General features: G+C 32.2%; 50 protein-coding genes (1 of these 50 running past the window's edge). 28 read left to right on the top strand and 22 right to left on the bottom strand.

The window, feature by feature from the left end; translation table 11 throughout:
• From GBO31_RS05535 to GBO31_RS05525, 3 genes are all read right to left on the bottom strand, one after another.
• Positions 1-1,829, bottom strand: the 5' portion of a protein-coding gene (locus GBO31_RS05535; RefSeq protein ID WP_219007332.1) for a tetratricopeptide repeat protein. Its footprint begins 1,192 nt before the window's first position; 1,829 of the gene's 3,021 nt are visible here — the first part of the coding sequence; its start codon is at positions 1,827-1,829; its stop codon lies beyond the left edge, outside the window.
• A 179-nt stretch (positions 1,830-2,008) separates the two neighbouring features.
• Positions 2,009-2,941 (bottom strand): hypothetical protein, encoded by a 933-nt coding sequence (locus GBO31_RS05530; RefSeq protein ID WP_219007331.1) that lies wholly within the window; start codon positions 2,939-2,941, stop codon positions 2,009-2,011.
• Positions 2,941-4,095 carry an MBOAT family O-acyltransferase gene (locus GBO31_RS05525; RefSeq protein ID WP_343211288.1) on the bottom strand — a complete coding sequence of 385 codons (1,155 nt, stop codon included), beginning with the start codon at positions 4,093-4,095 and terminating at the stop codon, positions 2,941-2,943. Before GBO31_RS05525 ends, GBO31_RS05530 begins: the two co-directional genes overlap by 1 nt.
• Before the next feature lie 395 nt (positions 4,096-4,490).
• Here GBO31_RS05525 and GBO31_RS05520 point away from each other — a divergent pair, with 395 nt between their 5' ends.
• Entirely contained in the window at positions 4,491-5,177 is a 687-nt protein-coding gene (locus GBO31_RS05520) for a cell division ATP-binding protein FtsE (protein ID WP_219007329.1), read from the top strand.
• Between the two features lie 17 nt (positions 5,178-5,194).
• Entirely contained in the window at positions 5,195-6,166 is a 972-nt protein-coding gene (locus GBO31_RS05515; protein ID WP_219007328.1) for a class I SAM-dependent methyltransferase, read from the top strand.
• 8 nt (positions 6,167-6,174) lie between these two features.
• Here GBO31_RS05515 and GBO31_RS05510 read toward each other — a convergent pair whose 3' ends face one another.
• The gene (locus GBO31_RS05510) at positions 6,175-7,008 is read right to left on the bottom strand and encodes a 2OG-Fe(II) oxygenase (protein ID WP_219007327.1); all 834 of its coding nucleotides are present in this window, start codon (positions 7,006-7,008) and stop codon (positions 6,175-6,177) included.
• 59 nt (positions 7,009-7,067) lie between these two features.
• On the opposite strand from GBO31_RS05510, the gene GBO31_RS05505 reads away from it, so the two are divergent.
• A complete protein-coding gene (locus tag GBO31_RS05505; protein WP_219007326.1) occupies positions 7,068-7,946 on the top strand; it encodes a glycosyltransferase family 2 protein in 879 nt (292 codons plus the stop codon).
• The gene (locus GBO31_RS05500) at positions 7,946-8,884 is read left to right on the top strand and encodes a glycosyltransferase family 2 protein (protein WP_219007325.1); all 939 of its coding nucleotides are present in this window, start codon (positions 7,946-7,948) and stop codon (positions 8,882-8,884) included. Before GBO31_RS05505 ends, GBO31_RS05500 begins: the two co-directional genes overlap by 1 nt.
• On the opposite strand, the gene GBO31_RS05495 is transcribed toward GBO31_RS05500, so the two are convergent.
• The 4 genes from GBO31_RS05495 to GBO31_RS05480 are packed head-to-tail and all read right to left on the bottom strand — an operon-like array spanning position 8,867 to position 12,805.
• A complete protein-coding gene (locus GBO31_RS05495; RefSeq protein ID WP_219007324.1) occupies positions 8,867-9,274 on the bottom strand; it encodes a sugar 3,4-ketoisomerase in 408 nt (135 codons plus the stop codon). The two genes, GBO31_RS05500 and GBO31_RS05495, sit on opposite strands and share 18 nt — an antisense overlap.
• A 5-nt stretch (positions 9,275-9,279) precedes the next feature.
• On the bottom strand, positions 9,280-10,386 hold the full coding sequence (locus GBO31_RS05490; RefSeq protein WP_219007323.1) for a glycosyltransferase: 1,107 nt from the start codon (positions 10,384-10,386) through the stop codon (positions 9,280-9,282).
• A gap of 6 nt (positions 10,387-10,392) precedes the next feature.
• Entirely contained in the window at positions 10,393-11,682 is a 1,290-nt protein-coding gene (locus GBO31_RS05485) for an O-antigen translocase (RefSeq protein WP_219007322.1), read from the bottom strand.
• A gap of 1 nt (position 11,683) precedes the next feature.
• Positions 11,684-12,805, bottom strand: a complete 1,122-nt coding sequence (locus tag GBO31_RS05480) for a DegT/DnrJ/EryC1/StrS family aminotransferase (RefSeq protein WP_246615775.1) — start codon at positions 12,803-12,805, stop codon at positions 11,684-11,686.
• Between the two features lie 182 nt (positions 12,806-12,987).
• Between GBO31_RS05480 and GBO31_RS05475 the strand changes: the two genes are divergently transcribed.
• Complete coding sequence (locus GBO31_RS05475; protein ID WP_219007321.1) at positions 12,988-14,145, top strand: glycosyltransferase; 1,158 nt, start codon at positions 12,988-12,990, stop codon at positions 14,143-14,145.
• Here GBO31_RS05475 and GBO31_RS05470 read toward each other — a convergent pair.
• The 3 genes from GBO31_RS05470 to typA all read right to left on the bottom strand — a co-directional run bounded on the left by GBO31_RS05470 (position 14,135) and on the right by typA (position 17,488).
• On the bottom strand, positions 14,135-15,067 hold the full coding sequence (locus GBO31_RS05470; RefSeq protein WP_246615774.1) for a GNAT family N-acetyltransferase: 933 nt from the start codon (positions 15,065-15,067) through the stop codon (positions 14,135-14,137). The genes GBO31_RS05475 and GBO31_RS05470 overlap by 11 nt on opposite strands.
• Before the next feature lie 151 nt (positions 15,068-15,218).
• Positions 15,219-15,452 carry a uroporphyrinogen decarboxylase gene (locus tag GBO31_RS05465; RefSeq protein WP_219007320.1) on the bottom strand — a complete coding sequence of 78 codons (234 nt, stop codon included), beginning with the start codon at positions 15,450-15,452 and terminating at the stop codon, positions 15,219-15,221.
• Between the two features lie 236 nt (positions 15,453-15,688).
• Positions 15,689-17,488 carry a translational GTPase TypA gene (gene typA / locus GBO31_RS05460; RefSeq protein WP_219007319.1) on the bottom strand — a complete coding sequence of 600 codons (1,800 nt, stop codon included), beginning with the start codon at positions 17,486-17,488 and terminating at the stop codon, positions 15,689-15,691.
• Between the two features lie 299 nt (positions 17,489-17,787).
• Between typA and GBO31_RS05455 the strand changes: the two genes are divergently transcribed.
• Together GBO31_RS05455 and kdsA are read left to right on the top strand one after the other, a co-directional pair.
• Positions 17,788-18,522, top strand: a complete 735-nt coding sequence (locus tag GBO31_RS05455) for a CAP domain-containing protein (protein ID WP_219007318.1) — start codon at positions 17,788-17,790, stop codon at positions 18,520-18,522.
• A gap of 99 nt (positions 18,523-18,621) precedes the next feature.
• Positions 18,622-19,440 (top strand): 3-deoxy-8-phosphooctulonate synthase, encoded by an 819-nt coding sequence (gene kdsA, locus GBO31_RS05450; protein WP_219007317.1) that lies wholly within the window; start codon positions 18,622-18,624, stop codon positions 19,438-19,440.
• On the opposite strand, the gene GBO31_RS05445 is transcribed toward kdsA, so the two are convergent.
• A complete protein-coding gene (locus GBO31_RS05445; RefSeq protein WP_219007316.1) occupies positions 19,427-19,789 on the bottom strand; it encodes a DUF1801 domain-containing protein in 363 nt (120 codons plus the stop codon). The genes kdsA and GBO31_RS05445 overlap by 14 nt on opposite strands.
• Positions 19,790-19,904: 115 nt before the next feature.
• Here GBO31_RS05445 and GBO31_RS05440 point away from each other — a divergent pair, with 115 nt between their 5' ends.
• The 10 genes from GBO31_RS05440 to GBO31_RS05395 all read left to right on the top strand — a co-directional run bounded on the left by GBO31_RS05440 (position 19,905) and on the right by GBO31_RS05395 (position 29,268).
• Entirely contained in the window at positions 19,905-21,332 is a 1,428-nt protein-coding gene (locus GBO31_RS05440) for a carboxypeptidase-like regulatory domain-containing protein (RefSeq protein ID WP_219007315.1), read from the top strand.
• 71 nt (positions 21,333-21,403) lie between these two features.
• A complete protein-coding gene (locus GBO31_RS05435) occupies positions 21,404-22,009 on the top strand; it encodes a hypothetical protein (protein WP_219007314.1) in 606 nt (201 codons plus the stop codon).
• Between the two features lie 42 nt (positions 22,010-22,051).
• On the top strand, positions 22,052-22,345 hold the full coding sequence (locus GBO31_RS05430; RefSeq protein ID WP_219007313.1) for a winged helix-turn-helix domain-containing protein: 294 nt from the start codon (positions 22,052-22,054) through the stop codon (positions 22,343-22,345).
• Positions 22,346-22,402: 57 nt separating this feature from the next.
• Positions 22,403-22,870: a ubiquinone biosynthesis protein COQ4 gene (locus GBO31_RS05425; protein WP_219007312.1), complete on the top strand. Its 468-nt coding sequence runs from the start codon at positions 22,403-22,405 to the stop codon at positions 22,868-22,870.
• The gene (locus GBO31_RS05420; protein ID WP_219007311.1) at positions 22,861-23,172 is read left to right on the top strand and encodes a hypothetical protein; all 312 of its coding nucleotides are present in this window, start codon (positions 22,861-22,863) and stop codon (positions 23,170-23,172) included. Before GBO31_RS05425 ends, GBO31_RS05420 begins: the two co-directional genes overlap by 10 nt.
• Positions 23,173-23,174: 2 nt before the next feature.
• Positions 23,175-23,828: a DUF1361 domain-containing protein gene (locus GBO31_RS05415; RefSeq protein ID WP_219007310.1), complete on the top strand. Its 654-nt coding sequence runs from the start codon at positions 23,175-23,177 to the stop codon at positions 23,826-23,828.
• 28 nt (positions 23,829-23,856) lie between these two features.
• Positions 23,857-25,212: a cell envelope integrity protein CreD gene (gene creD, locus GBO31_RS05410; RefSeq protein WP_219007309.1), complete on the top strand. Its 1,356-nt coding sequence runs from the start codon at positions 23,857-23,859 to the stop codon at positions 25,210-25,212.
• Between the two features lie 108 nt (positions 25,213-25,320).
• Complete coding sequence (gene xrtK / locus GBO31_RS05405; RefSeq protein ID WP_219007308.1) at positions 25,321-25,860, top strand: exosortase K; 540 nt, start codon at positions 25,321-25,323, stop codon at positions 25,858-25,860.
• Entirely contained in the window at positions 25,838-28,660 is a 2,823-nt protein-coding gene (locus GBO31_RS05400; protein ID WP_219007307.1) for an MSEP-CTERM sorting domain-containing protein, read from the top strand. Before xrtK ends, GBO31_RS05400 begins: the two co-directional genes overlap by 23 nt.
• A gap of 113 nt (positions 28,661-28,773) precedes the next feature.
• Positions 28,774-29,268, top strand: coding sequence for a DUF192 domain-containing protein (locus GBO31_RS05395; protein WP_219007306.1), 495 nt, complete (start codon positions 28,774-28,776; stop codon positions 29,266-29,268).
• A gap of 79 nt (positions 29,269-29,347) precedes the next feature.
• On the opposite strand, the gene GBO31_RS05390 is transcribed toward GBO31_RS05395, so the two are convergent.
• The 7 genes from GBO31_RS05390 to gyrB all read right to left on the bottom strand — a co-directional run bounded on the left by GBO31_RS05390 (position 29,348) and on the right by gyrB (position 42,593).
• Positions 29,348-33,034: a starch-binding protein gene (locus GBO31_RS05390; RefSeq protein WP_219007305.1), complete on the bottom strand. Its 3,687-nt coding sequence runs from the start codon at positions 33,032-33,034 to the stop codon at positions 29,348-29,350.
• 422 nt (positions 33,035-33,456) lie between these two features.
• Positions 33,457-36,480 carry a protein translocase subunit SecDF gene (gene secDF, locus GBO31_RS05385; protein ID WP_219007304.1) on the bottom strand — a complete coding sequence of 1,008 codons (3,024 nt, stop codon included), beginning with the start codon at positions 36,478-36,480 and terminating at the stop codon, positions 33,457-33,459.
• A 215-nt stretch (positions 36,481-36,695) separates the two neighbouring features.
• Entirely contained in the window at positions 36,696-37,313 is a 618-nt protein-coding gene (locus tag GBO31_RS05380; protein WP_219007303.1) for a hypothetical protein, read from the bottom strand.
• Positions 37,314-37,404: 91 nt separating this feature from the next.
• Positions 37,405-38,331 (bottom strand): SecDF P1 head subdomain-containing protein, encoded by a 927-nt coding sequence (locus GBO31_RS05375; protein WP_219007302.1) that lies wholly within the window; start codon positions 38,329-38,331, stop codon positions 37,405-37,407.
• Positions 38,332-38,435: 104 nt separating this feature from the next.
• Entirely contained in the window at positions 38,436-39,362 is a 927-nt protein-coding gene (mdh, locus tag GBO31_RS05370; protein ID WP_219007301.1) for a malate dehydrogenase, read from the bottom strand.
• A 108-nt stretch (positions 39,363-39,470) separates the two neighbouring features.
• Positions 39,471-40,472 carry a DUF6588 family protein gene (locus GBO31_RS05365; RefSeq protein WP_219007300.1) on the bottom strand — a complete coding sequence of 334 codons (1,002 nt, stop codon included), beginning with the start codon at positions 40,470-40,472 and terminating at the stop codon, positions 39,471-39,473.
• Positions 40,473-40,652: 180 nt separating this feature from the next.
• Positions 40,653-42,593: a DNA topoisomerase (ATP-hydrolyzing) subunit B gene (gyrB, locus tag GBO31_RS05360; RefSeq protein WP_219007299.1), complete on the bottom strand. Its 1,941-nt coding sequence runs from the start codon at positions 42,591-42,593 to the stop codon at positions 40,653-40,655.
• A gap of 493 nt (positions 42,594-43,086) precedes the next feature.
• On the opposite strand from gyrB, the gene GBO31_RS05355 reads away from it, so the two are divergent.
• Entirely contained in the window at positions 43,087-44,268 is a 1,182-nt protein-coding gene (locus GBO31_RS05355; RefSeq protein WP_219007298.1) for a M12 family metallopeptidase, read from the top strand.
• A gap of 121 nt (positions 44,269-44,389) precedes the next feature.
• Here the strand turns inward: GBO31_RS05355 and asnB are convergent, their stop codons facing one another.
• Positions 44,390-46,075 (bottom strand): asparagine synthase B, encoded by a 1,686-nt coding sequence (gene asnB, locus GBO31_RS05350; protein WP_219007297.1) that lies wholly within the window; start codon positions 46,073-46,075, stop codon positions 44,390-44,392.
• A gap of 260 nt (positions 46,076-46,335) precedes the next feature.
• On the opposite strand from asnB, the gene GBO31_RS05345 reads away from it, so the two are divergent.
• Complete coding sequence (locus GBO31_RS05345) at positions 46,336-46,869, top strand: DUF2911 domain-containing protein (protein WP_219007296.1); 534 nt, start codon at positions 46,336-46,338, stop codon at positions 46,867-46,869.
• A 1,354-nt stretch (positions 46,870-48,223) separates the two neighbouring features.
• Here GBO31_RS05345 and GBO31_RS05340 read toward each other — a convergent pair.
• Positions 48,224-48,853, bottom strand: a complete 630-nt coding sequence (locus GBO31_RS05340; protein ID WP_219007295.1) for a 7-carboxy-7-deazaguanine synthase QueE — start codon at positions 48,851-48,853, stop codon at positions 48,224-48,226.
• A gap of 99 nt (positions 48,854-48,952) precedes the next feature.
• Positions 48,953-49,402 carry a RidA family protein gene (locus GBO31_RS05335; protein ID WP_219007294.1) on the bottom strand — a complete coding sequence of 150 codons (450 nt, stop codon included), beginning with the start codon at positions 49,400-49,402 and terminating at the stop codon, positions 48,953-48,955.
• Positions 49,403-49,556: 154 nt separating this feature from the next.
• On the opposite strand from GBO31_RS05335, the gene GBO31_RS05330 reads away from it, so the two are divergent.
• From GBO31_RS05330 to GBO31_RS05290, 9 genes are all read left to right on the top strand, one after another.
• Positions 49,557-51,092, top strand: coding sequence for a helicase HerA-like domain-containing protein (locus tag GBO31_RS05330; RefSeq protein ID WP_219007293.1), 1,536 nt, complete (start codon positions 49,557-49,559; stop codon positions 51,090-51,092).
• Between the two features lie 46 nt (positions 51,093-51,138).
• Positions 51,139-51,705 (top strand): hypothetical protein, encoded by a 567-nt coding sequence (locus GBO31_RS05325; RefSeq protein WP_219007292.1) that lies wholly within the window; start codon positions 51,139-51,141, stop codon positions 51,703-51,705.
• Positions 51,706-51,722: 17 nt separating this feature from the next.
• A complete protein-coding gene (locus GBO31_RS05320) occupies positions 51,723-52,094 on the top strand; it encodes a cupin domain-containing protein (RefSeq protein ID WP_219007291.1) in 372 nt (123 codons plus the stop codon).
• Positions 52,091-52,930, top strand: coding sequence for an alpha/beta hydrolase (locus tag GBO31_RS05315; protein ID WP_219007290.1), 840 nt, complete (start codon positions 52,091-52,093; stop codon positions 52,928-52,930). The genes GBO31_RS05320 and GBO31_RS05315 overlap by 4 nt, the downstream gene beginning before the upstream one ends.
• Positions 52,931-53,013: 83 nt before the next feature.
• Positions 53,014-53,868, top strand: coding sequence for a 23S rRNA pseudouridine(2604) synthase RluF (gene rluF / locus GBO31_RS05310; RefSeq protein WP_219007289.1), 855 nt, complete (start codon positions 53,014-53,016; stop codon positions 53,866-53,868).
• An 85-nt stretch (positions 53,869-53,953) separates the two neighbouring features.
• On the top strand, positions 53,954-54,907 hold the full coding sequence (locus GBO31_RS05305) for a YybH family protein (protein ID WP_219007288.1): 954 nt from the start codon (positions 53,954-53,956) through the stop codon (positions 54,905-54,907).
• Positions 54,908-54,942: 35 nt separating this feature from the next.
• Positions 54,943-55,368 (top strand): VOC family protein, encoded by a 426-nt coding sequence (locus tag GBO31_RS05300; RefSeq protein ID WP_219007287.1) that lies wholly within the window; start codon positions 54,943-54,945, stop codon positions 55,366-55,368.
• Between the two features lie 132 nt (positions 55,369-55,500).
• Positions 55,501-56,433, top strand: coding sequence for a sterol desaturase family protein (locus tag GBO31_RS05295; RefSeq protein WP_219007286.1), 933 nt, complete (start codon positions 55,501-55,503; stop codon positions 56,431-56,433).
• A gap of 39 nt (positions 56,434-56,472) precedes the next feature.
• Positions 56,473-57,671, top strand: a 1,199-nt coding sequence (locus tag GBO31_RS05290; RefSeq protein WP_219007285.1) for an aldehyde dehydrogenase family protein, incomplete at its 3' end; no start/stop codon positions are given.

The following is a 57,671-nucleotide window of genomic DNA, read 5'->3' as shown; positions in this document are numbered from 1 at the left end:
TCACGATATGTAGATCTGGTATACTTCTTTAGAAACATTTCTAAATCACTTATCTTCTTATCATTCTTTTTTACAAAACCATAACTAATTGCTTTCTGGTAATGTGCATAATCGGCATCTGCTCCACCTTTTTTAATCGCTTTATTATAAGCTTCCATCGCTGGCCAATACTTGCTAGAAATAAAGTGACTATCACCCAATCGTAAATAGGTGTCTGTTAATCGTACTTCGTCTATTCCTTTTTTCTTAGCATAACTATCAAAAAAATCGGCTGCTTGCGGATATTGTTTTAGTTTAAAATAGGTGTATCCAATATTATAATCTATATCCTTATATTCATTGGTATCAGAGGCTCCTTCTTGCCCTTTAAATTGTTTAAAACCAATGAGTGCTTCATCAAAATTATTTTGCAAATAATCACATTCTGATTTCCAATAGATCGCTTTAGCTGTAAATCTTGGATCTGTTTGCTGGGCTAAAGACTTATCAAAATATTTTTTAGCTTCCGTATAATTAGCTTCATTGTACAGCTCTACTCCTCTGAAAAAAGCCACCTTTTGATATACTACCTTATCACTGAAGTTACGACTTCCTTCTAACAAATCCATTGCTTCTTTATAGTTCTTAGAAGTAATGTAGGAACTGATTAATAATTCCTGTATCTCCTCTTTAAATTCAGAATTTGGATACGCTTCTGCATAGGATAATAACACTTTAGAAGGACTTTCAAAGGAGTTCCCAATTTCATAACTCAATTTAGCATAGTTATATAAGGCATCTTCTTTAATTTTCGCTTCGAAATCCATTTCTGAAGCATTCTTAAATGCATTTAGCGCCTGCTGTTTTTGATCCAATTTCAGATAGGATTCTGCCAGATGATAATAGGCATTCTGCGCAGTGGCATTTCTACCATCTACAATTTTATTAAATTCTGAAATTGCATTTTGATAATCTCCGCCTTTATAATACGCATATCCTAATTGATAGTAATCCGTATTATTCCATTTTCCTTTTCTTCCACGATACGCCTTTAGATGTGGAATTGCTTTGTCATATTGCCCAAGATTGAAATAACTTTCACCAATGATTTTATTCAATTCTGATTTCTCGGAAGGTTTTGATCTTGGAAGTTGTCCAAGTCCGTCATTAATAGCTTCCTGAAATTTTCCAGATTTAAAATTCATATCACTCTGGAAATACGATAAGTTTTTATTGTATTTATCTAAGTCTTTTACCTCATCAAAAAGTTTATCCGCTTCCTGATAATTATCTCCTTCGTATGCGATAAAACCGAGATAATATTTTGCTTGTGCTCCATATTCATCAGTTTCTTCTACTTGTGATAAAAACTTTTTTGCTTCATTAAACCGTTGAATTTTAAAATAAGCGTATCCATTATTAAAATTAAACTTTTCCTTTTCTGAGCGACTCATGTTTCCTTGATCTACTTTGTCGTACCATTTTCGCGCGTAGGCATATTTTCCATTATCGAAATAGTAGTTCGCAACATCTAAATAAGCAGCATTACGTTTGATACTTGTAGGATATTGCACTACGAACTGTTCCATTAGGTCGTCCGCTCCTTTTTGATTCAGCCAAACCGCACAATTAGCAATATAATACGTACATTCTGCATCAATATTTTCATCATCCACAGCATCTCTAACTTTATCGAACAAATTCTGAGCAGCTAAAAACTGCTTATTGTTATAAAGCTCTAACGCTTGGTTATAGAGTACTAACTCATTCGTATAAATTGCTGATTGTTGAGCAGAAATCTTTGAAGATAGGATTGCCACAAAAAGCATCAAAGTGATGTATTTGTTCATGTAATTATTTCTTTTAACGTTTAGACTCCGGCAACAGCCAGCGTACCTGTTTAATAGAAATTTCAAGGTTTGCCTTGACCAAATTTTCTTAAAGTAAATATCGTTTCCCGCGAATAAATTTTGTGTTAAAGATACCCTAATCTTCATACTAATAACGAAATATTTTTAAGATAATTACATCAATCATCATTTTTTGATCCAGCCATCAATTGATTTATGATTTGGGTATATTTTTTAGCGCCCTTGTGATTTAAATGATCCGGATCATAAAAATCTGCACTTTCTATTCGAGCATCACTTCGTAAGTTAATGTATGTCACATTAGTATTATCCGTAACAAGGGTATTGCAAGCGTCTGTTACTTTTTGCAATTTATCAGGATTTAGATATGATAAATATTTGTGATATACCGGCATATCTATAATATATACGTTGCAATTTATTTTTTTACAATAATCAATTATAGATTGTAGGCGCGCTATATTATCCTCAAAATCTAGTAAAAAATCTTCGTGTCTTTTTGCAGTACCCCAACTTTCAGTATCTAATGATCCTCCATTGGTAACGTCATAATAATTACCCCAACCTTTATTATCGCAACCAATAATGGTACCCTCGTCTATGTATTTACGAACTAGAGCTGCCGATTTATTCAAACGCCGAGTTAATGATAAGCTATATTGCCTGATATCAAAAGGGGATATTATTGGTACTTCTAAATCCATTTGATTTTGGTAAAAATATTTCCGCCATATTTCTCCTTTTGTATTTTTCAATTTGCTTAAACTATAGTAACCAACTGTGATCACTACATTTTTTAGATTGGGTAAACTGTCTTTGTGTTTCTCAAACAGTAAATGATCCATATACAAACTTTGGCTTATCATGGCTAAGTTGAATGCATTACTATCCAAATATTCTGGATTAATACCGAAAAAAGCATGAGAGTCTCCCAAAATCAACGTCTCAATCTCTTTATATTTTTCATTAATTCTCTTATATTTAAGTGTGTAGTTTGATGGAACCGTTCTATAAAAACCTTCTAGTGCTCCCCAAATCAAAAGAATAGGAAGTAAAAAAATTACGATTTTTATAAGGAACTTTTTCATCATTAAAACTGGAAATAAATAAAAGTCTGTAGATTTCCTCCAAAATACAATACAAAAAACACTACCGTATAATAAATGGAATATCTAATAGGTTTTGAAAAAATATAATGAATATCCAGAAGATGTTCTCTTTTCTTCTGAAACCATTCTATCACCATATATCCCATTAAAAACAATAAGAACCATTTATTCCCTTGAGGCATTGAAAATAATGATGTGGAAAAGGTTTGTTCTAGGTATTTCAATGCTTCGTTAATGGTTTCTGCTCTAAAAAACACCCAAGCTACAGTGACTACAAAAAATGTAATTCCAATACCAAGGATATCAAAAAAGATAGATTTTTTAGTATTTAAAAAGGTACTTACTTTAGGTATTTTCATCAAAAACACTGTAGTGGTAAGGAATATTCCATGTATCAATCCCCAAACTAAAAAAGTAAGGTTCGCACCATGCCATAAACCACTTACTACAAAAACAATTAAAATATTACTTATTAATCTAATAGGAGACACTCTATTTCCGCCAAGAGGAATATATACGTAGTCTCTAAACCAAGTAGAAAGTGAAATATGCCAGCGTCTCCAAAACTCAATTAAGTTTTTTGATAAGTATGGAAAATTAAAATTCTTCATTAAATCAAAACCTAACAATCTTGCCATACCTATAGCGATATCCGAATACCCAGAAAAATCTCCATAGATCTGGAAACCAAAGAAAATAGCACCACAAAACAATGTACTACCTGAATACTCTGTATAATTCTCAAATAGATTATTTACTATTAAAGCACAGTTATCAGCAATTACCATTTTTTTGAAAAGTCCTCCCAAGATTAGCTGTAAACCATCTACGCTTTTTCTATAATCAAACTTTCGCTCTTTTTGAAATTGCGGTAAAAGATTCGAAGCTCTTTCTATAGGACCAGCCACCAATTGTGGGAAGAAGGAAACAAAAGCAAAAAAAGAGACAACATCATCTGTTGGATCTATTCGTTTTCGATATACATCTATCGTATAACTTAGTGTTTGAAATGTATAAAAACTAATTCCAACGGGTAGCACTAATTGTAATGACTCATAAGAAATTGACTTTCCAAATAACAAAAAGGTATCTGTAAACGTTTCAATAAAAAAGTCAAAATATTTAAAAACAAACAATACTCCCAGATTACAAAAGACACTAATCCCGAAAAGAGTTTTTCTTTGAATTCCGATGCTGTTTTTTAATCTTCTGGCGATCAAAAAATCTATGGAAGAACTAAAAAAAATTAAGGATAAAAAACGCCAATCCCAAAAAGAATAAAAAAGGTAACTAACGACAAGCAGAAAAACATTTTGTATTCTAATATTCTTGTTGCATACAAACCAATACAAGGCAAAAACAATTGGAAAGAATAACGCAAAATCGACCGTATTAAATTGCAAAATGTAAAATCAAATTAGTTCTTTGGGAAAAATACTCAAAATCAACGTGGATAAAAAAACATTTTTAATAAATACAATATTCCATAAACTTTATACTTTTACTAAAATTAATAACTCAAGAATTTCATATGACGTCTAATCCGGTTTTAAGTCTCAAAAACGCTTCGATTTATCAACGAGAAAATCTCATCTTATCTGATGTAAATGTAGAAGTGAACAAAGGTGATTTTGTATATCTCATTGGGAAGACAGGAACTGGAAAAAGTAGTTTTATGAAAACTCTTTATGGTGATATCCCTCTTATTAAAGGTGAAGGAAGTATCGTTGATTTTGATTTAAGCACTTTAAAAGAAAGTCAAATCCCTTTTTTAAGAAGAAAACTAGGAATTGTTTTTCAGGATTTTAAATTACTCAATGACCGTACAGTAAAAGAAAACTTACTATTTGTTCTAAAAGCAACTGGATGGAGTGATCAAAAAGCAATGGATAGTAAAATTGATGATGTCTTAGATAAAGTAGGGATGAAAACAAAAGATTTTAAATTCCCGTATCAACTATCTGGAGGAGAACAACAACGCATCGCTATTGCTCGTGCCTTACTTAACGATCCTGAATTGATTCTTGCTGATGAACCTACTGGTAATCTAGATCCTCAAACCTCTGTAGAAGTGATGGAAGTTTTACAAGACATCAATAAAAATGGAAATACCATATTAATGGCTACTCATGATTATGCATTACTCCTAAAATACCCTTCAAAAACATTAAAATGTGAAGGAAATAAGGTTTTTGAAGTTGTGCAACGAAAAGGATAGATAAGAATTCTAATATAATGCGCTTAATAACTCTGGATGATATTATAGAAACTTATACAAAGTTTAGACAACGCGGTTTACCATTTATTATGTCTAAGCTCCATCTAAATTCTATTAAAAGAACTAAAAGTGCTTTTAATGAATTAAATATATCTTCAGCAAATTGGTGGATTATCCCAAAAGTACAGCAACGTTGGAATCAGCTCATTACAGGGAATCCTGAAACAGCATACGAAGATTTCGTAATGAAAAAATACTTAAGCGATGACAAAGACCTTAAAATGCTTTCGCTAGGAAGTGGTATTTGTAGTCATGAGCTTAAATTTGCTGAGTATGATAACTTCAAAGAAATACTTTGTATTGATATTAATGAAGTATTATTTGATCAGGCAAAAAAAATAGCTTCCGAAAAGCAATTAAATGCCATTGATTTTAAGATTCAGGATATTTACTCGTATGAGTTTCCAGAGAACTATTTTGATATTGTTTTTTTTCATGCTTCATTACATCATTTCAAAGACATTGAAAATCTTGTTGGTCAACAAATAAAAAGAACTTTAAAAAGTGATGGTAAACTTATCATTAATGAATTTGTTGGATCAGATAGGTTACAATTCTCCAAACATCAGATAAAAGCATCGAATGAAGCTTTACAATTGATTCCTAAAACCTATAGAAAAAGGTTTAAATTAAATATCTACAAAAATAAATTTTATGGTTCTGGAATCATCCGAATGATACTTGCCGACCCATCTGAATGTGTAGATTCTTCTCAAATAATGCCTGCTATTCATCAACATTACAAAACGATATATGAAGCTTCATATGGTGGTAATTTGTTACCGAATGTACTAAAAGATATCGCACATCATTTTGTAGAATTAAATGATGAAAAAGAACACATTTTGAATGAACTATTTGAATATGAGGATGCTTATATCAAAAAACACCCTAGTGATTTTGTTTTTGGTATTTACCTTAATAATTAAATAGAAGATTATTCGGAATCCTCTTTTTTATACACATGAGGGTTTTCACGAATTCCTTTTTTAAATATTTTTCGAACTCCCATTCGAAGGGATGAATCCAGTTTTAATATTTTATCTCTAAAAAACTGACCAGGTCTACCTCTGAATGTAGTCACATGAAAATCTCCTTTGGAATCTGTAGGGTTCGAAGAAAAATAATAGTTAGAAATACAACATCGCACTTGATCTTCTACAACTTTACTTACAGAATGCCAAGAAGTCTTATGAGTAGCCATCACTACTAATCTATTGAATCTAGAATTTATAGTTATCGGATCTCCTTTAAGCCCTTCTGGCCATAACTCTAAATTACCACCATTATCACCAATCCAATCTGGTGTAACATAGTATAACAAGTTAAGAACACGCCATAGCTTAACATCTTTATCATGAGAATTATCCAGATGAGGATTTAAATAGTTTCCTTTTCCCATCATAGAAATTCCACCAGCATACAGATTTTCATCTGGTTTTACATTGGCATATCCACAAATTTCAGCAATAAAATCAACAATTTTTGGATCTTGAAACGCATAGATTACTTCTTCTAAAAGAGGGTCATATTTGTTCATCTGAGCGGCTACGTACTTATATTCTCTAAGACTTTTCTTAACCTTCACCTCTTTTGTTAAGGGAAACTTCTTAAAAATTGCCTTTGATAAATCCTCAGGAAGTAAATCATCTATATAAAAATACCCTATTCCTTGACTCGTATGGTCAAAGTGTTTTTTTAAAACTTCTTCGTTATCTTTGAGCTTTAAAAGAATAAATTCGGCGATTTTATCTCTAGTAGGGTAATTCATTAATCCCAATTACTAATTTGAATCAAAAATAATTATAAACTTCTAGTAAAACATCCTCAATGTTATCAATTTTGATTCCTGTTTATAATTATAATGTAATTTCTTTGGTAAAAGAACTGCACAACCAAGTTTCTTATTGTTCTATTGATTTTGAAATACTTGTACTTGATGATCATTCTGATGCTTTTGTAAAAGAAAATGAAGTTATCAATGAATTATCTGGATGTTCTTATGAAATATTGCCTAAAAACATTGGAAGAAGTGCTATTAGAAATTTATTAGCCTCAAAAGCTTCTTTTGATTCTTTGTTGTTCATTGATGCGGGAACTTTTCCAGCCAATGGTGGTTTTATCAAAAACTATCTAGATACCATACAAAACGAAGTTGTAACCGGTGGAATGAGCGCTTTACCAAAAGCTCCAAAAAAACCTTATAAGCTCCGTTGGATTTATACTAAAAAAAGGGAAATGGTAACGGACAAGCAAGATCTGAAAAGACCCATTGTTTGTTCTTCTAATTTTTTAATAAAAAAAGAACTATTTAATCACGTTCAATTCGATGAATCTTTAACGAAATATGGATGCGAAGATGTTCTATTCTTTGATGCTATTAGCAAAAAAGGAATAGCTATAAAATATATTGATAATCCGGTAATTCATGATGCTAATGATGATGCAGAAACATTTATTATCAAAACGGAGCATGCAGTTGAAAATTTAGTAGAATTAATTGCTACAAATAGACTTACGTATGACCGATATAAAGTATCTAAGTTATATGCTATGATGCATAAAATAAGAATAGACCAATTCGTTAAGTTCATATTTATACTATTTAGAGGCATCCTCAAAAAAAATCTAAAATCATCTTATCCTTCAATTTTATGCTATGATTTTTACCGTTTGGGTTATTTTTGTTTAATCAAAAACAAAAAATAGTGCCTTTATTTTCAGTAGTTATACCATTATATAATAAAGAAAAATACATCGCAGCTACTATTAGATCTGTGCTTGATCAAAAAGAAACGGATTATGAAATAATTGTAGTAAACGACGGATCTACTGATGGTAGTGAGGACATTGTATTGGAGTTTAAGAATCCTAAAATCAAATATTTTAAAAAAAATAATACTGGAGTTTCGGATACTAGAAACTTTGGTATTTCAAAAACAACTGGAACATATGTAGCTTTTTTGGATGCGGATGATTATTGGTTTTCGAATCACCTGTCTGAATTTAAAAAAAGCATGTCTAAGCATCCTGACTATTTAATATTTTGTAATAATTATTCTGTTCAGTTAACCTCCAAAAAAAATATTCAAACTTCATTTAGCTATTTACCCAGTAATGATCAAATCGTCATTATTGAAAATTATTTCAGGAGTAGTCTAAATCATTCTATTGTAAACTCTAATTCAATATGTATTCATGCTTCTGTTCTGAAAAAGGGATATATTTTTGATACGAATATCAATTCTGGTCAGGATACTGATCTTTGGATACGTCTTGGGATTGACTTTCCTTTTGTCTTTAATAAAACGGTAACCTCTATTTATTATCAATTTGTAGCAAATAGTCTTTCTAAAACCAATGTTTTAGATTCTAGAAAAAAAGTCATTGACAAATTTCCTGAGCAAGAAAAGAATACGCCGTATTTAAAACAATTCGCGGATCTTAATCGTTTTTCGATAGCTATCCGTTACAAAATGAATGGAAAAAAAGTGGCATTTAGAGAGCTTGCTGATCAAATAGACATGAATAATCTAAATCCAAAACAACAATTTCTGTTGAAATGCCCTCAAAAAGTATTACAAACTATTTTTGTCCTAAAGAATAATTTATACAAATATAATATCCGATTATCTGCCTTTGAATAGCTCAAATTTTTTAAAATCCCGAATATAATCCTCTTCTTTAAAAACCTCTGAAGCAAGCACTAAACATACGGAACCTGATGAAAAATCTTCTAATTCTCTCCATATACCAGGTTTGATCAACAATCCTTTATTAGGTTTATTTAATGTAATTTTTTTTTGAGTTTTTCCATCATGCAACATCACATCAAAACTTCCACTAATTGCAATTAGAAACTGATATAATTCTTTATGCGCATGTCCTCCTCTACTTGCATCACTAGGCACATCATATAAGTAATACACTCTTTTAGTTTCAAACGGAATTACCTCCTTTTCGATAACAGCAATATTTCCTCGAGGATCTTTTATATTAGGAATTTCTATAATCAAACAATCATCTACAGTAGTCATACTTTTTAATTTTTGGAAGGAAGTATTGCTTGCCAATGTGAACTTATATTTTCTATTTTAAACTTTGATATACTCTTTTTAGTGCCGTTTACACATTTTTTATAAAACTCTTCATTATTAATCATTTTATTGAGAGCATTGCTATATCTAATTTCGTCTTTAAAAGGTACTAAAATACCATTATTACCTGTTATAATTACTTCCGATGGTCCAGACTTACAATCTACAGCAACTACAGGTGTTTCCATAGCTAAAGATTCTATCAAAACCATGGGAAAACCTTCGTAATTACTTGTTAAGGTTGTAAATAAAGCATTTTTAATATAAGGAAATGGGTTTTCAGAGAACCCAATAAATATCACATGTTCATTCACTTCATGAGATCTCACAAAGTTTTGAATCATTTGTTTATCTGGTCCATCTCCCATAATATACAATTTCACTCCTTTTTCCGGTAATCCAGAGCTAGCATATGCCCGAATTAGAAACTTATAATTTTTTGTTTCATCCGTAATTCTACCATACGACAAAATATAGGGATCAGATGGAAGATCAACTTTTTCCATCGAAAGAGAGCTCCAATAATTTTCATCAAAAGTATTATAGATACATCTTCCTTTTTGAAGCTGATATTTTTCTTTAAAATGATACACTACATCTTTAGAGACACCAACTAATTCATAAGCATTTTTATATAACTTGTTCCCTAAAAAAATGCTATTCGGAAAATAATTTTTCAAATTATAACTATGAACAATAAATATCGTATCGATTTTTTGATATACGAAAGTATTAATAAACCATTGCCTAAACCATCTTGGTCTTGGGGCAGCATCGATAATATAATCGTATTTATTTTCACGTATTAGCTTTCGGCTAATTTGGAATTTATTCCATCTTTTACGCAAACCACTTTGCTTTGCAGTAAGTTTCTCTAGATTTATCAGGTTTCCTTTATAAGGATATGAAATACAATCTAAAATACTTATAATGGTTACATCGTATCCCAAATCTGATAGCATTCTTGACAATAAGGCACTAGATCGTTCTGCACCTCCCATTCCTAAGGATGACACCATAATACATACTCTTATGTTTTGATTTTGTTGCATTATTGATCAGATACTTCGATTGGGGCCAAATAGTGATTTTCGGAAAATTATAACCATTAACGAAAAATAGAAAACATAATTGCAGAAATGTGCTATAGAAGCTCCTATAAAACCATATTTATGAATCATATAGATACTTACTAGATATAGAACCGTAAACGAAAGAATTTCAGTAATTACATAATACCAAAACATTCTTTTTGCTAAGAGCTGATATGCTATTACTAAAGAAGCTATTTTAAAAAAGTCTCCTAGCATTTGCCATAAAAACAAAGATTCCATTGCCATAAACTCATCAGAAAATAAGATCTTAATGATGATATTTCTCAAAAAATAAATGCATACAAATCCAACTGCAAAAATGGGTAGGATCGTTTTATAAAAATTCACAATTTCTACTTTAAAATCATGGCTTTTTTTTATTTCTGCCAATTTGGGCAACAAATATATGGTTAGCAATGTGGTAATAAAAAGCATATATTGACCACTAATATTTTGAATTGCCTCCCAATATCCTGCTTCCTTTGCTCCTTCAGTAGCAATAATATAATTTCTGATTCTAATTAAAATTGCAGGCAAGGCTGTAGTCGAAATTAATGTCATAATCGCATAAGAACTTAATTTCAAAATGTATTTTGTGGCAATCTTATTGGTTGGAATAAATTTCACAAGTTCTTTTCGGTTTAAAAGAACGGTAATTATCAATGCAATTGCAGGGTTTATTATTATTGCGAAAAAAGCTCCTTCTAACTCATATTTCCATACCATAAAAATGGTAATCAAAAGCCCCACGATGCTACTAACAATATTGAGGATTATATAAATTTTGTATTTAGAATTACCATTAATAATAGCCAGGCAGAGCATATTAACTGTATAGAATGGTAATGCGATTGCAATTCCTTTAAAAACAAAATCATACTGGTAGTTGCTACCAAAAACTAGATTATTCCAGAAATTAGGATCCAAATATAACCAGCAAGAAAGTCCAATAGTTACTATAAAACATAAGAGATAGGATGTGGACAATACTGCTTTTAACTCTTCTTTATCCTTTTTAAAATCGGCTACATACTTTACAATTCCGTTATACAGTCCTAATGTCCCTACCGATTGAATAGAAGTAAGAACATTCCTTAAGTTCCCCATTAATGCTAATCCTTCTGGTCCTAAAATTAGGGCAACCACCTTTAGACTTACGATACTCGTAAGCATCTTAACCATAATACCGATAGCATTAAAAGAGCTTACTTTAAGCAGCACGTTATTTTTAATCTTATCAAAGTATGATCCCACGTTATTGGTATTGATTTAATACTTCTATAATTCGATCAATCTGATCATTTTCCAAACTTACATTAAGAGGAATACTAACGACTTCTTTGTGAATCTTTTCTGTAATAGGTAATGAAAGCTCAGCAAACTCTTTCAGAGCATTTTGTTGATGTGGAGCAATTGGATAATGTATGTGATAGCCAACTCCTGATTTTTTTAAGTAATCGCAGAAGTCTATTCTATTTTTGACTCTTACTACAAAAAGATGAAATACATGGTTTTCTGATCCATCCCAAAAAGGCAGTATGATTTTTTCATTTTTAATTTCTGAAATATAACGTTTGGCTATTTGTCTTCGCTTTATGTTGTCCTGTTCTAAATACTTTAGTTTTTCTAACAAGAATATTGCTTGTAATTCGTCTAATCTAGAGTTTACGCCAACATAGTCATTCTTATATTTTTCTGAAGAACCATAATTACCTAAGCATTTTACAATTTCTATCAATGCTTTATCATTCGTGGTAATTGCTCCTGCATCTCCTAAAGCACCCAAATTTTTAGCGGGATAAAAACTAAAAGCTGAAGCGTTACACAAACTCCCTGCAATTCCTAACTCCTTATGTCTGGCGCCATGCGCTTGTGCGGCGTCACTTACAACCAATACATTATGCTTGTTAGCGATTTCAATAATTTCTTCAATTTCGGCTAACTGACCATATAAATGTGTTGGAATAATAACCTTTGTTTTATCAGTAATATGCCTTTCAATTTTGTGGATATCCAGATTAAAAGTTCGTTCATCAGGTTCTACTAAAACCGGGATAAGTCCTGCATATTTGACTGACAAAATAGTAGCGATAAAAGTATTGGCAGCAACGATCACTTCATCGCCAACATGAATCTTCCCCAATTCAATATAGCCTTTCAATATGAGAGTTAATGCATCTAGACCATTCCCAACACCCACACAAAAATCAACCTCGCAAGATTCGGCAAAAGATTTTTCAAATAATGTTACCTGACTTCCCTTTATGTAACTACCAGCATCTAAAAAATCAGAGAATAGACTTTTAAATTTTTCGTGATAGCGGCTATTGATTTTATGCAGATCTAAAAATGGAATCAAAGGCTTAGAGTTTGACATTATCTAAAAAGTATTTAACCCATTTTATTACTTCTTAGCAAAAAATAATTTGGTAGGATTTCAGTTTTTATTATTAAAGTATTAAAAATACCTTTACAACAAAGATATTTGTTTTTATGAAAGCCCATAAAAACGAGCAATAATTTTTTAAAGTCTTCTTTTAAGGGATCAATACATTGTAAATGAAAATATTGTTAGTTGGAGAATATAGCAGGTTACATAATTCGCTTAAAGAAGGATTGATACAAAATGGGCATGATGTAACCATAGTAGGCCATGGAGATCTATTCAAGAAATATCCTGTAGATATCAATATTGATGGGAGTTTTGTAAAAAATAGCTTTCTATTAAACAAGATCAGGCATCTCATTTATTTATTAACGTCTATAGATATTGCATCGATTGAGACAACTATTAAATTCAAACGGAATAAAAAACTTCTTAAGGATTATGATTTCGTTCAATTAATTAATGAAACACCATTTAATATTGGACCTTATTTTGAGAAGAAACTATTGAAATTTCTTTTTAAAAACAATAAAAACGTCTATCTATTAGCTTGTGGAGATGACTACCGATATATTTCATATTCCCTTCAAGGAAAATTTCCTTATAGTACACTAAGTCCTTTATTAAAAGATCCTAGTTTGAAAGAGAAATATCGCTATACACTTAAATCTGTATCGAACAAACAAAAAAAGATGCATGATTTTATATTTAAATATATCAAAGGAGTCATCCCTGGAAGTGTAGAATATAAAATTGCCTATCAAAACACTTCAAAGGTGTTACCAATGATTCCGAATCCGGTTAATATTGATATTATAAAAACCCAAACTTTTGATACTAAAAAAATAAAAATATTACATGGGATTAACACTTCTAATTACTTAAAAAAAGGCAACCAGTATTTTGAAGAAGCTTTAAAAGTTATTGCAGATAAATACCAAGATCGCATTGAAATTGTCACTACCAAAGACCTCCCCTACAAAGAATATATTACGCACTTCCAATCAGCACATATACTATTAGATCAAGCTCAAGCACATGATCAAGGATACAATGCTTTAGAGGCGATGGCGATGGGAAAAGTGGTTTTTACTGGTGCTGGAGAAAGTTTCAGAAAACATTACAATTTAAAAGATCGAATAGTAGCTATAGATACTTATCCTGATAGTAGTAAAATTGCTAAAAACTTAGAACAATTGATTCTCAATCCTGATAAAATCAAAGAGATTGGCAAAAACGCTAGAAAATTTATTGAAGAAGAACACAATTATATTAAAGTAGCAAAAAGATATGTAGCCACTTGGCAAGAAAATACAGGTTTTAAAGAGTAAGTTGATAAAAATCTTGTGTATAAATTTCGCAACCCAATTCTTCTTTTTGCTTTAGCAACCCAAAATTACCATCGGTTACTGTACCCATATCAAAAAAACGATACCCTTCACTTTTATACTTTTCTATTAATGATATAAAAAGAAAATCTAATGCACGGTAGTACTCGCCTTTTTCAGTTACGGCTCCATACTGAGATTTAACGACGTCGTTAGTCTTAAAAATTGTAATTCCTGCCAATACCTCATTTTCTAAAACAATTACAAATTGCTTGATAGCCTCTGGAAATCTATTTTTAAGCAAATGAATTTCTTCTAAAGTATGTACTGGTTTTGTATTGTGTTTCTCTTTTAACCTAGGTTTCAAAACCTGATTCCAAAAAACGGAAAAGTCCTTTTCCTCTTTTATCTCAAGACCAATATTCTCTCTTTTTCTAAAATGTTTAAGCTTATTTTTATGTATTCTTAATGGTTGACTATAATCGATGGCCAGATTCAAATCTCTTCGATAAGGTTTAGCACCTAATTCTGAAAGAAAAAAGAGAAACTCATTAGAAGGTTGTTGATGATAAAAAACTGGAATAGACTTTACATATAAGTTGGTTATGTTATTTGAACGAAAAAATTCTATTATTCCAGTAACTATATTATTTATTTTTTCACCTCCAATACTTTTCTCTAATATTAAACCTCCATAGGTTAATCCTAAATGAGAGTATACATTTGCGTCATCAATATTGGCAGGAAATACAGCTATCAGCTTCTTTTTATCAAAAATTAGTAACGAGAAATCTTGGAATCTATCAGAATGATATTCCATAAAATCTCTTTTAAAAAGAAATGTGCCATTTTTAGAAACATCTATAAAATTATTCCAGACTGTATAATGCTCTTTATGATATCTCTTTATGATAAACGTAGACAAAATAAGTATTTAGAAAAGTGAAACGGACATCTTCTCTATTTTATAATTAATTTATTATGAAACAATTACTAAAATTTTAGAAATGTGAAAATAGTTAATTTGTTTGAGTATACGGAATATTAGTTTTATTTTTAAGCGTAAGAAGTTATAGTTATGCTTCTTTTCTTATAAAAAGGTAATAAATATTTATCCCAGCGATTGCCGTATTTGTTATGATAATCGGCAAAGACCAGTTGAGTAACACCCCATAAATTACAAAAGCCACGCACCCCACAGTATTTATAAGACGAAGTTTTTTGATATTACGCATTAAAAATGATACTAGTACCATGAAAGATGCAAAATATCCAATAAGTTCAATAATAAAATTTTGATCTGAAAACATATTAAATGTGTTTTTTATCGATAAAAAATGCTTTTTACCTGTTTTTAAAAGGTTTTTACAAGTTTTTAGTCGGTCATACTAATTACTTTTGTAGCCTAACAAGAATGATCTAAATAACCAATTCATCTCCCTATTATGAATTGATCCCAAAACCATAATTACCCCAATTTCGACAAAAAATCCCGAGTTTCCTCGGGATTTTTTTTATGCTATCTAAAACTGAGTTTAGCTCATTACTAAACGATTTTATTTCTTTTACGTTCTACTTCCGTCAAAAAGATTTTTCTTAAACGTAAATGATTTGGAGTCACTTCTACGTACTCATCTTTTTGAATGTATTCTAAAGCTTCTTCTAAAGAGAATTTAATTGCAGGAACAATCTTTGCTTTATCATCAGCTCCAGCAGAACGAACGTTGGATAACTTTTTAGTTTTCGTTACATTCACCGTCATATCATCACCTCTGGAGTTTTCTCCGATTACTTGTCCTTCGTAGATATCTTCTCCTGGATCGATAAAAAACTTTCCTCTTTCCTGTAATTTATCTATTGAATAAGGAATTGCTGTTCCTTTTTCCATAGAAACTAATGAACCATTGATACGTCCAGGAATATCACCTTTTAAAGGTTGATACTCTTTAAAACGATGCGCCATAATTGCTTCTCCTGCTGTTGCCGTAAGTAATTGGTTTCGCAATCCTATGATACCTCTGGAAGGTATTAAGAACTCACAAACCATACGTTCTCCTTTAGCTTCCATACTAAGCATTTCTCCTTTTCGTAAGGTCACCATCTCAACTGCCTTACCTGATACTGTTTCAGGTAAATCAATAGTTAACTCCTCTATAGGTTCGCATTTTACACCATCAATTTCTTTGATAATTACCTGTGGCTGTCCTATTTGCAATTCATATCCTTCACGACGCATTGTTTCTATCAAAACTGATAAGTGCAGTACTCCTCTTCCAAAAACCATAAATTTATCTGCACTATCTGTTTCATTAACTCTAAGTGCTAGATTCTTTTCTAGTTCTTTCTCTAATCTTTCTTTGATATGCCTTGATGTAACAAACTTTCCATCTTTACCAAAAAATGGAGAATCATTAATAGTAAACAGCATACTCATTGTTGGCTCGTCGATTGCAATAGTTTCCAATGCTTCAGGATTTTCGATATCGGCAACCGTATCTCCGATCTCAAAACCTTCTAAACCAACTAGAGCACAAATATCTCCTGCTTCTACTTTCTCCACCTTTCTTCTTCCTAATCCTTCAAAAGTATGAAGCTCTTTAATTTTTGATTTCTTAATAGAACCATCTCGTTTCACCAATGAAACTTGCATTCCTTCTGTTAGTACTCCTCTTTGCAATCTACCAATAGCGATACGTCCTGTAAACGAAGAGAAATCTAAAGAAGTAATTAACATCTGTAATGTTCCTTCTTCAATCTTTGGAGATGGAATATGTTCCATAACCATATCTAACAAAGGCTCTATATTATCAGTTTCTTTCTGCCAATCATCACTCATCCAATTATTTTTAGCAGAACCATATACTGTTGGAAAATCCAATTGCCATTCTTCTGCTCCTAATTCGAACATGAGATCGAATACTTTTTCATGAACCTCATCAGGTGTACAGTTTTCTTTATCAACTTTATTGACAACTACACAAGGTTTTAAACCAAGATCTATTGCTTTTTGCAAAACAAAACGAGTCTGCGGCATTGGTCCTTCAAAAGCATCTACCAACAATAATACACCATCTGCCATATTTAAGACACGTTCTACTTCTCCACCAAAATCGGCGTGACCAGGAGTATCGATGATGTTAATTTTTGTTCTCTTATAGGTTACAGATACATTTTTAGAAGTAATTGTAATCCCTCTTTCACGTTCAAGGTCATTATTATCTAAAATTAGATCTCCTGTATTCTCGTTTTCACGAAACAATTGACAGTGATACATAATTTTGTCTACCAAAGTAGTTTTACCATGATCTACGTGAGCAATAATAGCAATGTTTTTTATAGCAGTCATATACGCCTGATTTTAAGCGTGCAAATTTACATTATATTTTTATAGGTTGTACATTAATTTTACGAATAAAATAACAAGGACTTAAATATCTATCCCAAACCAACAAAATACCACTAAAAACTTATCAGTCAACACGTTAACAAATACCTATAAAATCATACTATATCAAAATTTATATCTGGAAAGAAAATTTCTAATATCATAATAATTAACATAATTATTTGATAAAAAATTAAATACTAACATATCATATACACTTATTTTTCGTTATTCATTATGAACCAACTTAACTATATCCCATGAAAAAAGTATCCCACTTTCTACTTAGTCTTATTACAGTTTTTTGTTTTATAACAAACTTGAATGCACAACATAACCCAGAGTTTGAAGAAAAAATTCTAGAATTAGTCAATGAACTTAGAGCTCAGAATGGCGCTCCTCCCGTCATTTTGAATACATCGTTAAACACCGCAGCCAGAGATCATTCAGTTGATATGGCCACACATAACTATTTCAGTCATACTGGACTGAATGGATCAAGCTTTTCACAACGGATTCAAAACGCAGGGTATCAAGGGGCTTCCATTGGTGAAAATATCGCTGCAGGCAGCAGTACTGCTGAAGCTACCTTCAATCAGTGGGTAAATAGTACAGGGCATTTTAATAATATGATAAATCCGAGTGCTAATGAAATGGGAATAGGGTATGGATTTGATAATCAAGCCCAATATAGACATTATTGGACTCAGGTATTTGGATATGGCAATACCTTATCTATTAATGAATTTCAAACGGAAAAAGAAGAAATTGTTATGCATCCTAATCCCACTAAAGGAAACCTCAATATTTCTCTAAAAAACACTAATAAACAAAAAGTCTTCCTTACCATTTATGATGTTAATGGTAAAGTTGTGTACAACGATCAAATTAAAAATCACCAAGATGATTTTAAAGTTTCTTTTGAGCATCTACCTAATGGAATGTATTATCTTCAAATAAACCAATTGTCTATCAAAAAAGTAGTAAAGATTTAAATACATATTTTAAACTCCATATAATTACTTCTATCCTAACCAAATATTCTTTTCATTCAATTATGAAAAGACATATCTTTGCGCCATTAAACTAGTATCATGGAACTTTCTAAAATAAAAAACCTAAAAAACTTAGATGCAAATAATTTTTTCCTTCTTGCAGGACCTTGTGCTATTGAAGGAGAAGAAATGGCATTACGTATTGCTGAAAAAGTAGTAGAAATTACTTCTAAGCTTAAAATTCCATATGTTTTTAAAGGTTCTTTTAAGAAGGCTAATCGTAGTCGAATTGATAGTTTTACGGGAATTGGAAATGAAAAAGCATTGAAGATTTTACGAAAAGTAGGTGAAACTTTTGAAGTTCCAACGGTTACAGATATTCATGAGAATAGTGATGCCGAAATGGCTGCAGAATATGTGGATATCTTACAAATTCCTGCATTTTTAGTGAGACAAACGGACTTAGTAGTAGCTGCAGCAAAAACAGGTAAGACCGTAAATCTTAAGAAAGGACAATTTATGAGTCCTGAAGCAATGCAACATGCTGTTAGAAAGGTAAAAGATAGCGATAGTGATCTAGTAATGGTTACTGATAGAGGAACCATGTTTGGATATCAGGATATGATTGTTGATTTTAGAGGAATTCCAACAATGAAACAATATGCCACCACTGTTCTAGATGTGACTCACTCTTTGCAACAGCCTAATCAATCAAGTGGTGTTACAGGAGGAAGACCTAATATGATAGAAACAATAGCTCGCGCTGGAGTAGTAACAGGTGTAGATGGTTTATTTATGGAAACACATTATGACCCTGCGAATGCCAAAAGTGATGGTGCCAATATGTTGGATATACAATATCTGGAAAAATTATTGAGTAATTTAGTCGCAATTAGACAAACTGTTAATTCGTTATAATCTTTTTATCTCGATGTTCATATGCTTGCTGGAGTAATTCAATAAGCACCTCCATTTCTATTTCATCTAAATTTCTATAGCGAAGAGATTTTACATATTTTCTCTTATCACTTTGTAACTTCTCCAGATGCTCTGTAAAATATTGAGCTGCCCAAAAACCAATATCTAGATATCCTTTGGTCACATTCAGATAACAAATTGGTGCTTTTTGCACATAATAAAAGGGAACTTTCCACTTAAATAATAATTCAGCTTCGGGTAAAGTATTTTCTATAATTACCTGAACCTGAAGCAACATGGTTTTAAAAGGTTCGGGTTGATTTAATATATATTGCTCTGCAGGTTTCAATAAAAAATAGTATTTTTAAGTAGATAATGTACTAGTATCAACCCCAAGATATTTAATCAAATTGAAACCTCAAAACTTACCCCATTTTATCGTTTCTTTTTTCCTATTTATAGTAATGGGTATAACAACAATTCATGCTCAAAAAAAGAAACTAACGCATACTATAGTAGCTACTGTATTCGATAAGAGTGAAAAAACTCCTTTGCCTTTTACTAATGTAATTATTGAAGATACTTCTATCGGAACCATAACCAATGAAGAAGGAATTTTTGAATTAACCTTTAGTGAACAGTATCTAAAATCAAGAATCGTTTTTTCATTCGTTGGATATGAAAACAAGTATGTTTCTATAAAGAAACTAGTAAACTCCTCTAATAAAATCTTCCTGAAGTCAATCTCGACTTCCTTAGATGAAATTGTGGTTACTGCAAAGAACAAGTATAAAGAAATGATTAATGAAGCCATCACTTTAATACCGAAAAACTATGCACAACAACCTGTAATACTAGAAACATATTATAGAGAACTGACCAAAATAAATAATAACTATACCAAGTTTTCGGATGCTGCTAGTCAAATTTATTATTCGGCCTATGATGCTAATTTTGATTATTTGCTATCTAATACAAATTACAGGCAATTTAATCGCTTAGAATTTAACATTAATCAAGTTCCTTTTCCTGATCCAAAAGAGTTTGTTGCGGATATGAGAGACAAAGCTAGAATTATTGCATTAAGAAAAAGTGACAACTTACAGGATTACAAAATCATGGAGCAATCTGAAAATTTAAAATCCATAGATACTACTAATTTAAAATGGTTAGAAAACAATGAAATTGGTGGAGGTCCTCTTCGACTTACAGGAGCAGATAAAGTAAAACGTCAAGAAGATTTCTTTGATCCTAAAACAAATCATAAATACAAATTTACACTGTATGGAAAAAGTACCTACAATGACAAATTAGTGTATATCATTGCTTTCAAACCAAAAGATTCTAGTGATATTGAAGCTCCTTATGTGGGTGAAATAACTATAGAAAAAGAAAGTAAAGGAATAATTTCTTACAATTATAAACTCACTAAAAAAGCAAGAAAGAAATTGAATCAACGATTTGCTGCACAACTAAGAACACCTGAGGTAGTAGAAAAAGAATCCAAAAAAGCTTTTATTACGCGTATTACTAGTTTGAAAGGTTATAAAGTATCTGTTAGCTTTTCAGTATTTCAAGGAAAATGGTATCTGAAAAGAATAAAAGCTATCAACTCATATGATAATAAAGGCGATTTATTTGATAGCTATAAAGCTACCACCGAATCAGAATTGATCATCAATTCGGTGGATACTCAGAATACCCTATCATTTCCTAAAGAAAACATCTTTAAAAACAATTTTTCTAATGCTTTATTTACATATCCTCTCCCCTATAATGGAGAATTTTGGAAAAATTATAATGCGTTAATCCCAACTTCTCTCCTTGGCAAAGCCCTAGAAGATCTCGAGGCTAAGGAAAGTTTAGAATCTCAATTTCAGAACAAAAATTGACTTACTATTCAAAAAAATATTTGTGAGTATCATATTTTTATTTTTACTTTGTATTTCAAAGTACTTTTAAAATGAGCACAGAAGATTATTTAAAAGACATCACTGAGATCAAAGATATGATGAACAAATCATCACGATTTTTCTCACTGAGTGGTTTATCAGGAATATTAGCGGGTATTTATGCTATTATAGGCGCTGCGGTTGCCTACTATCTAGTGAGTATAAGTGGTAGAGAATACCTCATTTTGCATAGCAAAATCTTTAATTATATTCTGATTGATCTCGCGGCAATAGCTTTATTAAGTAGTATTACCGCTGCTATTTTAAGTACCAGAAAAGCGAAGAAAAACAACGAAGTCTTATGGAATGGCACTTCCAAAAGATTGCTTACCGCATTTCTGGTTCCTCTGGTTACTGGTGGAATCTACATCTTGATTAAAATCTACAGTAATCAATATGGACTTACTGGTTCTTTGATGCTTATATTTTATGGATTAGCCTTAGTGAATGCTTCCAAATATACAATTGGTAATGTAAAATATTTGGGATATATCGAAATTATATTAGGTTTGGTCTGTGCAATATATCCTGGTTTTGGTTTCTGGTTTTGGGTACTTGGATTTGGAGTTATGCATATTATTTATGGTAGTTTGATCTATTTTAAACATGATCGATAATTACTTGGTGATACCTGTGTGTATTAACCTAAAAATTAAGTAATGAGTAGTATAATTGGTAATATAAATAAAGCATTTGATCACCGAATTCGATTAGGTATTATGTCTATTCTAATAGTTAATGAGTATGCTGATTTTAAGATGTTAAAAGAATTATTAGGCGCTACTGACGGAAATCTAGCCAGTCACACCAAAGCGCTGGAAAAAGAGGAATATATTTTGGTGGAAAAATCGTTCATAGGACGAAAACCAAATACTAGATATAGCGCAACAAAAAAAGGGAGAGAAGCTTTTAAAAAACATGTAGAAGCAATCGAAAAATTATTAAAAAAGTAAACATATTTTTTTTATCAATTTACTTTGAATTTCAAAGTACTTTTAAAACGAAAAAAAATGAGAGCAATATTATTGGAAACATTATATGAATGGAGTAAGATACCCTATCAAAAATGGTTTAAAAATGAAAAGCCTTGGGATATCTCTATGAAACAATTATTAGCATACCCAAAAGAGACACTTGGATTTTATTTAGGAGCATTTTTATTACAACATGACTTTTCACCTCAACCTAAATTGGAAAATCATGATGTATTCCATGTACTCACACAAACAGGAATTACGGTTCCTGAAGAAATTGCAATGCAGTATTATCTTTTAGGTAATGGTAAAAAAAGCATCTATCTATTTATGGTAATTTTCATTGGAACTATACTATATCCAGACAAATTCAATCTATTTAGAAGTGCCTTCAGGAAAGGGAAAAGTGCGTATTCTTTTCATCAATTGGATTTTAGAAAACTACTACATACACCTTTAACTACAATACGAACCACATTTTTAATCGCTACATCATGCAAATAACACAATCCATTAATCGGAACGCACTTATGATCGCCACCTTAAGCTTTTTATTAGGTACCATAATTTTATTAATGCATATGATCATTCCATGGGATCAAATTCTCATAATCGGGTTACTCTATGTGGTAATTGCAATTGTATTGAACGGAATTACATTGATTGGATTACTTGCCAATTCAATTATTAATTATCATTGCTCAAAAGAAAACCTAACCACAATTGGCATCTTTTTACTAAACATTCCTATCGCTATAGGWTATTTTCTCATTGTTGCCAATAATCCATTTCCTAATACTTTTTAACTATGAATTACTTGCAGAAACAATTACCTTTTATAAAAGGGTATTGCATAGCCGTTTTCTTTAGCTTAATACTCCTATTCATTAGGGTTGCTAAACTGGACTCTAATTTTTTTCTATTTCTTATCTGGAATCTCTTCTTAGCATGTATCCCATATGGTATAACAATGTTGTTGAGCTTTGAAAAGATTCATAAAAACCGATTTTTATTCGGGATTGGGTTTATAAGTTGGTTGGCTTTTTTGCCGAATGCTCCATATATTCTTACCGATTTACAACATATTCGTTTAAGCACATTACATTCGGTATGGTTTGATGTATTATTGATATTATCCTTTGCCATTAATGGATTAATCATAGGGTTTGCTTCTTTACGCACCATGCAAGAATTGCTCAAAAAGCATTTCTCTAACAAGACCACTTCTCTTATTATTCATGTTGTATTACTATTGTGCGGATTCGGAATTTATATGGGTAGAATACTTCGATGGAATAGTTGGGATCTGCTTCAAAATCCAACGCACATTCTTGGAGACATCTTTAGAAGAATCATTTCCCCAATAGAGCATATAAATACTTGGGCTTTCACTATTGGTTTTGGAGGTTTTCTAATCATTACCTATCACCTCATTCGTCATTATCAAAAAGAAACTATTTAAAATATTATAACTATAAACAGGAAAAACTATGGAAACTCAAAAACAAAAAAAGTCCTTTGGACAATGGATAAAAACTTCTGTAACCATCCGAATGCTTATGGTCGGAATTCTTATCTTGGTATTACTCATTCCTCTTTCCTATATCAAAAACTTAATTCAGGAAAGATCTATACGACAAGAGCAAACTGTTGTAAACGATATTAATCAAAAATGGGGTAATGAGGTACTTTTGTATGGCCCCGTTTTAAAAATCCCTTATCAAACTCACAAAATAAAAAAGATTTGGGATGAAAAAACAAAATCATACATTGAAGAAGATCTTATTACTGTTCGTAATGCCTTTTTCTTTCCTAATCTTTTAGATATTAAAGCAAATGTATCTACGGACACTTTAAAAAGAGGAATCTATAAATCTCCTGTCTATACTTCAGAGATGAAAGTAAAAGGTTCTTTTACTTCACCTTCTTTTGAGACACAAGATATCGCAGAAGAAGATATTTTATGGGATAAATCTACCATAATTATAAACTCCACCAACTTAAAAGGGATCAAAAGTAATCTACAACTACAGTTAGGATCGGAAAACTATATCCTTCAATCAAAGTATTCTAAAGACTCTTATACCAATACTTTGGAAACTAAATTTCTTCAAGAAAAATCTTGGCCAAAAGAGAAAACTGTAGAATTCAACTTAGATCTTATTATCAATGGAAGTAATCAGTTAAAGTTTATTCCAGTTGGAAAAGAAACTAATGTTTCGATCACTTCTGATTGGGCTTCTCCAAAGTTTGATGGAAACTATTTACCAGATCCCAAAACTAAATCCATTACAGAAAACGGCTTTAAAGCTAATTGGAAAGTGCTACAGGTCAATAGAGAATTTGAACAAGAATTCTTTGGAGAATTACCATATATCAACTCTTCAGCTTTTGGTGTACAATTTATCGTTCCCGTAGATGACTATCAGAAAAGTGAACGGACTGCAAAATATGGTTATTTAGTGATTGCTTTAACCTTCTTAGTATTTTTCTTGATACAAACGATTAGTAAAATAAACATTCATCCTTTTCAATATCTGATGATAGGATTGGCATTAACCATGTTTTATACGTTGCTTATTTCCATCTCAGAGCACTCTAGTTTTTTATATGCATATCTTATAGCAGGTACATCAGTTATACTTCTTATTTCTGTATATTCGAAAGCCATCTTGCGAAGTCTAAAATTTATGGGGCTAATATCTGCTTCACTAACCGCTTTGTACGCTTTTATTTTTGTAATTATCCAGCTAGAAGATTATGCATTATTGGTAGGAAGTATTGGATTATTCTTAATTCTAGGAACTATTATGATGGTCTCCAGAAAAATTGAATGGGGAGCATAAAACTTTAACCCGCATTATGAAATAGAAAATTTATTCCATCTTCGAGCTATCATAAAGCTTCATTACAAAGTTCTATTTCATAATTCGGGTTTTACTAAAAACAATAAAATGAATATCTCTAAAAATAGCTACTATTATATATTTGGAATATTTCTTTTCGTGTTATTAAAATTTGGTTTTAAACAATCAAATTTAGAAGATCTTAGTTTTTTACTCAAACCTACAGACCTTCTTTTAAGCGCGATGACAGCTTCTTCTTCTGAATATATAGAGGACATCGGGTACTATCATCAAAAGCTTGATATTATTATTGATAAATCTTGTGCCGGATTTAATCTTTGGACAATTCTATTTCTGATGTTATTATATGTATTCATTCAACATTCTAGAACACATCTGTTAAAGATGATAGCATTTCCCCTGATTTTATTATTTTCTTTGGTAATTACAGTTTTTGTAAATACTTCTAGAATCTTTGTTTCTATTATTTCGCAAAATACTCTTAGTGAAATGTTACACCTTGAAACTCATGTGATCCATGAAGGTTTAGGTATTCTTATCAATCTATCATTTTTAATACTCACTTATTTAATCACTGATACATTAATTAAAAAATATATGCACAATGCACAACTTACGAAATCCTAAATGGTTGCTAATCATAAATACGCTTCCTATTGTTTTAGTATTCTTCCTTTTTTGGAGCCAGTTTAGTATTATTAAAAGTCTTCTTGAAGATTCTCATATCGCGTACTGGAAAATATTTGGAAGTGTTCTATTTGTATTAGGAGTACTAAACTTGATATATACACTGTTTTTGATCATACGGAAAAAGCAAGTCTCCGCCATTTACGGATGGATTGCTTTATTAGTGTATATTCCTTTTATCTATCTATACGGGGAAAATGCTGATCAGATCATTCCATTTTCAATACCAAGATGGATGTTATCAGGAAATATTCTTCTATATCTGGGTACATTTTTAATGCCTACACTTTTTTATTCTTTATTGATTATTGTTCTTCAGTTTACTCCAAAAGACAAAAAACATAATGCGCTGATAAATTTTGCGGCAGCCATTGCTATTCCTGTATGCTGGTATATTTTTTCACAAGTTATTACTCCACTTTGGCAACCAGTCGATCATCGATTTGGAATACACATCTTACTGATATTTATCATTATCGGCACATTATTATTTTTATTTTTTGTAGTTCGCGGAATTTACATTCTTGCTATTAAAAAAGGAGCTGCCTGGAAAAAATATGATCTTATCTGGAAAATACCTATCGCAATTGTATTTCCTATTTTAGGTCTTGCTATTAATAACGGTGTATTATTTAATTCATATAGTATCACCGGATCAGGAATTTTTGGAAATTTTACTAGTAGCTGGTTTTATATTTTAGCAGTTATCAATGGAATTTTGGTGTGCTTACCTACTATTCAAGATAAAACATATCAACTTTTACTATTTATAGGAAGAAGTATTACATTTTCTTACACCTTATATTTCTTTATGGTGTTTCTTCCGTTCCTACCATTATCTGTTATTGCAATAGTAATTGTCGGAGCCGGATTTTTAATGCTCGCTCCATTGCTTCTTTTCGTTATTCACGTACAGGAACTCGTTAAAAATTTCAATGCACTAAAAAATCAAATATCCATTAATGTATTAAGAGGTATTTCTGTTCTGAGTTTTTTAATCATTCCTATATGTATAACTATTGTTTATAAAATGGATCGAAATACTTTAGAAGATACCTTAGACTATGTATATTCTCCAGATTATTCCAAAACGTATTCTATCAATACTAGATCCTTACAAAAAACAATACAAACGATCAAAGAACATAAAGATGATAGAAATGGTGCTTTTTTAGAGACTCATCAAACTCCGTACTTATCTTCTTTTTATAATTGGATTGTTCTGGACAATTTACTCTTATCTAATCCAAAAATAGAGGCTATCGAACATATCTTTTTTGGAACACCGCAAAGTAAACCACGGTATGATCAACTAAGAAATGATCAAGTTGCTATTTCTGATATACAAAGTAAAAGCATCTATGATGAAACTCAAAATGTCTGGAAAAGCTGGATTCATCTCGAAATTAAAAATGATAGTTCTGATCGATTTAAAGAATACGCAACAACCATTACCCTACCTGATGGTTGTTGGATCAGCGATTATTATTTGTATGTTGGAGATCGAAAAGAAATGGGATTATTAGCAGAAAAAAAGTCTGCAATGTGGGTATTTTCTCAGATAAGAAATGAAAACAAAGATCCTGGAATCTTATACTACCTAACTGGTAATAAAGTAGCGTTTAGAGTCTTTCCTTTTACTAAAAACGAAACCAGAAAAACAGGAATAGAATTTATACATAAAGAACCAGTTACCTTACAAATTGATGGACATACAACTACTTTAGGAAGTGAAGCACAGGAAAAAGCATATACGAACACCAATATTGGTGATTTGAGTTATATTTCATCAACTAGTAAAAGCAACTTGACATCTACAAAAAGAAAACCTTACTTTCATTTTCTTGTAGATGCATCTATACATAAAAAGAAATATGTTGATGACTATAATCGTCGAATTCAAAAATTAATTAGCAACTATCCGGAACTTAGCACACAGCCAAAAATTAGTTTTGTCAACACCTATACTTCTCCTTCCGAAAGTGTAGAAAATTGGAAAAAAGAGTTTTCTAAACAATCATTTGAAGGTGGATTTTATTTAGATAGAGCAATCAAAAAGACATTATTTGAYTCTTATCAAAATCCATCAGATTCTTATCCAGTTCTAGTAGTAGTCACTGACTCTATTGAGAATGCAATGCTGAATAAGGATTTTTCAGATTTTAAAGTTGCATTTCCAGATCATAACAGATTCTATAATCTTTCGGACAATGCGATTCTTGAACCATACTCTCTTGTAGAAAATCCAACGAAAAAAATAGTTGATTCTCTTCCTATAACATTTGATCAAAATGTGCTTATTTATAAACATAAGGATCTTTCTGTCAGTTATCTACCTGATGATGACAAACCAAGTATTATTCTTAAAAATGGCCCTTATACTATTAATGAAGAATCAATTTCTGAAAAAAAATGGCTTGATGGATTAGCTATGCAGGGTATGTGGTTGTCACAAACATTATTCCCTGAACAAGGAAAAAAAGATTGGTTGCAATTGGTACGCAATAGTTTTATGTCTAAAATAATGTCTCCTGTAACCTCCTATCTTGTGGTAGAAAACGAAGCTCAAAAAGCAATTCTTAAAAAGAAACAAGAACAAGTATTAGCTGGAAATAAAAATTTAGATATTGGAGATGATACTGCCAGAATGAGCGAACCTCATCTTTTTGTATTACTCATATTATTAGGAATGTTCATTTGGTATCGAAAACGACGTAAGGATCAAACTCATCTGCATTAATTCATAGTAAATTATCTTCAAAGCATTTAAAACTCGATTATCGAGTTAAAGTCGTGCTTCTAGTTTTTGAAGTGCGACTTTTTTATATACTTTTATCTCCTAAAGTCAGACTGATGCAAAAGAACATTTTTATAGTTGTTATATCCTTATTATCCTTAACATTTTTTTCTTGTAAAGATAAAAGTGATCAAAAGATTATCACCGAAGATATAACCTTCAAAAAAGAAGGAGAACTTTCTATTTTTAGTGTACAAGATTCTATTCCAAAATCTTTAGTGGATTTAGATATTGAAATTGCGGATAATGATTATGAACGTGAAACAGGATTAATGTACCGTAAGTCAATGGATAATAAGCACGGAATGCTATTTATTCAGGAAACATTGAGACCTCAGAGTTTTTATATGAAAAACACGCTGATCTCGTTAGACATCATCTTTATTGATGATGAATTTAAGATTGTAAGTTTTCAAAAGAATGCAAAACCATTGGATGAAACTTCACTTCCATCTGGAAAACCTGCCAAATATGTATTAGAAATTAATGCTGGATTATCAGATCAATGGAATCTAAAAGAAGGAGATTCTATTAGTTTCAAAAAGAGTTAAGTATTCTTTTAACAAAGAAAAACCCCTTGAAAATATATTTCAAGAGGTCTTATCTAGGTAGTACAAAAAAAAGGATAGCCTACTTAATTACTTTTACTACTTTGTTAATGTTTTTATTACTGAATTTTATAAAATATATTCCCTTCGAAACATTCAAAGGAATTGATACGGTACCATCTTTGGCAGTTACTCTATCCGAATAATACAATGCTCCTTTTATATCTCTAACTGTAATAGTTACTGCTTCTTTCCCTCCTGACATATTAAAATTAATAACATCTTCAAACGGATTTGGATATGGTGCTGAAATATTAATCTCACTTGTTTCTGGTGTTTTGTTTAACGGTTCACTTACCCAACCATTATCGTACCAAGCATCTCCACAAATTTCCAAGTCTTCGGTTTGCTGACTTCCATTAGTACTAAAAATTACTTTTGCACAATTTACACCTGCCAAAGTATACTCGTACCAACCATCATTATCTTCATCTATCATCTGAACACCTGGCCAAGAAGTACTTAAAGAAGCTGGAGAAGTATCCCAATAATATAAGCTCACGGTATTCCAATTTGTATTGTTATTATTATAATAAATGGTCAAACTATCATCACTTACATCGCCCGGACAAGCTATTGGACAATCTGGATACCAAAGATTTGTTGAAGGATCATACCAACCATCTATATTTCTATTTAGATCATCTGATTGACTTCCATTATTATTGTTATTAAAAACCATTCCTATGTTTCCTGATTCCTGAACCAAAAATGAATACCATTGCGAACTATCCATTCTCGACATAGATTGTCCAGGCCAACTCCATCCTGGTAGTGGTTGATTGGTATCTTGATTAAATAAATACACATACACATCCGACCAATTCTGAGTATTCCTAAAATGAATGGTGTACGATTGCGGTTGATTAATTAGATATTCTTCAGAAATTTCGTTGGAAGCACCAGTAGCGTTATAAGCAATTGCTCTTAGTSTTGTATCCTCTGTGATCTGAAATTCACCAGAATATAAAGAACTTGCATCTGTTGGAGCGGTTCCATCAATTGTATAATGGATTACTCCTTGATTTGTTGCTGTTAAACTTACTGCTACACTCCCATCATAAGATCCTCCTTGTGGAGACACTGACAATACTGGTAATTCTAATTCTCCAGGACAATCGGAAGGGCATTGATCGTACCAAACATTTTCTGATAACACATACCAACCTTCCACATTTCTGAATTGATCATCTGATTGTTGTCCGTTTCCATTAGTAAACACCAATCCTACTTCTACCGCTTCTGCAATTTCATAACTAAACCAAGGAGAATTTGCTTCTTCAGTCATTAGTCTTCCTGGCCAGTTCCATCCAGATAATGGTGTATTATTATTTTTATCAAAAGCGTACACATATACATCATTCCAATTGGAAGTATTCTTAAAATATATTTTATAAGAAGGAATATCACCAAATGTATAGTTTCGAGTTATTATTTCAGAAACATTTCCATCTTCATCATAAGCAATAACTTTTAGTGTAATTGGTTCACTATCATTACTACCCAAATCAAAAAAGTCTGAATATACAGTACTGCTTGAGGTTGGTTCGGATCCATCAGTTGTATAATAAATCGTTACACCATCATTATCAGCAGTGGTAGTTGCTTCTAATACTACTTGGATGGTATCATCATAGTTTCCAGAATTAGGCTCTACGGAAAGCGTTACCTCATCACTGCTATTGAAATCTCCAACATATACATGCTGAATTGGAGTTTTAAATACATTCCCTTTTGTATCTGTTGCCTCCACATAATAGTCTACTAAAACATTCGACAAACCTCTAATTTCTGCATAACAAAGGTCTGCAATAGCTGTAGGTTCTATAAAAAGATCAATTTCTGGATCTTGAGTGATGTTATCTTTTGGAAATTCCTTTTGTGTCATCGAAATTGTATTCCAAGAACTAACTCCTTCTCCTCCAGTGTAAGTATCGTTTGCATTATCTGCAATAGGATTTACACCATCATTATCGGTTCTATATTTTAATACAACTGAAGCTAAACCACTAACGTCATGTGCAAATGTCCATACATGAAAATCGGAAGAATTTTGTACTTCTTGATACGCATATATAGGTCCAAAACCTTTGCCTCCAGGATTGTAAGGAAATCTCTGAGGAATAAATACTGAAGGTGGTGTATTATCCTGATCAACAGATCCTCCTAGCGCATCTAATGCATGTTCGATAGCAATATTACCCGCTAAGGTTTGCTTTACCTCCATATCTATAGCTTTACCATAGTACATATAACCACTAGTTAATGAAGGTAAAAAGAAATGCCATGCTTTTTCTACACTAGAAGCACCAAAAGAAGGATCAATTATTTTAGCGATATCTACACCAGAACTATTATCTTCTGCAGTTAATACATAATTTTCAGCAGCTGTGATTACGGCCCAATTTCTAGCATCTTCTGTCCATCCATCAGGATTAAATCGATAATTAGTAGTATCATATAAAGGCCATAACCAATTAATAAATTGCGGATGTCCCCAATCATTGGCCGCATTTACCCAAGATCCATCTTCTACCTTAACGATATCATTTTCTGGAACAGGATAAGAATTCAAAAACTGCTGAATTGTAGTTGGATCATATCCTTTAGAAGCTGCTTCATTCGCAAAACCAGGAACAGATTCCTGATAATAACTATCTCCACCACCCCAAGCGTTATCTCCGTCATGAGCTAATAAAACAATTGATGGTTGACTAGCATTACTATAAGGAGTAATATTTGCATCAATCTCTCCAGTACCCATAGAACTGAAACCATTTTGATAGCTCAATAAATCCGCCATTGGAACTACATCCATTTTATACGTTTGCCCAGTTTCTGGATCTACATATTGAGCTTTATGCGCCTGGTAACAATAAGGAGCTGCAAATGTACCTCCTCTACCATCAATTTGACCTTTCCACCAGTTATTTCCATTAGTAGCAACTTTATCAGCAGCATTTGGAGGATCAATATTTACTCCTGAAGTACCATAATCCAAAGGATAATCGTTAAGTGTTCTTGACAAATGACTATTTGCAATTACAGACCACTGAAAACCTTCTTCAACTAACACCTTAATAATTCTTTCGGAAAATGAACACTCCGCAGGCCAGAATCCTTTAGAATATTCGCCTCCAAACGTTTGGTCAGTGATATATCTATGTGTTTTCAACTCCATTCTTAAAGCTCGCTCACTAATTAATGGAGCTAAAGCATGATGAAATGTAAAACCTGTTAGATCCATTCGCGGTTGACCTCCAGAAGTTTTCCAATTTTTTGCTTCAATAAAATCATTTTGCCAGCCTTGATTATATCCCCAAACACCAGCATTCGCAAGGCTATTTACATTTTCTATTAAACAACCAGAATAATTTACTTGGGCTCCTCCGTTAGGCAATCCTAACAAAGTTTGAACTGAATTTTTAGGACCATATTGATACGCTTTTACCCGATCATACTTCCCGAAAATTTCTTCCAAATTATTTAATGGATGACTAATTCCATCATCATAGATATTCCAAGAATCACCTGATATTTTTAAGTTATGAGATTCTAATACTGTTTGATACCGATTAGGATTTTCTTTACTCTTTTCTGCCCAATAAATGGGTTGTTGCATATGCCATAAATAAGAAGTGTGGACTTGTTGTGCTATTATTCCGGAATAAAAGAATAATAACAACAGAAATAGATTAGTGTTTTTCATGAATCTTGTGTGTGTTATAATTAAAAAATGCTGTAAACAGCCTTTATATATTCCAAAAACTACCATCCCTTACAATAGTTTTCCAAGATTCTCTACTTATAGCTCTTAATCAAAATACCGATAGAACTAAAAGTGTCAAACGAACTAAAATTTTAGTATCTGTTCAGTGTCGATATATGTTCTAATTCATGATAATAATCAACACTATTAAATATCTAATTTTTTAGCACTTATTTAATGATATTATCAAATGTAGGTAATAAAAAAAGCAAACCTCTCAGTCAAAATTCACGCAAACGATATAGTGTTAACAAAAAACTAAAAAATCCCCAACTTATCAATTTATAAAAAGAATGTAATCCAATAAAAAAAGCCGCATTTCTTAAAATGCGGCTTTTAAAATATAAAGATCTTAGACTATATTATTCCTCAGTCTTTTTCTTTTCTTTTAAACCTACTTTACTTACGGTATCATACATTACAGGAGTTGCAATGAATAATGAAGAGTACGTACCTACTAATACACCTATTATTAGCGAGAACATAAATCCTCTTAACGGCTCAGCGAAAATAAAGATCGCTATTAATACTAATAAGGTAGTTAATGATGTATTCAATGTACGACTTAATGTACTATTCAGAGCTCCATTAATATTCTTATCTAAAGGCCAAGTAGTATGCTCTGCAAAGTATTCACGTATCCTATCAAATACCACCACCGTATCATTCAGCGAGTATCCAATTACAGTAAGGATTGCTGCTATGAAGGCTTGATCAATCTCCATATTGAATGGCATAAATTTCCAAGTAAGTGAGAATACACCAAGTACAACTAATACATCATGGAATACCGCAGTCACCGCTCCTAAACTAAACTGCCATCTTCTAAATCTAAATAAGATATATAAGAACACTACAATTAAAGATCCTATTACCGATACAAATGCTGCTTGTTGGATATCATCCGCGATGGTAGGCCCTACTTTCATAGAAGACATGATTCCTACTTGCTTGTCCTCATCTCCATTAGAGAATTCATCATAAGTCATTCCACTTGGTAAATGTGATTGTAATGCTTTGAATAATGAATTAGAGATTTCCGAATCTACAGCTTCTCCAGTTTCATCAATCTTAAACTTTGTTGTAATTTTCAATTGATTTTTCGCTCCTAGTGTTTTTGCTTGCGCACTTCCAAACTCTGCTACTAAATCTTTCTCAACTTCAGTTGGAACAACATCATTTGCAAAACGAACTGTGTAGGTTCTACCTCCAACAAAATCAACACCTTCATCTAAACCTTGAGTAAATAAAGATCCTAAACCAGATAATACGATAACTCCTGAAATAACATAAGCAATCTTTCTTTTTCTTAAGAAATCTATATTTACATTCTTGAATAAGTTCTTAGTAGCGGCTGTAGAGAATGCTAATTCTTTACCATTTCTACCATATCCATCGATAAATAATCTAGTGATAAAAATCGCAGTAAATAACGATGTAAGAATACCTATTAATAATGTAGTCGCAAATCCTTTAATTGGTCCTGTCCCGAAGAATAAAAGAATTAGACCTGTAAGACCTGTAGTAATATTTGCATCTAAAATAGAAGATAACGCATTGCTAAATCCATCTTTGATGGCATCTACCTGCGATTTCCCTTTAGCTAGCTCTTCTTTAATTCTTTCAAAGATAAGTACGTTTGCATCCACAGACATACCTATGGTTAGTACGATACCTGCAATACCTGGTAATGTTAATACAGCTTTTAATCCAGCTAATACTCCAAATATAAACAGAATATTTACTACCAAAGCAACATCAGCGAAAGCTCCTGCTTTTCCATAGTAAAAGATCATCCAGATTAAGATCAATACCAGCGCAATTCCGAAAGACATGATACCACTATCGATAGCTTCTTGTCCCAAAGACGGTCCAACAACTTCACTTTGAATAATATCTGCTGAAGCAGGTAATTTACCAGCTCTTAAAACGTTCGCTAAATCCTTTCCTTCTTCTACAGTAAATTCACCAGAGATCTCACTTCTACCTCCACTGATTTTTCCTTTAGAAACTCCAGGAGCAGAATATACGATATCATCAAGAACGATAGCTATTTGACTTCTTTGATTGAATGCACGCTCTGTCATTTCTTCCCACTTCTTAGCTCCTTTACCATCCATCTGCATAGAAACTACAACATTGTTTAACTGATCATAAGCTTGTGTTGCATCCGTAATTACTCCACCACTTAATTCAGGTGTATTATCACGATTTCCTTTAAGAGCATATAAATCAACATCTTCAGTATCTTTAGCTTGTTTACCCCATACAAATCTTGCATAACGCTGATTTGCAGAAAGTAGTGATCTCACCTTTGGATTTTTTAAATACGTATTAAACTGAGCAGTATCTTTAACAGCTACAGTAGCAAGAACAGGACCTCCAGGATAGACATTTGATTTCTCTGATAATAAATCAAAAATTGGATTTACTGTACTCTCTACATCTGTTGAATCTTCTGCATCTTCTAATAAATCTGCAATAGCATCATCTTCATCAGTTTTAGAAGAATCAACTTGTGTAGAATCAGCAACTTTTTCAGTTTCATTTTCAACTTCTTCTTTTGCTTCTTCTTTTACTTTATCTAGATCTTGTTTTAATACAGCATTTGCAGCTTGAAGAAATGTAGATAATTCATTAACACTGTACACATCCCAAAACTCTAACTGAGCCGTACTCTGTAAAAGTTTCTGAACACGTTCTACATCCTTTGCACCTGGCAATTCCACCAAAATACGACCCGACTCTCCTAAACGCTGAATATTTGGTTGAGTAACCCCAAATTTATCGATACGCTTACGTAATACCTCAAATGCCGAAACTACAGATTCATCAATTTTTCTTCTTAAAATTGGTTTTACCACATCGTTAGACATATCAAAAGTAATGTCGTCACTTAGGTTCTTATTTGCGAAAATATCAGGTGATGCCAATTGCGCATCTGGAATCTTTTCAAACTCGATAAAGAAGTCTTCTACATAGGTATTCTGACTATCTTTTTGTGTTTGATCTGCAGCATCTAATGCTTGAGTAAATGCTGGATTTTTAGAATTATTAGCCAATCCTTCTAAAATATCTCTTACCGAAATTTGAAGAATCACATTGATCCCTCCTTTAAGGTCAAGTCCCTTATTAAGCTCTTTTGCTTTAGCTTCATTATAACTAAAATTTGCAAAAATAGGATCATTCCCGATAGAATCTAAATAATCTCGTTCTGCTGTTTCTCTTAGTTTAGAATAATTTTCTACAGTTTCAGGGTATTTATTAACCGCAAAAACTTCAGCTTCTTTTTCTTTTGTGTATGTTAAATATGTAAACGATAATTGATAAATACATACCAATCCAAATAAAATCGCAAACACTCTAACAAGTCCTTTATTTTGCATTATAATTTGTTTTGGTCAATTAATTAAATGCTTTGAATAATTAGCACTTACTTTTCAATTGACAATAGTTAGTATATTAAAAAATTTAATTAGAACTATATCAGAATATGATATAGCAGTTATTGTATAAGCTAATAATAAAAGTAACGCTATTACTTATTAGCTTAAAGTCTTTTAGTAGTATAAAAAATCTTGTAAAAGACTGTATTTCGAATCTAAGAAATTGGTCCTGCTCGTACTTCAGGAATTTTATAAGAAGTATTATCTATTGCGATGGCAATCGCACTATGTATTTTTTGAGTGAGTAGTATTACTCGATCGATAGCATCAGAGGAATCTTCTTTTACAAAACTATAAGAAACACCAGATGCTCTATCCTGTTTTTGTTCTATTTCTAAAACATGAATTCCATTAAAATCCGTATTGCTATCTGTACTCTTTTGAATCTTATAAACAGCTACCTGATAGTCTAAAGAATCTCGTTCATCTGGCAGTTCCGGACTATTAGAATCATTTTGATCATAAAGAATGTGATTTAACGAAATATGATGCTCAACAAGTATTTTCTGTACATTCTCTACATCTGTATCACTATAATAGGCAATTCTAAGTTGGCCATTCTGAAGTTCTTTGGAAATTCGAGTATTTTTTACTCCAATAGATGCTAGCTTTTGTTTTACAACGCTTATAGCGTTTTGAACTTCTTGGGAAGTTACAGCTACATCTTTGAATTCCAGAACTATTTCTTGATTTGGCACAACGGTTTGCCCTCGCATTACAATAAGTAATGCAAAGACTACAGTTAAAATTCCGAAATACCATTCTCTTTTCATGGTCGCAAATATAGAAAAATTAAAACTTCATTTCTAAAGTCTTTTGAAAATATATCTTGAGATAAATTCCTATAACTTAAAGTCTAAAGTTTTATTTTATTTCTTCAACTTTAAAACTTAAAAGTTTCATTTTCGGAATTTCTCCAGAAATTAAGATATGAGCAAAATCCAACGCCTCTTCAGCTGTAAAATCTCCTGATATTTCTGATTGCCCTCCATGTATCGGTCCATTTGATACACCTGGTGCACTATATACTTCATTATTAAGAACTATAGCGATATTAGATCTTTGTTGAAAGGCTTTACCTGTTAACTCTTCCCATTTTTTAGATCCTTCTTCATTCATTTGCATTGCAATTACAGGCATATTCAATCCTCCATATGTTGCAAAAGCATTGATCACTACATCTCCACTTAAGGCAGGTTGCATTTGCCTAGTTTTTTTAACCGCGTATAATGAAAAATATCCAGTCTCTTTTTCTTTTGTACCCCATAAGAATTCAATATACCGCTTCTTCATTGGTAATTTATACGCTGCTCCTTTTAAAGAAAGATATTTTTTCACTTGCGCAGTATCCTTTTCTTCAACAGCAAACAAAATTGGCTCGCCTTCATAGCCTACTGACTTGATCAAATCAAATAATGGATTTATTGCAGTATCCTTCCTTTTATTCGCTAGCACATTTACTTCAATAAGAAAGTTAGTTAGTTCTTCCATTTTAAAGGTTTCATAAAAATCTAATTTTCCTTGATTTAATATATACTGTTTAAATCTTTCTGCTTCATAGTTGGTAGCTGCAGTAACTTGGATTTTAGATCCATTTAAATTTACTACCTCATATTGACTTACAATCTTTTTTAGCCTTCCTTGAAGCGTTTTGATAATTGTATCTATTGACTGATTAGTCAAACTCTGCTTCTCAGGTTCTATAATAATTTCAATAGTTTTATCTGGTTGTGGGCCAAAATCACAAGAAGATACCATCAATATTAATACAAATAGTCTACTATATTTCATCAAAGTACTAGTTTTTGGATGCTAATTCTTTTAAAACCTTTTTAAAAAGCAAAGAGCTACTATATTAGATAGCAGCTCTTTTCTAAAATATGATAAAAAATGAATTATAATTCTAATAATCCATTCGTCTTTTTAACTCCTTCTGCACTTTCTGCAAGTTTTGCTTTTTCGGTATCGTTAAGTTCAATCTCTACTACTTTCTCAATTCCATTTTTACCTAATACTACAGGCGCTCCGATACATAAGTCATTTAAACCATATTCTCCTTCTAATAATGTAGAACATGGGAATATTTTTTTCTGGTCACAAGCAATAGCCTGTACTAATCCAGATACTGCAGCTCCTGGTGCGTACCATGCAGATGTTCCTAATAATCCAGTAAGTGTAGCTCCTCCAACTTTGGTGTCAGCTGCAACTTTTTCTAAACGCTCATCTGATATAAACTCAGAAACAGGTACACTATTTCTTGTTGCTAATCTTGTAAGAGGTACCATTCCTTTATCACTGTGTCCTCCGATTACCATCCCGTCTACATCAGAAATTGGCGCTTCTAAAGCTTCCGCTAATCTGTACTTAAAACGAGCACTATCTAATGCACCACCCATACCGATAATCTTATTTTTAGGAAGGTCAGTAGTTTTATGAACTAGATAAGTCATTGTATCCATTGGATTACTAACTACAATAATAATTGCATTTGGAGAATGCTCTATCAAGCTAGATGAAACTGATTTTACAATTCCTGCATTAATCCCTATCAATTCTTCTCTTGTCATACCTGGTTTACGAGGAATACCAGAGGTTATTACAGCGATGTCACTTCCTGCAGTTTTGGAATAATCATTTGTAGTTCCTGTTATTTTAGTATCAAATCCATTTAAAGAAGCTGTTTGCATCAAGTCCATTGCCTTACCCTCTGCATATCCTTCTTTAATATCTAATAACACTACTTCTGAAGCAAAATTCTTTATGGCAATATACTCTGCACAACTTGCACCTACTGCACCAGCTCCTACTACTGTAACTTTCATTATTTTAATATAATTTTGATTAATAATATCCTTGTATATTGAATTTCTTCAATATCAGCGCGAAAATACGAATTCTTTAACGATTTTGTTTGTGAATTCTTAGTTAAATTACCAACCAAAATTCATCCCAATAGATAGGTTTTGATAGTTCTGCAGGGTGYAATCTAAATTAGCTCTAAAGAAACCCAATTTTACGTTAGCTCCAATTGTTGCTTTTAATCCAGACGTCCTATTATCAACCGAAATCGGATCTACTACGGTTTGTGAAGCAAGTGGACCATTTTGCACTTCGTAACTACCTAAAATATCTGCTGTACTATTTCCAGCATAAAATCCAAATCCTCCATAGAAATTAAACTTTGGAAGCTTTGTAGAGATAATACCACTCACTAACCATGAATTTGATTTTAATCGAATTTCCTGATCAGCACCTGTCGTTTCGCTATCCGCAGCAAAATCATAAAAGCCTCTAACATTGGTGTATCCTATTAATCCAGAAAATCTAAAAGGAAGTCTTTTCCATGCAAAAATCCAATCTGTAAATTCATGTTGCACAGCTAACCCGTATAAGAAAACTTCAGTATTTTCTCTAACAGCAATTTTTGGCAATAATCTTGCTTTAATTTCCGTACTTCTAGAAATCCCCATAGAACCTTGTAAAAAACCGGTAGGAGCAATATTTACTTCTTTATCTCCAATTCCATCAGGAAGTGTTACCTGTACCTGACCAAACTGCCCTTGATTCAAAACAACTACAATATCTCCAAGATTTCCTCCAAAGGCATTTGCTACTAACTGACTTGGTGGGCCTTCCAGAAATTCTACTCCTTCATATTCTGCTGTATTTAATATAAAGGATTGTTTCTCTTCTCTTACAAAAGACAAGTTCCCAACGAAACCAACTTCAAAACGCCATAACTTTTTGACTTTGGCTGTGGTATACCAACCATTAGACATACTATTTACGAGTGCTTCTCCTGCTGGTGCAAAATAATCTGTACTAAAACGTTGTGCATTTGCTATACCCAATTCTAGTAGTTGATCCACATTTGTTTGGGCATAAGAAATCTTTATTGAAAGTATCAAGCAAAAGAGTATCGTTTTTTTCATCTGTTTCTATCTATGGTTTTCAATAATCAGATGAAACTCACAGAACCAAAAAATGAATAGTATTCAAATTTGGCATGTTCATTTCACTAGATTTGGGTTTAATAGGCGGAACAATATATAAAAAATCCGCTATACATTGTATAACGGATTTCATTCTATATTATTTAGCGATAGCTTACATTAAGCATCAATATTTGCATATACCGCATTTTTCTCTATAAATTCTCTACGAGGAGGAACCTCATCCCCCATCAGCATTGAGAAAATTCTATCTGCCTCAGTTAAATTATCAATAGTTACCTGACGCATTGTTCTAAATTCAGGATTCATAGTCGTATCCCAAAGCTGTTCTGCATTCATCTCTCCAAGACCTTTGTATCGCTGAATCTTAGAATTATCTCCAAATTCTTTTACAATACGATCTCGTTGATCATCATTCCAAGCATATTGTTTTTTAGCTCCTTTTTTAACTAAATATAAAGGTGGAGCTGCAATATAAATATGTCCAGCTTCTATCAATTCTTTCATGTAACGGAAGAAGAATGTAAGAATTAATGTAGAAATGTGGCTACCATCGACATCCGCATCACASATAATTACAATTTTATGATAACGCAATTTTGAAAGGTTCAATGCCTTACTATCTTCTTCAGTTCCTATAGTTACTCCAAGCGCAGTAAAAATATTCTTGATCTCTTCATTTTCAAATACTTTATGATGCATTGCTTTTTCTACATTCAAAATCTTACCTCTCAATGGTAAAATTGCTTGGAACATTCTATCACGTCCTTGCTTTGCTGTTCCACCTGCAGAATCTCCCTCGACAAGAAACACCTCACACAAAGCTGGATCTTGTTCAGAACAATCTGATAATTTACCAGGAAGACCTCCGATACTCATTACCGTTTTACGCTGTACCATTTCACGTGCTTTCTTAGCCGCATGCCTTGCCTGAGCGGCTAGAATTACTTTCTGCACTATAGTTTTAGCGTCACTAGGATTTTCTTCTAAGTAGTTCTCTAGCATTTCTGAAACTGCTTGAGAAACTGCTGAAGTAACCTCTCTGTTTCCAAGTTTCGTTTTGGTTTGCCCTTCAAACTGTGGCTCCGCCACTTTTACAGAAACGATAGCTGTCAGACCTTCTCTAAAGTCATCTCCAGCCACTTCGAACTTCAACTTATCTAACATTCCCGAAGCGTCTGCATACTTCTTTAAAGTTGAAGTAAGTCCTCTTCTAAAACCAGAAAGATGTGTACCTCCTTCATGAGTATTAATATTATTTACATAAGAATGAAGGTTTTCTGCATAAGAATCATTATAAATCATTGCAACTTCTACAGGAATATTATTTTTTTCTCCTTCCATAGAAATTACATCGCCAATGATTGCATTACGACTAGTATCTAAGAATTTTACAAATTCTTTTAAACCTTCTTCAGAATGAAAAGTTTCGGATACAAAATTACCATCATCATCTGTATGACGCTTATCAGTAAGGTTAATGGTAATTCCTTTATTAAGATATGCTAACTCGCGCATACGACTTGCTAAAGTATCGTAATTATACTCTAATGTTTGCTGAAAAATAGTAGCATCTGGTTTGAAAGTAACGATAGTACCATTAAAATCGGTATCACCTGTAGATTTTACTGGGTATAATGGTTTACCTCTTTCATATTCTTGTTCCCAGATCTTTCCATCTTTATGCACAATTGCATGCAAATGATCTGAAAGTGCGTTTACACAGGAAACTCCTACCCCATGTAAACCTCCAGATACTTTATAAGAATCTTTATCAAACTTACCTCCAGCACCAATTTTAGTCATTACAACTTCTAATGCTGAAACTCCTTCTTTTTTATGAATTCCTACTGGAATACCACGACCATTATCTTTAGTCGTTATAGAATTATCTTCATTTATAGTGACATCGATAGCATCACAATGACCTGCAAGTGCTTCATCAATAGAGTTATCAACTACTTCATATACCAAATGGTGCAAACCTCTTACTCCTACATCACCGATATACATCGACGGACGCATTCTCACGTGCTCCATTCCCTCTAATGCCTGAATACTATCGGCAGAATAATTATTTTTCTTTGCTTCTTCGCTCATAAATCAGCTTTATTTATTACAATTTTTGGTCAACAAACAAAGATAAAAAAACAGCTAAATGTTCAAAGCGTTTTATAAAGTATGATTTAAAGAGTTATCAACAATTAGTTAAGAACAATACTAGAAAAACAAAAAACGCTCTTAAAAGCGTTAAAAACAACCTTAAAATGGATTTAAGATTAAATTAGTAATTTATCAATCCGCACCCCATTTACCCCAAGGCTCTGTAAATAAACATTTTAATCTCTTCTTTTTTATTAACAAAACAATAAACCCAGGCTTTAAGAAATAAAATCTAGAACTATAGATTTTATGTAAAATCAAGAAGAAGACTCAGCTATCCTATACGATTTCTCATTGGCTACCTACGAATACTAGAATACACTTTAAATCGRCCTTTTTTACTACAATATACACTTTTTATGACGTTAAAGTGTATAGCAAAAATGCTACAAATAATTTTAAAGTAACTACACACTCAACATTTATCAAAATGAAAAAAAGAAATTTAATAAACTTAGGAAGAGCTGCTTTTATAGGTCTTGGGATCTTAGCGAGTTCTTGTACAAATGAAAATTTTGACGAAATCACCAGCAGTCAAGAAACTGAAATAGTAAAAAAATTCTTCAATGATGATATTGTTATTGTAGAAGATTTAGGAGATGGCACTTTTTTAGGTGGAGATATTATTTATGAATCCAGACAATTAACCAATCAAAAAGTTGGCTACGATGCTAATCCTAAGCCTAATGAAGATTTAGATGAAAAGCTAGGTTTTTACAGAGGTGTACAAAAATGGCCAAACAACACTATTATATATGTCTTAGACAACAGTCTTACCAACAACCAAATACAGGTAACCTTAAACTCAATGAACGAGTGGTCTACAAAAACTAATATCAGGTTTAAAGAACGTACCAACGAAAGCTACTATGTTACTATTAGAAATAATGGACAGTCTTGTAATTGTGGAAGCGCTAATTTGGGAGTAAATGGAAACAGAGGAAGAATAAACATAGGTACTGGAACTAGCGAAGTTGTAATGATCCATGAGATTGGCCATACTTTGGGGTACATTCATGAGCAAACACGTTCAGATCGAGATAATCATGTGAGAATTTTATTCGAAAACATACAAGATGGAGCAGAAAGTCAATTTAGAAAGAATGATAATTCTGTAAACCTAGGCGAATTTGATATTAAATCCACAATGATGTATGGCGCCTATACTTTTAGTAAGAATGGACAACCAACTATTGTGCAATTAGATGGCACAACACATCCAAGAAGACGACCAGAGCTATCAGCAGGAGATATAACCGGTACAAACCAGGCATACCCTTCTGGTGACGGAGATGGTGGAGACGGAGGTGATGGTGACGGCGATGGAAACGGAAATGATATTTGCGATGGTATAGATGAATGGTCTCCGAATATTAGATATAGTGTAGGAGATAGAGTTACTTACCAAGGTTTCCTATATGAAAGAGATTTTTACTCATGGAATCGATTAGGAGAATGTGGAACTTCTCAACCTGCAGATATTTGCGAAGGTATAGACCCTTATAGTAACAATATAAACTACTCTCCTGGTGATCAGGTTACCTATAATGGATACTTATATGAATTACAAAGTAACAGAAGATGGTCTAATCAGGGAAGATGCGGAAGCTAGGCTGAAATAAAAAACTTATAGAATTACAAAAACCCCAAGAAAGCTCTTGGGGTTTTCCATCTCAATTAACTCAACTTTCAGCGACTCAAGCTGAAACTCTTAAATTTCTTGATATTTTATTTTATTGTACTACCTCATCTAGTAGGTAGGCATCATCATGAACATTTGCTACAGCTCTTCCGCTTGGGTCATTCATATTCTTGAATGCTTCATCCCACTCTAATGCTATTTTTGTACTACAAGCTACAGAAGGTTCTTGTGGAACACTTAATGCCGCTGTATCACTTGGAAAATGTCCTTCAAAAATAGTTCTATAATAAAATTCTTCTTTGTTTTGAGGAGTTTGAATTGGGAATCTGAAATGTGCATTCGCCATTTGTTCATCGGTCACTTCTTTTTCAACTACTTCTTTTAAAGTATCTATCCAGCTATAGCCTACTCCATCAGAAAACTGTTCTTTTTGTCTCCAAGCTACACTTTCTGGTAAATACGATTCAAAAGCTTTACGGATCACCCACTTCTCCATTCTTTCTCCATTGATCATTTTATCTTGTGGATTAATCCTCATTGCTACATCCATAAATTCTTTATCTAAGAAAGGTACTCTTCCTTCGATACCCCAAGCTGCCAATGATTTATTTGCTCGTAAGCAATCATACATATGCAACTTACTTAACTTACGAACCGTTTCCTCATGAAATTCTTGAGCATTAGGTGCTTTATGAAAGTATAAATATCCGCCAAAAATCTCATCCGCACCTTCTCCTGAAAGTACCATCTTAACTCCCATAGATTTTATCACTCTAGCCATCAAATACATAGGTGTAGAGGCTCTAACTGTAGTAATATCATATGTTTCTAGATTATAAATTACATCTTTTATAGCATCTAAACCTTCTTGAATTGTAAACTTAATTTCGTGGTGTATTGTCCCTATATGATCTGCTACTTTTTGAGCTGCCGCAAGATCTGGTGAACCTTCTAGACCAACAGAAAAGGAWTGCAATTGTGGCCACCAAGCTTCTTTAGTATCACCTGACTCTACTCTTTTATCTGCATACTTTTTCGCAATTGCTGATGTAACTGAAGAGTCTAAACCTCCGGATAATAAAACCCCATAAGGAACATCTGACATTAGCTGTCTATGTACTGCAGCTTCTAACGCATCTCTTACCTCATCAATACTTGTCTGATTTTCTTTAACTGCTTCATAATCTGACCAATCTCTCACATACCATTTAGTTAGCTCTCCTGTTTTCCCTTCTAAATAATGACCTGGAGGAAATAATTCGATCTTTGTACATACACCTTCTAAAGCTTTTAATTCGGAAGCAACATAAAAAGTACCATTTTGGTCCCACCCCATATACAGAGGTATGATTCCCATATGATCACGTGCGATTAAATAAGTATCTTTTTCCGCATCGTATAATGCAAAAGCAAAAATCCCATTTAGATCATCTAAAAATTCAACCCCTTTTTCTTTATATAAAGCAAGAATAACTTCGCAATCTGATTCCGTTTGAAAATTATAAGTACCTTCAAATTCTTTACGAATTTCTCTATGATTATATATTTCCCCATTAGCAGCCAAAACTAGTTTCTTGTCTTCACTAAAAAGTGGTTGTTTTCCTGAAACTGGATCTACAATTGCCAATCTTTCATGAGCCAAAATAGCCTTCTGATCTGAATATATACCACTCCAATCAGGACCTCTATGACGTATCTTTTTAGACATTTCTAATAACTGCGGTCTTAAAACCTCTGCTTTTTCTTTCAATTCAAAAGCGCAAACTATTCCACACATATTTTCTTTTTCTATTAATTGAGAAGTCAAAGATGCAACAACAGTTACATTATTTAAACATAAAGATCTATTTAGGTTTCATTTTAAAACCCAAAAACAATGTTTTAATAAAAAAATGGAATTTTTTTGATCAAAAATCAGGTATAAAACTAACAAGTTGTTATTTTAACTCTTTTAACAGAACTTAATGAGAGGATTAACATTTCTTATGTATGTTCGCTTCTATCTTTACGACGATAAAGAAAATAAAATCACAAATTATGAAAAAATCACTCTTATTTGCTGTGATCCTATTTTTAGGAACAGTAACTAGTATCAACGCTCAGAAATTTGCAGGATTACAAAAAAGTCCTACTGATATTTCTTACGCAAAAACCGACAGAAATGCTAAACCAGACATTAAAGTGATCTATAGCCGTCCTCAGAAAAAAGGCAGAACTATGTTAGGAGAAAAAGTACCTTACGGTAAAGTATGGAGAACTGGAGCAGATGAAGCTACTGAAATTAAGCTTTTTAAGGATATGAAATTAGGAGATGGTGTTGTAAAAGCTGGTACGTATTCTTTATTTACGATTCCAGGTGAAAAAGAGTGGACGGTAATATTAAACTCCGATTTAGATGTTTGGGGAGCTTATTCTTATGATGACGGTAAAGATATAGCTAGAATAAAAGTTCCTGCTGGAAACGGAGATGAACTTGAAGCTTTTTCAATTGCTTTTAAAAAGGTGGATAAAGGATATCACATGGTTATGGGATGGGAAACTACTAGAGTGGAAGTTCCTTTCTATAACTAATTATCAATTTATTTAAGACATATTAAAATAAAAATGAGATTAATTACGTAATTAATCTCATTTTTATTCTTCCCTAATAATCTCTTATCTTCTAATATATAATTGATAAAGATTAAAAGCTGAAATCATCATCTGTGGATAGCGTGGCTTGACGCTCCTGGTAGTTCTTTTAGGAAGTCCATGACAACTCTAAAAGTTAATCTGAATTTAGTGTAAAATAGCCCCATAATATTTCCAATTTATTAGGATACAAGATAATACCTAAAAGGTTCTAAATCAACAATTTTAACAAAAAATGTAAGAACTTTTAGACATCTGGTAAGAAATCATCGCTTAAAAACATGATTTTCAAATTATACAAGTATTTTCTTCCTACTTGCCTTAAAGCTCTTCCCTCACTTTATTAAAGCTTTGTCCCAACACTTACATCAACATATAACTAGTATTACTTTACTAATCATAAAAGTGTGACCTTGTATTGTTTTTGATTATCTATGTATAGCATTACTACATGCCGCTGGTAATTCCTTTAAAAAAGTTCTTAATGCATTAACATCAATTGAAAATATATTGTAAAAATTTTTCATAATACTCTGATTTTTAATTTCTTGTGCAAATATAACCTCTAAAAGATCTTTGTGTAAAAGTTTTAACATTCTAAAATCAATGTTTTAGTTAAAATGTTAGTTATTGTCGTTATAATAACAAAAACAAAAAATATCAATCAAGAAATTGAAGTTTTTACTTACAACACTTGATGGAATTTAGGGGGCATAACCCCCTGATATATTACAACTTAACACGACTGATCCCACTAAAAATATTATTTCATAAAAAATTGAAGAGATATCTATAGACCCTATATAATGTGTTAGAATTCAAGCATTACTCAGTAAACATTAAAACTCAAAAAAAAAGATTACAAATGAATGTAATCTTTTACTTATGGTTAAAACGAAATATAATTTTCAATTATCTTCTCATTGCATAACGAGAAGCGCTTGGAAGGTCTCTCATAAAATCGATAACAATTTTAAAATCAAGCCCCAAAATAGAGTAAAATTTTGTCATAAAATATTGTTTTTAAATTACTTACCTAAAATTAATAACTACTTTTGGAATTATCAAAAAATAGATATGTTATCCAGAGCTTTTTAGTTAAAATAATACTTATATGGGTTAAAAAACAGTTACTAAAAGGACAATAAAAAGCAAATCGAAAGTTTTTTCTTACTTTTCATTTTGTTTTTTAACGGGTAAATTCCTACACAGATACGGATAAACCATAATTCATTAAAATTCAACCGTTTGATTCTTCTAAAAAACGTCAAAAACCGTAAAAAAGATATGTCAATTAAGGAATATTCAGGTACTTATGGGTTTGCAGGGATACTTTCCATTTTGGGTTTTTCATTACATAATCTACGATCATTGGAATCACCTTATCGCGAACGCTCCATTCAGGTTGTAAATACAACACACAATCCTCTGATACATGACTTGCCTGCTCTTCCGCAAAAGCAAAATCGCTTTTATTGTAAACGATACACTTCAGCTCATGAGCCTTTGAATATATCTCCTTTTTGGGAAGCTTTATTTTTTTGGGCGAAAGGCATATCCAATCCCAATTTCCAGAAAGTGGGTAAGCTCCTGAAGTTTCTATATGTGTTTTTGCTCCTTTATCTTTTAATCCTTTTGTTAGTAAAGTCATATCCCATGTTAGGGGTTCTCCTCCAGTAACTACAACTACGTCGCTATATTCAACAGCTTTATCTATAATTAAATCAGTAGCAGTTGGAGGATGCAAATCAGCATTCCAACTTTCCTTTACATCACACCAATGACAACCCACATCACAGCCTCCTATTCGAACAAAATACGCTGCGGTACCTTTGTGGTATCCTTCTCCTTGTATGGTATAAAATTCTTCCATTAAAGGAAGCATTTTACCCTCATTCACCAATTTCTCTACACTTTTTTGCATAAGGCTGCAAAGGTAGCTAATAAATTATGAAGATACCCCTCATCCTCGATCTTAATCTAGTATAGTTTTTTTATTGAATTTTTAATAAAAACTTTTCTTTTAATTAGACCTAGCTGCAATACACTCAATTTCAATTTTTGCTCCTACTGCTAATCCTTTGGCAGCAAAAGTTGTTCTTGCAGGTTTTTTAGGAAAATAAGTCTTGTATACTTCATTAAAAGCCTTAAAATCTTCAATATCGGAAAGAATAACAGTGCACTTCACCACGTTATCCATACTCAAATTATGATGTTCTAAAACATCTTTAATATTTTCTAAAGTTTGTTTAGTTTCCTCCTTAATACCACCGCTAACTAATTTTCGAGTGGTATGGTTCATTCCAACTTGACCAGAAAGGAAAAACAAATCTCCTACCTGTACAGCATCAGAAAATGGAGCATTGACTTTTTTAGGCTCATGAGTTGTATGAAATATAATCGAAGGGGTTGTATTAGAAGTACAACCACAAATAATACTCATCAAAATAATTATAATAGATATTCTTTTCATAGAAGCTTTCCATTTAGGTTTTAGTTATAAAGAAAACTATAATTTTCTTCACTTCTTCTTATTCATTTAAAAATTATAAATTTACCTAAACAAAATCACTTTCGTTTCGATAGAAAAAGTAAGATTCCTATTTTTATCAAAATTTACATCAACTATGAGTAGCAATCAAGCGTTCCTTGATCATATCAACAAAGGGTACACAACTAAAGGAGATTTTATCACTTTAGGATCAGCCATGCTTAATGGAGAAACTGTGACAAATGCTCACGTCAAAATTCCACTAAAGACATTAAACAGACACGGATTAATTGCTGGTGCAACTGGTACTGGAAAAACAAAAACGTTACAGGTATTAGCAGAAAACCTTAGTGAACAAGGTATTCCAGTACTTTTAATGGATATTAAAGGAGATCTAAGCGGTTTAGCTGCTGCAAGTCCTGGTCATCCCAAAATTGATGAACGTCATGAAAAAATAGGAATTCCATTCGAAGCCAAGGATTTTCCTGTAGAGATTCTTTCTTTATCGGAACAAGATGGTGTTAGGCTTCGAGCAACCGTAAGTGAATTTGGACCTGTTTTGTTTTCTCGAATTCTAGATGTGACCGAAACACAAGCGGGAATTATGGCTATCATTTTCAAATATTGTGATGATAACAAATTACCTCTTTTAGATTTAAAAGATCTTAAAAAAGTATTACAATATGCTACTGGAGAAGGAAAGAAGGAATTAGAAAAAGACTACGGTCGAATTTCTACGGCATCAACAGGATCAATTCTTCGTAAAATCGTTGCATTAGAACAACAAGGAGCGGACATTTTCTTTGGAGAAAGATCTTTTGAAGTTCAAGATTTATGTAGAGTTGATGAAAATGGAAGAGGATTTATAAATATTCTTCGATTAACCGATATACAGGATAGACCCAAGCTATTTTCTACATTCATGCTCAGTCTGCTAGCAGAAGTCTATAGTACTTTCCCTGAACAAGGTGATAGTGGAAGGCCGGAATTAATTATCTTTCTTGATGAAGCTCATTTAATCTTTAAACAGGCATCTAACGCCTTGATGGACCAAATTGAAAGCATTGTAAAACTTATAAGATCCAAAGGTGTTGGGCTTTATTTTGTCACACAGAATCCAACAGATGTTCCAGATGGAGTATTAGGCCAATTAGGACTAAAAGTACAACATGCTTTAAGGGCTTTTACGGCAAAAGATCGTAAAGCCATCAAACTTACAGCAGAGAATTACCCAATATCAGAGTTTTATGATACTAAAGAAGTACTTACTTCGTTAGGAATTGGAGAAGCTTTGGTATCTGCTTTAGATGAAAAAGGTCGTCCTACACCTCTTGCTGCAACTATGCTTAGAGCACCTATGAGTAGAATGGACATACTTTCTGAAAGTGAATTAGAAGAATTACTGGGTAAATCAAAACTTTCTAAAAAATACAATGAAGATATTGACAGAGAAAGTGCTTATGAAATTCTGAATGAAAAAATAGAAAAAGCCGAAGCAGAAGAAGCAAAAGCTGCCGCTAAAAAAGAGCGAGAAAAATTAAAACGAAGTTCCTCGAGCTCACGTTCTAAAAGTAGAAGAGCTAGTACCACTGAAAAAGCAGTTATCAAAGTATTAACAAGTGCAACTTTCATTCGTGGGGCACTTGGGGTACTTAATAAATTATTACGCTAAACACCACACATAAATCATTGTTTAATTTTGGGAATAACAAACCATCATGTTTAAAAAAATTCACTGTATAGTACTTATCAGCTTAAGTTTATTAAGTTGTCAAAAAGACAAAAAACAAGATCCTTTTGAGGTATCTTTTAATCGAATAGGAAAGTTAACAAATACTATTAAAGTTAGTCAATTAGATTCAATCTATGCAAATGATTCTATAGTAAGAAATTCCGGAAATGGTTCTATAGTAGATGTAGCCAAAACTATAGAAATATATGAAAAGGGAGGAACAAAACTGTTATCTCTTGAACCTAGAGAAGATAATAATCCAGCATCTTCTATAGAAAGTATTCAGATTATCGATTCGAGATTTAAAACGGTTTCAGGATTATCTATTAAAAGTGTTTTTAAAGATATTAAGGATAATTATAATATCACTAAAATTAATAATACATTAAGTTCTGCAGTTATCTTTATCGATAGTATACAAGCTTCTATAGCTATTGATAAAAAGGAACTACCTAATGAGCTAAAATTCGACACTTCTGCAAAAATTGAAGCATCACAAATACCTGATTCAGCACCGATCAAATATTTTATCATCAATTGGGAAGAAAAATAATTTCTGAATATTCATTTATGAGTAAAAAATATCAAATCCAGAAGTCTCCTTTTATAGTTCCTACAACGGATGGAAAATTAATTGAGGAACATTTCGGAAGAGCTACAGATGGGAATTCTCAAGTTAGTATTGCCCATATGATAGCGCCTCCAGGATGGAGCGAACCTTTTCAAACACCTGAATYTGATGAATACACTTATATTATTCGCGGTAAAAAACAGTTTACCATTGAAGGAGAAAAAATAGTATTAGAATCAGGACAATCTATAAAAATTGAAAAAAATACCAGAATACAATATGCAAATCCTTTTGATGAACCTTGTGAATATATAGCAATTTGTCTTCCTGCTTTTTCGATTGAATCTGTTCATAGAGAAGAAGAATTATGAAAAACTCACTTAAAAAGTATATTCCAATATTAATTGGAAAACGACTTTTACTACTCTTCTTTTTTAATAAAAAAAAAGCCTTACACAGAGCTTATATTTTATTTAGTACTCCACTTAAAGGAAAAATTTTACCTGATCAGGAATATTTTTTGGAAGAAGCAGAAGATGAAGTGGTTTCTTTTAATGGTCATTATCTACAGACATACAGATGGCCTAGTATGGGTGAAACTATTTTAATGGTTCATGGATGGGATAGTAATACGCACAGATGGAAAACGTTGATCGAAAAACTACATCAAAAAGACTATAATATTATTGCATTTGATGCACCTGCACATGGAAATTCTTCTGGAAAAACTTTAAATGTTCCATTATATGCGGATTGTCTTCAAAAAATTGTTGAATTGTATCGCCCTAATTATATTATTGGACATTCAATCGGTGGTATGACCACGATATTTCATCAACATAAGTATCCAAATCCAGAGTTACAAAAACTTGTTGTATTGGCTCCTCCAACAGAATTATCTGTTATTATGAATAGTTACCAAAATACATTAAAGCTATCTGATAAATTTATGCAGGCGCTAAGTAATTACTTTAAAGAAAAATTTGGTTTTTATTTTGAAGAATTCTCCGTGGCCGAGTTTGCAAAGAACTTAACACACGAGGGTTTACTTATTCATGACCGATTTGATGAAATTGCTCCTTATTCTGGTGCCGAAAAGATCCAAAAAAATTGGAATAACGTGGATTTTGTTGCAACAGAAGATTTTGGCCATTCTCTCTTTTTTGATGAAGTAGATGACATGATCATAGAGTTTTTAAAAAAGTAATAAAGTATCTACTCATAACCCTTATTAGTAGGTTTCTTAAAAAGTGGTATCAAGAAATAGTATATTTGCATTTTATGTGAAATATGTCAGATACGAATCTTACCAGACTTAATAAATATCTCAGTGAAGTTGGATATTGTTCAAGAAGAGAAGCAGACAAATTAATAGATCAGGGGCGTGTTACTATAAACAATAAGGTGCCTGAAATGGGCACAAAAGTAAGTCCAAATGATGAAGTACGTGTGGATGGGGAACTTATAACGAAATCAAAAGAAGATCATGTATATCTTGCATTTCACAAACCAGTAGGAATTGTCTGTACCACTGCTCAGAATGAAAAAGACAACATTATTGATTTTATCAATTACCCTAAACGAATTTTTCCTATTGGGAGATTAGATAAACCTAGCGAAGGCTTAATTTTATTAACTAGTGATGGCGATATTGTAAATAAAATTTTAAGAGCAAGAAACAATCATGAAAAAGAGTACATTGTTACCGTTAACAAGCTAATCAGTCCTCAATTTATAAAACGAATGAGCAATGGGATTCCTATTTTAGACACAGTGACACGCAAGTGTGAAGTGGAGCAGATTAGTAAGTATGATTTTAGGATTGTATTAACCCAAGGTTTAAATAGACAAATTCGAAGAATGTGTGAATATCTGGGATATGAAGTAACTAGATTAAAACGTATTCGAATAATGAATATTAATCTAGATACTCCCGTTGGAAAATGGAGATATCTCACCGCCGAAGAATTAAAAATCATCAATAAAGATGTTGGCGATTCTAGTAAAACTGAAGAAGCTTCTTTTGTAGAAGACAAACCTATCAAGAAAATATCCAATTCTTCTACACGTTTTAATTCCAAAAATAGTAATCCCAAGAATTCTTCTCGTCCGAAAAAAAGAAAAAGAAGTGATCGAAGACGATAAGTATAGCTGTTAATTAAATCCTAATTGGTTATCGCTTTTATATTTTACTGGGTAAATTACAAAACCAACCCAACCCAATAAAAGTATGAAATCGACAATACTAAGTTTTTGTATGCTTACTGCCATTACATCAATGGCACAAACCGAATATGAACCTTCTCAAGACTTTCCTTTCGGTAGATCAAATCCCGAAGCGCCAAAAGAGATAAAAGATTTCGAACCATTAATAGGTATTTGTGATTGTGATTCTCAAACTCGAAACCAAGATCAAAGCTGGGCAAAACCCAACAAAATGACTTGGGAATTTAAATACATAATGAATGGTATGGGTGTTCAGGATCAAACCCTTAAAGAAGATGGCAAACATTCCGGAAGTATTCGACAATTTATAGCAGATAGTAGCAGATGGTTTGTACATTATTATTCGAATACATCTCCTACCCCAGTTTTATCTACTTGGGAAGGAAATAAAAAAGATGATAAAATTGTTTTATATCGAGATCAAAAAGCACCTAATGGCATGGAAGGGTATTTCAGGTTGAGTTTCTATGATATTAGCGATAACGGTTTTAAATGGATTGGAGAATGGGTGGATAAAACCGAAAAAATTGTGTTTCCCACTTGGAAAATAGCATGTACTAAACGAAAAGAATCTCCAAAACTTTCTGATCGTGAACAAATTTTAGCAACAGCAAAATCTTTTTCTAATCTTTATTTAAAACAAGATTATGAAGGCATTACTCAAATTTATACAAAAGATGCAAAAATTTTTCCGGGCAACACTGCTATTATTTCAGGATATCAGGCTATAAAAAAAAGATGGACAAGCTCTTCTGGCTATACTCCTTTAACTCATAAAATTATTCCAGAAGAAATAGTAATCTTAGGTGATACTGCGCATGATTATGGCTATTATGAAGGTACTAACAAAAATGATGATGGCAAAATAGTGAGCTACAAAGGAAAATATGTAGTTGTTTGGAAAAAAATAAATGGCAATTGGAAAATGTATTTAGATATTTGGAATCGAGTAAAATAATATAAAACTTCACTAAAAACCGATCAAGCAAAATTATGAGCACACTACCCCCTTTTCACCTTGCTATTCCTGTTGATAACCTAGCAATAGCGCGTAACTTTTATAATGATGTATTAAATTTAAGTGAAGGTCGAAGCAGCGATCATTGGGTAGACTTTGACTTTTTTGGACATCAACTAGTAATTCATTATAAACAAAAATCGGAAAATGATACAGAACATCATAATAGCGTTGATGGTAAAGAGGTACCTGTTCCGCATTTTGGAATAATTTTGGAATGGGACACTTGGCATAATTTTGCAAAAATGCTTTCTGAAAAAAAAGTTAGTTTTGTCATTGAACCTTATATCAGATTTAAAGGTGAAGTAGGAGAACAAGCCACTATGTTTTTTTATGATCCATGTGGAAATGCTCTTGAGTTTAAATCTTTCAAGGATCCGTCACAAATCTTTATGAAGTAAAGGCAAATCCGAGGCTTTTCTAGTAAACAATCGTTAAAAACGTGTTTTTTTTATTGAAAAAGACTAGAATGTTAAAGTTATACTACAAATTCTTACTATATTCTGCCCTTTAAAGAATTGAACTGAAAAAGAATGGATTTTACCAACCCATTAGTCTATGGAGTACCTTGCTTCTTAGGATTAATATTAGTAGAACTTACATACAGTAAAACAAGTAAACACAAAGACCTTTATCAATGGAAAGATTTAGCCGCTAGTGTTTTTATGGGTGTAGGCTCAGCTATTTTAGGACCTCTCATCAAAACAATAACTATCATTTTATTTTTTAATTATGCCTATGAACTTTTTAATCCAGAAGTCAACGGTATAAGAACCAATATTATGGGGTGGGAATCTTTTGGATATAGTTGGCCAATATGGCTTTTATGTATGTTAGGAGATGATTTTTCCTATTATTGGTTTCATAGACAAAATCATATGGTACGTTTTTTTTGGGCCGCACATATTGTTCATCATTCTTCAGATAATTTTAACTTAGGAACAGCGGTTAGGAATGGATGGTTTACCTTACTATACAAGCCCTTATTCTATGTATGGTTACCAATTATTGGTTTCCCCGTTGAAATGGTTATTGTCTGTTTAGGAATTGAAGCCTTATGGCAATTCCAACTACATTGTGTTTTTATTCCTAAAATGGGATTTGTAGAGAAAATTCTTAACACTCATACGATGCATCAAGTGCATCACTCTAAAAATATAGAGTATATGGATAAAAATCACGGTGGAATTCTTAACATATTCGATAAAATTTTTGGCTCCTGGAAAGAACTTGATGAAAATATCCAAGTGCAATATGGAGTTACTCATGCTCCTAATTCATATAATCCATGGGTAATTCTTACACATGAATATAGAGACATTTGGAATGATACCAAAAAATCTAAAAACTGGTATCATAAATTCATGTATATTTTTGGCCCTCCTGGATGGAGTCATGACGGTAGTACGCTTACTGTAAAGCAAATGCAGAAAGAGCTAGAATTGAAAAAACAGATGCAAGCATAATCGTAATGTTTTTCTAGATATATTTTTATACTTTTAGCTATGAATTATCAGGAAATCATAGACCAGCAAAGAGCATTTTTTGAAACAAATGCTACCAAAGATATATCTTTTCGCATACAGAAGTTAAAGCTTCTTAAAAGTGTTTTACAACAGAACGAGGAATTATTGTATAATGCTATCTATGCTGACTTTAAAAAGTCGAAATACGAAACCTACACGACAGAGCTAGCTATTATGTATCATGAAATAGATCTAGCGCTTGTGAAAATCAAAAAATGGTCTAGAAAAAGAAAAGTTTCTACGGGACTGGCTAACCTTCCTGGAAAAAGCTACATCATCCCAGAACCTTTTGGAACCGTTTTAGTTATGGGTGCTTGGAATTATCCATATCAACTATCTATAGTTCCTGCTATTGCAGCCATTACAGCAGGTTGTACGGTAATCTTGAAACCCAGTGAAACACCTTCGAATTCTTCTTCAGTAATGGCCAAAGTTATCAATGAAAATTTTAGCGCCGACTTTTTTAAAGTTATTGAAGGAGGAGTTTCTGAAACTACAGAATTACTAAAGGTAAAGTTTGACAAAATATTTTTTACAGGTAGTATTCCAGTTGGTAAAATTATATATCAAGCTGCAGCAAAACATTTAACTCCGGTAACTCTAGAATTAGGTGGTAAAAGCCCTGCAATAATAACGAAAGGTGTCAATATAGACATGACTGCAAAACGTTTGGTCTGGGCAAAATTTTTGAATACAGGTCAAACCTGCATTGCGCCCGATTATGTAATGGTTGACCAAAGTATTCATGATGATCTTTTGATCGCAATAAAACGTCATATCGAAAGTGCTGAATATAAAATAGAGAATCAAAACTATACCCAAATTGTAAATCAAAAGAATTTCGAAAGGTTGCAAAACATGATCGAACCTGAAAAGGTTTATTTTGGTGGACAATGTGATTCAGAAAATCGCATAATAGCACCTACAGTAATGACAGGAGTTTCCTTTGATGACAAAGTAATGCAGGAAGAAATCTTCGGGCCAATTTTACCAATATTATCTTTTGATACTGTCGATAATGCCATTAAAGATGTAAAAACATTATCTAAACCTTTATCATGCTATGTCTTTACAAAAAGTAAAGCTATTAAAAATAAGATATTAAAAGAGATATCATTTGGTGGTGGCGCAGTTAATGATGCTGTAATGCATTTTATGGAACAAAACTTACCCTTTGG

The sequence above is a fragment of the Aquimarina litoralis genome (genome assembly GCF_019295435.1).
Lineage (GTDB): Bacteria > Bacteroidota > Bacteroidia > Flavobacteriales > Flavobacteriaceae > Aquimarina > Aquimarina litoralis_A.
The sequence above is the reverse complement of the archived record's forward strand: the minus strand, read 5'-3'. Positions and strand labels throughout refer to the sequence as shown.

Bases quoted from the DNA above. Each gene is read 5' to 3' on its own strand.
- GBO31_RS05530 (WP_219007331.1), bottom strand. From the start codon at position 2,941: ATGATGAAAAAGTTCCTTATAAAAATCGTAATTTTTTTACTTCCTATT.
- GBO31_RS05520 (WP_219007329.1), top strand. From the start codon at position 4,491: ATGACGTCTAATCCGGTTTTAAGTCTCAAAAACGCTTCGATTTATCAA.
- GBO31_RS05515 (WP_219007328.1), top strand. From the start codon at position 5,195: ATGCGCTTAATAACTCTGGATGATATTATAGAAACTTATACAAAGTTT.
- GBO31_RS05510 (WP_219007327.1), bottom strand. From the start codon at position 7,008: ATGAATTACCCTACTAGAGATAAAATCGCCGAATTTATTCTTTTAAAG.
- GBO31_RS05505 (WP_219007326.1), top strand. From the start codon at position 7,068: ATGTTATCAATTTTGATTCCTGTTTATAATTATAATGTAATTTCTTTG.
- GBO31_RS05495 (WP_219007324.1), bottom strand. From the start codon at position 9,274: ATGACTACTGTAGATGATTGTTTGATTATAGAAATTCCTAATATAAAA.
- GBO31_RS05490 (WP_219007323.1), bottom strand. From the start codon at position 10,386: ATGCAACAAAATCAAAACATAAGAGTATGTATTATGGTGTCATCCTTA.
- GBO31_RS05480 (WP_246615775.1), bottom strand. From the start codon at position 12,805: ATGTCAAACTCTAAGCCTTTGATTCCATTTTTAGATCTGCATAAAATC.
- GBO31_RS05475 (WP_219007321.1), top strand. From the start codon at position 12,988: ATGAAAATATTGTTAGTTGGAGAATATAGCAGGTTACATAATTCGCTT.
- GBO31_RS05465 (WP_219007320.1), bottom strand. From the start codon at position 15,452: ATGTTTTCAGATCAAAATTTTATTATTGAACTTATTGGATATTTTGCA.
- typA (WP_219007319.1), bottom strand. From the start codon at position 17,488: ATGACTGCTATAAAAAACATTGCTATTATTGCTCACGTAGATCATGGT.
- GBO31_RS05455 (WP_219007318.1), top strand. From the start codon at position 17,788: ATGAAAAAAGTATCCCACTTTCTACTTAGTCTTATTACAGTTTTTTGT.
- kdsA (WP_219007317.1), top strand. From the start codon at position 18,622: ATGGAACTTTCTAAAATAAAAAACCTAAAAAACTTAGATGCAAATAAT.
- GBO31_RS05440 (WP_219007315.1), top strand. From the start codon at position 19,905: ATGGGTATAACAACAATTCATGCTCAAAAAAAGAAACTAACGCATACT.
- GBO31_RS05435 (WP_219007314.1), top strand. From the start codon at position 21,404: ATGAGCACAGAAGATTATTTAAAAGACATCACTGAGATCAAAGATATG.
- GBO31_RS05430 (WP_219007313.1), top strand. From the start codon at position 22,052: ATGAGTAGTATAATTGGTAATATAAATAAAGCATTTGATCACCGAATT.
- GBO31_RS05425 (WP_219007312.1), top strand. From the start codon at position 22,403: ATGAGAGCAATATTATTGGAAACATTATATGAATGGAGTAAGATACCC.
- GBO31_RS05415 (WP_219007310.1), top strand. From the start codon at position 23,175: ATGAATTACTTGCAGAAACAATTACCTTTTATAAAAGGGTATTGCATA.
- creD (WP_219007309.1), top strand. From the start codon at position 23,857: ATGGAAACTCAAAAACAAAAAAAGTCCTTTGGACAATGGATAAAAACT.
- xrtK (WP_219007308.1), top strand. From the start codon at position 25,321: ATGAATATCTCTAAAAATAGCTACTATTATATATTTGGAATATTTCTT.
- GBO31_RS05395 (WP_219007306.1), top strand. From the start codon at position 28,774: ATGCAAAAGAACATTTTTATAGTTGTTATATCCTTATTATCCTTAACA.
- secDF (WP_219007304.1), bottom strand. From the start codon at position 36,480: ATGCAAAATAAAGGACTTGTTAGAGTGTTTGCGATTTTATTTGGATTG.
- GBO31_RS05380 (WP_219007303.1), bottom strand. From the start codon at position 37,313: ATGAAAAGAGAATGGTATTTCGGAATTTTAACTGTAGTCTTTGCATTA.
- GBO31_RS05375 (WP_219007302.1), bottom strand. From the start codon at position 38,331: ATGAAATATAGTAGACTATTTGTATTAATATTGATGGTATCTTCTTGT.
- mdh (WP_219007301.1), bottom strand. From the start codon at position 39,362: ATGAAAGTTACAGTAGTAGGAGCTGGTGCAGTAGGTGCAAGTTGTGCA.
- GBO31_RS05355 (WP_219007298.1), top strand. From the start codon at position 43,087: ATGAAAAAAAGAAATTTAATAAACTTAGGAAGAGCTGCTTTTATAGGT.
- GBO31_RS05345 (WP_219007296.1), top strand. From the start codon at position 46,336: ATGAAAAAATCACTCTTATTTGCTGTGATCCTATTTTTAGGAACAGTA.
- GBO31_RS05340 (WP_219007295.1), bottom strand. From the start codon at position 48,853: ATGCAAAAAAGTGTAGAGAAATTGGTGAATGAGGGTAAAATGCTTCCT.
- GBO31_RS05335 (WP_219007294.1), bottom strand. From the start codon at position 49,402: ATGAAAAGAATATCTATTATAATTATTTTGATGAGTATTATTTGTGGT.
- GBO31_RS05330 (WP_219007293.1), top strand. From the start codon at position 49,557: ATGAGTAGCAATCAAGCGTTCCTTGATCATATCAACAAAGGGTACACA.
- GBO31_RS05325 (WP_219007292.1), top strand. From the start codon at position 51,139: ATGTTTAAAAAAATTCACTGTATAGTACTTATCAGCTTAAGTTTATTA.
- GBO31_RS05315 (WP_219007290.1), top strand. From the start codon at position 52,091: ATGAAAAACTCACTTAAAAAGTATATTCCAATATTAATTGGAAAACGA.
- rluF (WP_219007289.1), top strand. From the start codon at position 53,014: ATGTCAGATACGAATCTTACCAGACTTAATAAATATCTCAGTGAAGTT.
- GBO31_RS05305 (WP_219007288.1), top strand. From the start codon at position 53,954: ATGAAATCGACAATACTAAGTTTTTGTATGCTTACTGCCATTACATCA.
- GBO31_RS05300 (WP_219007287.1), top strand. From the start codon at position 54,943: ATGAGCACACTACCCCCTTTTCACCTTGCTATTCCTGTTGATAACCTA.
- GBO31_RS05295 (WP_219007286.1), top strand. From the start codon at position 55,501: ATGGATTTTACCAACCCATTAGTCTATGGAGTACCTTGCTTCTTAGGA.